This window comes from Bacillus sp. SJZ110, from assembly GCF_006715455.1.
In the GTDB taxonomy this organism is placed as follows: domain Bacteria; phylum Bacillota; class Bacilli; order Bacillales; family Bacillaceae; genus Bacillus; species Bacillus subtilis.
Genome location: NZ_VFNF01000002.1, coordinates 399933 through 457603, shown reverse-complemented (window position 1 = coordinate 457603; position 57671 = coordinate 399933). Strand labels below are relative to the sequence as shown.

Annotated in this window: 57 protein-coding genes, 3 pseudogenes, 4 riboswitches and 1 other annotated feature (1 of these 65 only partly in view); of the genes and pseudogenes, 19 read left to right on the top strand and 41 right to left on the bottom strand. The window is 44.6% G+C overall.

Annotation, left to right across the window (positions count from 1 at the left end; translation table 11 throughout):
- Window positions 1–112: 112 nt before the first annotated feature.
- The 3 genes from FB592_RS07985 (at window position 113) to FB592_RS07975 (ending at window position 5326) form a co-directional block, all read left to right on the top strand.
- The gene (locus FB592_RS07985; RefSeq protein ID WP_041850903.1) at window positions 113–2515 is read left to right on the top strand and encodes an EAL domain-containing protein; all 2403 of its coding nucleotides are present in this window, start codon (window positions 113–115) and stop codon (window positions 2513–2515) included.
- Between the two features lie 87 nt (window positions 2516–2602).
- A complete protein-coding gene (ku, locus tag FB592_RS07980; protein WP_049139799.1) occupies window positions 2603–3487 on the top strand; it encodes a non-homologous end joining protein Ku in 885 nt (294 codons plus the stop codon).
- A gap of 3 nt (window positions 3488–3490) precedes the next feature.
- A complete protein-coding gene (locus FB592_RS07975) occupies window positions 3491–5326 on the top strand; it encodes a DNA ligase D (RefSeq protein WP_049139797.1) in 1836 nt (611 codons plus the stop codon).
- Window positions 5327–5349: 23 nt separating this feature from the next.
- Here FB592_RS07975 and FB592_RS07970 read toward each other — a convergent pair whose 3' ends face one another.
- Complete coding sequence (locus FB592_RS07970) at window positions 5350–6363, bottom strand: glycosyltransferase family 2 protein (RefSeq protein ID WP_021479427.1); 1014 nt, start codon at window positions 6361–6363, stop codon at window positions 5350–5352.
- Window positions 6364–6375: 12 nt separating this feature from the next.
- Window positions 6376–8070, bottom strand: a complete 1695-nt coding sequence (locus FB592_RS07965) for a DUF6044 family protein (protein ID WP_049139796.1) — start codon at window positions 8068–8070, stop codon at window positions 6376–6378.
- Between the two features lie 192 nt (window positions 8071–8262).
- Between FB592_RS07965 and FB592_RS07960 the strand changes: the two genes are divergently transcribed.
- Window positions 8263–9075, top strand: coding sequence for a metallophosphoesterase (locus FB592_RS07960; protein WP_049139791.1), 813 nt, complete (start codon window positions 8263–8265; stop codon window positions 9073–9075).
- Window positions 9076–9102: 27 nt separating this feature from the next.
- Here FB592_RS07960 and FB592_RS07955 read toward each other — a convergent pair whose 3' ends face one another.
- Entirely contained in the window at window positions 9103–9654 is a 552-nt protein-coding gene (locus tag FB592_RS07955) for a YkoP family protein (RefSeq protein ID WP_031314982.1), read from the bottom strand.
- A 91-nt stretch (window positions 9655–9745) separates the two neighbouring features.
- Between FB592_RS07955 and FB592_RS07950 the strand changes: the two genes are divergently transcribed.
- Window positions 9746–10867, top strand: a complete 1122-nt coding sequence (locus FB592_RS07950; RefSeq protein WP_049139790.1) for an MGDG synthase family glycosyltransferase — start codon at window positions 9746–9748, stop codon at window positions 10865–10867.
- A 14-nt stretch (window positions 10868–10881) separates the two neighbouring features.
- On the opposite strand, the gene FB592_RS07945 is transcribed toward FB592_RS07950, so the two are convergent.
- The 3 genes from FB592_RS07945 to FB592_RS07935 form a co-directional block, all read right to left on the bottom strand.
- Entirely contained in the window at window positions 10882–11346 is a 465-nt protein-coding gene (locus FB592_RS07945) for a MarR family winged helix-turn-helix transcriptional regulator (RefSeq protein ID WP_003232536.1), read from the bottom strand.
- Window positions 11347–11478: 132 nt separating this feature from the next.
- Window positions 11479–11661, bottom strand: a complete 183-nt coding sequence (ykoL, locus tag FB592_RS07940; protein ID WP_003245766.1) for a stress response protein YkoL — start codon at window positions 11659–11661, stop codon at window positions 11479–11481.
- An 87-nt stretch (window positions 11662–11748) separates the two neighbouring features.
- On the bottom strand, window positions 11749–11904 hold the full coding sequence (locus FB592_RS07935) for a hypothetical protein (protein ID WP_003232538.1): 156 nt from the start codon (window positions 11902–11904) through the stop codon (window positions 11749–11751).
- 194 nt (window positions 11905–12098) lie between these two features.
- On the opposite strand from FB592_RS07935, the gene FB592_RS07930 reads away from it, so the two are divergent.
- Complete coding sequence (locus tag FB592_RS07930; RefSeq protein ID WP_003232541.1) at window positions 12099–12431, top strand: MerR family transcriptional regulator; 333 nt, start codon at window positions 12099–12101, stop codon at window positions 12429–12431.
- A gap of 42 nt (window positions 12432–12473) precedes the next feature.
- On the opposite strand, the gene mgtE is transcribed toward FB592_RS07930, so the two are convergent.
- The 7 genes from mgtE to ykoG all read right to left on the bottom strand — a co-directional run bounded on the left by mgtE (window position 12474) and on the right by ykoG (window position 17888).
- Window positions 12474–13829: a magnesium transporter gene (gene mgtE / locus FB592_RS07925; RefSeq protein WP_003232543.1), complete on the bottom strand. Its 1356-nt coding sequence runs from the start codon at window positions 13827–13829 to the stop codon at window positions 12474–12476.
- A gap of 17 nt (window positions 13830–13846) precedes the next feature.
- Window positions 13847–13969: a hypothetical protein gene (locus FB592_RS21075; RefSeq protein WP_009967087.1), complete on the bottom strand. Its 123-nt coding sequence runs from the start codon at window positions 13967–13969 to the stop codon at window positions 13847–13849.
- Between the two features lie 91 nt (window positions 13970–14060).
- A riboswitch (M-box (ykoK) riboswitch) is annotated at window positions 14061–14226 on the bottom strand.
- A 107-nt stretch (window positions 14227–14333) separates the two neighbouring features.
- Complete coding sequence (locus FB592_RS07915) at window positions 14334–14471, bottom strand: transcriptional regulator SplA domain-containing protein (RefSeq protein WP_003218541.1); 138 nt, start codon at window positions 14469–14471, stop codon at window positions 14334–14336.
- A gap of 81 nt (window positions 14472–14552) precedes the next feature.
- On the bottom strand, window positions 14553–15065 hold the full coding sequence (locus FB592_RS07910) for a PepSY domain-containing protein (protein WP_014479606.1): 513 nt from the start codon (window positions 15063–15065) through the stop codon (window positions 14553–14555).
- 91 nt (window positions 15066–15156) lie between these two features.
- Complete coding sequence (locus FB592_RS07905) at window positions 15157–15837, bottom strand: PepSY domain-containing protein (RefSeq protein ID WP_103803696.1); 681 nt, start codon at window positions 15835–15837, stop codon at window positions 15157–15159.
- The gene (ykoH, locus tag FB592_RS07900; RefSeq protein ID WP_064671308.1) at window positions 15834–17198 is read right to left on the bottom strand and encodes a two-component system sensor histidine kinase YkoH; all 1365 of its coding nucleotides are present in this window, start codon (window positions 17196–17198) and stop codon (window positions 15834–15836) included. Before ykoH ends, FB592_RS07905 begins: the two co-directional genes overlap by 4 nt.
- A gap of 3 nt (window positions 17199–17201) precedes the next feature.
- Window positions 17202–17888, bottom strand: coding sequence for a two-component system response regulator YkoG (gene ykoG / locus FB592_RS07895; protein WP_103803695.1), 687 nt, complete (start codon window positions 17886–17888; stop codon window positions 17202–17204).
- A gap of 101 nt (window positions 17889–17989) precedes the next feature.
- Window positions 17990–18102, top strand: a riboswitch (TPP riboswitch).
- Window positions 18103–18198: 96 nt separating this feature from the next.
- On the opposite strand from ykoG, the gene thiU reads away from it, so the two are divergent.
- The 4 genes from thiU to thiX are packed head-to-tail and all read left to right on the top strand — an operon-like array spanning window position 18199 to window position 21771.
- Window positions 18199–18801 (top strand): HMP/thiamine ABC transporter substrate-binding protein ThiU, encoded by a 603-nt coding sequence (gene thiU / locus FB592_RS07890; RefSeq protein WP_021479434.1) that lies wholly within the window; start codon window positions 18199–18201, stop codon window positions 18799–18801.
- 1 nt (window position 18802) lies between these two features.
- Window positions 18803–19402: an ECF transporter S component gene (locus tag FB592_RS07885; protein WP_003232554.1), complete on the top strand. Its 600-nt coding sequence runs from the start codon at window positions 18803–18805 to the stop codon at window positions 19400–19402.
- A complete protein-coding gene (locus FB592_RS07880; protein WP_101502049.1) occupies window positions 19389–21032 on the top strand; it encodes an ABC transporter ATP-binding protein in 1644 nt (547 codons plus the stop codon). Before FB592_RS07885 ends, FB592_RS07880 begins: the two co-directional genes overlap by 14 nt.
- The gene (gene thiX, locus FB592_RS07875) at window positions 21007–21771 is read left to right on the top strand and encodes an HMP/thiamine ABC transporter permease ThiX (RefSeq protein ID WP_141949432.1); all 765 of its coding nucleotides are present in this window, start codon (window positions 21007–21009) and stop codon (window positions 21769–21771) included. Before FB592_RS07880 ends, thiX begins: the two co-directional genes overlap by 26 nt.
- A 30-nt stretch (window positions 21772–21801) precedes the next feature.
- On the opposite strand, the gene rsbRB is transcribed toward thiX, so the two are convergent.
- The gene (gene rsbRB, locus FB592_RS07870; RefSeq protein ID WP_003232560.1) at window positions 21802–22635 is read right to left on the bottom strand and encodes an RsbT co-antagonist RsbRB; all 834 of its coding nucleotides are present in this window, start codon (window positions 22633–22635) and stop codon (window positions 21802–21804) included.
- Window positions 22636–22857: 222 nt separating this feature from the next.
- On the opposite strand from rsbRB, the gene isp reads away from it, so the two are divergent.
- The 3 genes from isp (at window position 22858) to guaD (ending at window position 27164) form a co-directional block, all read left to right on the top strand.
- On the top strand, window positions 22858–23817 hold the full coding sequence (gene isp / locus FB592_RS07865; RefSeq protein ID WP_003232562.1) for a serine protease Isp: 960 nt from the start codon (window positions 22858–22860) through the stop codon (window positions 23815–23817).
- A 132-nt stretch (window positions 23818–23949) separates the two neighbouring features.
- Window positions 23950–24105: riboswitch (SAM riboswitch) on the top strand.
- A 127-nt stretch (window positions 24106–24232) separates the two neighbouring features.
- Window positions 24233–26521 carry a 5-methyltetrahydropteroyltriglutamate--homocysteine S-methyltransferase gene (gene metE / locus FB592_RS07860; RefSeq protein WP_032725563.1) on the top strand — a complete coding sequence of 763 codons (2289 nt, stop codon included), beginning with the start codon at window positions 24233–24235 and terminating at the stop codon, window positions 26519–26521.
- A 172-nt stretch (window positions 26522–26693) separates the two neighbouring features.
- Entirely contained in the window at window positions 26694–27164 is a 471-nt protein-coding gene (guaD, locus tag FB592_RS07855; RefSeq protein ID WP_038829040.1) for a guanine deaminase, read from the top strand.
- Window positions 27165–27212: 48 nt separating this feature from the next.
- On the opposite strand, the pseudogene FB592_RS07850 reads toward guaD, so the two are convergent.
- Together FB592_RS07850 and ohrB are read right to left on the bottom strand one after the other, a co-directional pair.
- Window positions 27213–27389, bottom strand: a pseudogene (locus FB592_RS07850) (hypothetical protein).
- Window positions 27390–27415: 26 nt separating this feature from the next.
- Entirely contained in the window at window positions 27416–27826 is a 411-nt protein-coding gene (ohrB, locus tag FB592_RS07845; protein ID WP_141949431.1) for an organic hydroperoxide resistance protein OhrB, read from the bottom strand.
- Window positions 27827–27968: 142 nt separating this feature from the next.
- Between ohrB and ohrR the strand changes: the two genes are divergently transcribed.
- On the top strand, window positions 27969–28412 hold the full coding sequence (gene ohrR / locus FB592_RS07840) for an organic hydroperoxide resistance transcriptional regulator OhrR (RefSeq protein ID WP_141949430.1): 444 nt from the start codon (window positions 27969–27971) through the stop codon (window positions 28410–28412).
- A gap of 30 nt (window positions 28413–28442) precedes the next feature.
- Here ohrR and FB592_RS07835 read toward each other — a convergent pair whose 3' ends face one another.
- The 9 genes and pseudogenes from FB592_RS07835 to FB592_RS07795 form a co-directional block, all read right to left on the bottom strand.
- Window positions 28443–28868 carry an organic hydroperoxide resistance protein gene (locus FB592_RS07835; RefSeq protein ID WP_003232574.1) on the bottom strand — a complete coding sequence of 142 codons (426 nt, stop codon included), beginning with the start codon at window positions 28866–28868 and terminating at the stop codon, window positions 28443–28445.
- Window positions 28869–28993: 125 nt separating this feature from the next.
- On the bottom strand, window positions 28994–30241 hold the full coding sequence (proA, locus tag FB592_RS07830; protein ID WP_014476586.1) for a glutamate-5-semialdehyde dehydrogenase: 1248 nt from the start codon (window positions 30239–30241) through the stop codon (window positions 28994–28996).
- An 11-nt stretch (window positions 30242–30252) separates the two neighbouring features.
- Entirely contained in the window at window positions 30253–31350 is a 1098-nt protein-coding gene (gene proB / locus FB592_RS07825; RefSeq protein WP_017695098.1) for a glutamate 5-kinase, read from the bottom strand.
- 52 nt (window positions 31351–31402) lie between these two features.
- Window positions 31403–31613 (bottom strand) — a binding site (T-box leader).
- 87 nt (window positions 31614–31700) lie between these two features.
- The gene (gene purU / locus FB592_RS07820; protein WP_021479442.1) at window positions 31701–32603 is read right to left on the bottom strand and encodes a formyltetrahydrofolate deformylase; all 903 of its coding nucleotides are present in this window, start codon (window positions 32601–32603) and stop codon (window positions 31701–31703) included.
- A gap of 70 nt (window positions 32604–32673) precedes the next feature.
- Window positions 32674–32991, bottom strand: coding sequence for a multidrug efflux SMR transporter subunit YkkD (ykkD, locus tag FB592_RS07815; protein ID WP_141949429.1), 318 nt, complete (start codon window positions 32989–32991; stop codon window positions 32674–32676).
- Window positions 32991–33329 carry a multidrug efflux SMR transporter subunit YkkC gene (ykkC, locus tag FB592_RS07810; protein ID WP_003232583.1) on the bottom strand — a complete coding sequence of 113 codons (339 nt, stop codon included), beginning with the start codon at window positions 33327–33329 and terminating at the stop codon, window positions 32991–32993. The genes ykkD and ykkC overlap by 1 nt, the downstream gene beginning before the upstream one ends.
- 77 nt (window positions 33330–33406) lie before the next feature.
- Window positions 33407–33518: riboswitch (guanidine-I (ykkC/yxkD leader) on the bottom strand.
- Window positions 33519–33550: 32 nt separating this feature from the next.
- Window positions 33551–34069: a GNAT family N-acetyltransferase gene (locus FB592_RS07805; RefSeq protein ID WP_021479443.1), complete on the bottom strand. Its 519-nt coding sequence runs from the start codon at window positions 34067–34069 to the stop codon at window positions 33551–33553.
- A complete protein-coding gene (locus tag FB592_RS07800; RefSeq protein WP_141949428.1) occupies window positions 34059–34586 on the bottom strand; it encodes a DinB family protein in 528 nt (175 codons plus the stop codon). The genes FB592_RS07805 and FB592_RS07800 overlap by 11 nt, the downstream gene beginning before the upstream one ends.
- Before the next feature lie 91 nt (window positions 34587–34677).
- Window positions 34678–35410: pseudogene (locus tag FB592_RS07795) on the bottom strand (DUF421 domain-containing protein).
- 148 nt (window positions 35411–35558) lie between these two features.
- On the opposite strand from FB592_RS07795, the gene FB592_RS07790 reads away from it, so the two are divergent.
- Complete coding sequence (locus FB592_RS07790; RefSeq protein WP_032725555.1) at window positions 35559–35783, top strand: hypothetical protein; 225 nt, start codon at window positions 35559–35561, stop codon at window positions 35781–35783.
- Between the two features lie 76 nt (window positions 35784–35859).
- Here the strand turns inward: FB592_RS07790 and hmpA are convergent, their stop codons facing one another.
- Both hmpA and FB592_RS07780 read right to left on the bottom strand, forming a co-directional pair.
- The gene (hmpA, locus tag FB592_RS07785) at window positions 35860–37059 is read right to left on the bottom strand and encodes an NO-inducible flavohemoprotein (RefSeq protein ID WP_003232593.1); all 1200 of its coding nucleotides are present in this window, start codon (window positions 37057–37059) and stop codon (window positions 35860–35862) included.
- A 240-nt stretch (window positions 37060–37299) separates the two neighbouring features.
- A complete protein-coding gene (locus tag FB592_RS07780; RefSeq protein ID WP_003232595.1) occupies window positions 37300–37818 on the bottom strand; it encodes an acyl-CoA thioesterase in 519 nt (172 codons plus the stop codon).
- Window positions 37819–37977: 159 nt separating this feature from the next.
- Between FB592_RS07780 and FB592_RS07775 the strand changes: the two genes are divergently transcribed.
- Window positions 37978–38838, top strand: coding sequence for a dimethylarginine dimethylaminohydrolase family protein (locus tag FB592_RS07775; protein WP_032725552.1), 861 nt, complete (start codon window positions 37978–37980; stop codon window positions 38836–38838).
- 89 nt (window positions 38839–38927) lie between these two features.
- A complete protein-coding gene (gene pgl, locus FB592_RS07770; RefSeq protein ID WP_032725549.1) occupies window positions 38928–39977 on the top strand; it encodes a 6-phosphogluconolactonase in 1050 nt (349 codons plus the stop codon).
- A 43-nt stretch (window positions 39978–40020) separates the two neighbouring features.
- On the opposite strand, the gene FB592_RS07765 is transcribed toward pgl, so the two are convergent.
- The 10 genes from FB592_RS07765 to proG form a co-directional block, all read right to left on the bottom strand.
- Window positions 40021–41010 (bottom strand): ABC transporter ATP-binding protein, encoded by a 990-nt coding sequence (locus tag FB592_RS07765; RefSeq protein ID WP_003232600.1) that lies wholly within the window; start codon window positions 41008–41010, stop codon window positions 40021–40023.
- A 12-nt stretch (window positions 41011–41022) separates the two neighbouring features.
- Complete coding sequence (gene eepC / locus FB592_RS07760; protein ID WP_141949427.1) at window positions 41023–41913, bottom strand: gamma-D-glutamyl-L-lysine dipeptidyl-peptidase; 891 nt, start codon at window positions 41911–41913, stop codon at window positions 41023–41025.
- Window positions 41910–43010: an L-Ala-D/L-Glu epimerase gene (gene ykfB / locus FB592_RS07755; RefSeq protein WP_038829053.1), complete on the bottom strand. Its 1101-nt coding sequence runs from the start codon at window positions 43008–43010 to the stop codon at window positions 41910–41912. Before ykfB ends, eepC begins: the two co-directional genes overlap by 4 nt.
- Window positions 43007–43966 carry a S66 peptidase family protein gene (locus tag FB592_RS07750; RefSeq protein WP_141949426.1) on the bottom strand — a complete coding sequence of 320 codons (960 nt, stop codon included), beginning with the start codon at window positions 43964–43966 and terminating at the stop codon, window positions 43007–43009. The genes ykfB and FB592_RS07750 overlap by 4 nt, the downstream gene beginning before the upstream one ends.
- 87 nt (window positions 43967–44053) lie before the next feature.
- A complete protein-coding gene (dppE, locus tag FB592_RS07745; RefSeq protein ID WP_141949474.1) occupies window positions 44054–45703 on the bottom strand; it encodes a dipeptide ABC transporter substrate-binding protein DppE in 1650 nt (549 codons plus the stop codon).
- A 2-nt stretch (window positions 45704–45705) separates the two neighbouring features.
- Entirely contained in the window at window positions 45706–46713 is a 1008-nt protein-coding gene (gene dppD, locus FB592_RS07740) for a dipeptide ABC transporter ATP-binding subunit DppD (RefSeq protein WP_015715751.1), read from the bottom strand.
- 4 nt (window positions 46714–46717) lie between these two features.
- Window positions 46718–47680 (bottom strand): dipeptide ABC transporter permease DppC, encoded by a 963-nt coding sequence (dppC, locus tag FB592_RS07735; protein WP_014476568.1) that lies wholly within the window; start codon window positions 47678–47680, stop codon window positions 46718–46720.
- A gap of 5 nt (window positions 47681–47685) precedes the next feature.
- On the bottom strand, window positions 47686–48612 hold the full coding sequence (gene dppB / locus FB592_RS07730) for a dipeptide ABC transporter permease DppB (RefSeq protein WP_003245446.1): 927 nt from the start codon (window positions 48610–48612) through the stop codon (window positions 47686–47688).
- Between the two features lie 16 nt (window positions 48613–48628).
- Entirely contained in the window at window positions 48629–49453 is an 825-nt protein-coding gene (gene dppA, locus FB592_RS07725; protein WP_014479576.1) for a D-aminopeptidase DppA, read from the bottom strand.
- A gap of 128 nt (window positions 49454–49581) precedes the next feature.
- Window positions 49582–50400: a pyrroline-5-carboxylate reductase ProG gene (proG, locus tag FB592_RS07720; protein ID WP_141949425.1), complete on the bottom strand. Its 819-nt coding sequence runs from the start codon at window positions 50398–50400 to the stop codon at window positions 49582–49584.
- A 168-nt stretch (window positions 50401–50568) separates the two neighbouring features.
- Between proG and htrA the strand changes: the two genes are divergently transcribed.
- Entirely contained in the window at window positions 50569–51927 is a 1359-nt protein-coding gene (gene htrA, locus FB592_RS07715) for a serine protease HtrA (protein WP_141949424.1), read from the top strand.
- A 518-nt stretch (window positions 51928–52445) separates the two neighbouring features.
- On the opposite strand, the gene FB592_RS07710 is transcribed toward htrA, so the two are convergent.
- The 4 genes and pseudogenes from FB592_RS07710 to FB592_RS07700 all read right to left on the bottom strand — a co-directional run bounded on the left by FB592_RS07710 (window position 52446) and on the right by FB592_RS07700 (window position 56764).
- Complete coding sequence (locus FB592_RS07710; RefSeq protein WP_015715747.1) at window positions 52446–53417, bottom strand: glycosyltransferase family 2 protein; 972 nt, start codon at window positions 53415–53417, stop codon at window positions 52446–52448.
- An 11-nt stretch (window positions 53418–53428) separates the two neighbouring features.
- Window positions 53429–55597 (bottom strand): glycosyltransferase family 39 protein, encoded by a 2169-nt coding sequence (locus FB592_RS07705; protein WP_141949473.1) that lies wholly within the window; start codon window positions 55595–55597, stop codon window positions 53429–53431.
- Between the two features lie 12 nt (window positions 55598–55609).
- A pseudogene (locus tag FB592_RS21070) lies at window positions 55610–55705 on the bottom strand (hypothetical protein); the annotation flags it as partial.
- A 108-nt stretch (window positions 55706–55813) separates the two neighbouring features.
- Window positions 55814–56764, bottom strand: a complete 951-nt coding sequence (locus FB592_RS07700) for a ring-cleaving dioxygenase (protein WP_141949423.1) — start codon at window positions 56762–56764, stop codon at window positions 55814–55816.
- Window positions 56765–57152: 388 nt separating this feature from the next.
- Between FB592_RS07700 and steT the strand changes: the two genes are divergently transcribed.
- Window positions 57153–57671, top strand: the beginning of a protein-coding gene (gene steT / locus FB592_RS07695) for a serine/threonine exchanger (protein ID WP_021479457.1). It continues 798 nt past the right edge of the window; 519 of the gene's 1317 nt are visible here — the first part of the coding sequence; it begins with the start codon at window positions 57153–57155; its stop codon lies off the right edge, out of view.

Here is a 57671-nt window from a genome sequence, read left to right as displayed (position 1 = left end):
ATAGATCTCCCTCGTATTTCTATCGTTTTGAAGGCTGAAACTCTGCGGTTAAGCAGCCGATAATAAAGAGAGTCAACAAGACTGGAACACACGATACGGGGGGAATCTCCATTTGGAAATACACGTTACATATAATACGACGCTCATATGTTTATCTTTTCTTATCGCCTGTACCGCCTCGTATATTTCCCTTGAACTTTCAAGGAAAGTCACCATCAATACAGGCTTAAAAAGTAAAATTTGGCTGATCGGCGGCTCACTTATTATGGGATTCGGTATTTGGTCAATGCATTTTGTAGGGATGATGGCGGTCCATATGGAAATGCCGATGGAATATGAATTCATGCCTTTAATGGCAGCCATTGGCGCATCTGTTTCGGGATCATTTGTGTCATTATATTTTGTCAGCCGGCACATACTTACATATTACAGACTGCTTACCGGATCAGTTGTGCTTGGTGCATCTATTGCTTCTATGCACTATATCGGAATGTCTGCCATTTCCCGGGTAATGATTATTTACGAACCGATTTTATTTACAGCTTCAATTATCATTGCGATTGCAGCCTCTTTCGTCTCGTTAAAAATATTCTTTGACTTGGCCGTAAAAAAACATTCTGAGCATCTTATATTCTATAAAGTCGTCAGTTCAATTGTAATGGGTATTGGGATTTCGGGCATGCACTACACAGGGATGCTTGCGGCAACTTTCCATAAGGACACGGCTCCGCCCGGAAGCCATATGGAGGTGCAAACGTTTCATTGGTCAATTTTTGTTACTTTAATTATTTTTTGTATCCAAACGTTATTGTTATTCAGTTCCCATGCAGATCGAAAGTTTATTAAACAGAGCGAACGCATAAAGGATAACGAACAGCGATTTCAGTCTTTAATCGTCCACAATATTGATGCAATCTTTATTTTATCATTAGAAGGAGACATAATATCTTCCAATCACGCTGGTGAGGAAATGATCAGCAAATTTGGCTTCAGCATGCATGACTGGAGGAATTACACATCACAGAAGATTAAGCGCCTTTTTGAGCAAGTTAAAAAAGATAAACAAGCGATGAACAGCGATAGCGAACTTATCACTGAAAAAGGCCAGTTTCACTTAAATATTACGCTCATACCTGTTGAGGTCAATCAAGAACTGGACAGCATTTATGTCATTTGCAAAGACATGACGAAGCAGTACAAAGCAGAAAAAGAAATCCATAGAATGGCTCATTATGATTCGCTTACAGACTTACCTAACAGAAGGCATGCCATCTCTCATCTAACAAAGGTGCTGAATCGCGAGCATACCTTGCATTATAACACCGTTGTTTTCTTTCTCGACTTAAACAGGTTTAAAGTGATTAACGATGCATTAGGGCATAATGTCGGCGATCAACTGCTTCAGTTTGCGGCTAAACGTTTGTCATCTGTAGTCCCTGATAACGGATTTATCGCCCGTCTTGGCGGTGATGAATTTATTATTATATTAACAGACGCCAATACAGGAACAGGCGAAGCAGATGTTTTAGCAAGAAAAATTATCCAAAAATTCAAAAAACCTTTCAAGATTCAAGATCACACCCTTGTCACATCTGTCAGTATCGGGATTGCGATATCTCCAAAAGACGGGACTGATGGCCTTGAATTGATGAAAAAGGCTGATATGGCGATGTATGCGGCTAAAGAACGAAACAAAAGCAAATACAGATACTATTCTTTTTCAATTGGCAACAAAGAAACCGTCAAGCTTAACCAAGAGATGGTACTCAGAGAAGCAATCGAAAACGATAGATTTGTCTTGCATTATCAGCCGCAATTCAGTGTAAAAAAACAAAAAATGACAGGAGCAGAAGCACTGATACGCCTTGTGACACCAGACGGGCAACTGCGTCCGCCCGGAGAATTCATCGGTGTCGCAGAAGAAACGGGACTTATTATTGATATCGGAAAGTGGATTATAGATGAAGCATGCAAGCAGGCAAGGATTTGGCACGACAAAGGCTATGATCTTTCTGTCGCCATTAATATTTCCGCCAGACAGTTCCAATCCGAAGATCTGATTCCCCTCATCAAGGATACGCTTAATAAATACCAGCTTCCTCCGCAGCTTCTTGAAGTGGAGGTGACGGAAAGCATGACAATGGACAATCTCGATCACTCCAAAAAGGTTTTGTCATCCCTTACAGAATTAGGAATCAGAATCAGTATTGACGATTTCGGTACTGGTCACAGCTCCCTTAGCTATTTGAAGGACTTCCCGATTCACAGGCTGAAGATTGACAAATCATTTATTGACGATATTCAGACCCATCCTAAATCAGAGCAAATTACCGGAGCTATTATTGCCATGGGGCATCAGCTGTCTTTACAGGTGATTGCCGAAGGTGTGGAAAATGCAGCTCAAAAGCAGCTTCTATATGAAAAAGGCTGTGACCATTTGCAGGGCTTCTTTTTCAGCAGGCCAATACCTCCGGAACAATTCGAACAATTCATTATTGAACAGCCGTCGCAATAACAGCGCCGGCTTTTTTTCACCCATAAGTTACTACACATGAATCGTACTCCTTCTCTTCACACTAAAGAAAAAAAGGGGTTTATCGATATGCATACAATGTGGAAAGGATCGATCAGCTTCGGATTAGTAAACATCCCCATCAAGCTATATGCGGCCACAGAAGATAAAGATATTAAACTGCGCAGCCTCCATAAAGAGGATCACGCACCAATCAAATACGAGAAAGTTTGCACAAATTGCGAAAAAACTCTTAGTCCTGATGAAATTGTGAAGGGATATGAATATGTAAAAGGGAAATATGTAGTGCTGACGGACGAAGATTTAAAAAGCTTAAAACAGGAGCATGAGGAGAAAGCGGTTGAAATTGTTGACTTTGTTCAGCTTCAGGAAATTGATCCGATTTACTTTAACCGCTCCTACTTTGTCGGCCCCGGGGATAATGGGACGAAGGCCTATACCCTGCTGCGTGAGGCGCTGCGCTCAACCGGAAAGATCGGTATCGCCAATATGACAATCAGGTCAAAGCAGCAGCTGGCGATTCTCCGCGTTTATGAAAATTGTATCGTCATGGAGTCTATCCATTATCCCGATGAGGTCAGAAGCGCCGCTCATGTCCCAGGTGTACCTGATCAATCGAATGTAAACGATAAGGAACTGCAAACTGCTATCACATTAATAGATGAACTGACTGCTGAGTTTGAACCTGAGAAATATGAAGACACGTACCGACAGGCGCTGCTGCAAAGAGTCAACGACAAGCTAGAAAATAAAGAAACGGCCGTCACTCCTGATAAAGCGCCACCTCGTGAAGATGTCATTGATCTGGTAAGCGCTCTGCAAGCCAGCATTGACAGAACCAGAAGGCCGAACAGGGAGACACCGGCTACCGCACCTGCACAAGCCGCTGAACCGAAAGGAGCCGGAGATAAAAAACAAAAAACAACTAGAAAAAAAGCCTCCGGCACGTCATAGCCCATGGCGTTTACCATGCAGCCGGTCTTAACTTCGTCACCGCCAATCGGAGCAGAATGGCGTTACGAAGTAAAATATGATGGGTACCGCTGTATTCTCCGCATCCATTCTTCAGGTGTGACCTTAACCAGCAGAAATGGTGTGGAGCTCAGCAGCACCTTCCCTGAAATCACACAATTCGCCAAAACTGCCTTTCAGCACATGGAAAAAGAGCTTCCGCTGACACTTGATGGTGAAATCGTATGTTTGGTGAATCCTTGTCGTGCAGATTTTGAACACCTTCAAGTGCGGGGGCGTTTGAAAAGGCCAGACAAGATTCAGGAATCGGCAAACGCGCGGCCGTGCTGCTTTCTCGCCTTTGATTTGTTAGAGCGAAGCGGAGAAGATGTAACGCTTCTTTCGTATTTGGACCGCAAAAAATCGCTGCGTGAACTCATATCCGCAGCAAAGCTTCCTGCATCTCCAGATCCTTACGCAAAAGAAACCATTCAATCCATTCCCTGTTATGATCATTTTGATCAACTCTGGGAGATGGTAATAAAATATGACGGAGAAGGAATTGTAGCGAAGAAAACAAACAGCAAATGGCTTGAAAAGAAGCGGTCGTCCGATTGGCTCAAATATAAAAACTTTAAACAAGCTTATGTTTGCATAACAGGGTTCAACCCTAACAACGGGTTTGTGACGGTATCTGTGTTAAAAAACGGAATAATGACACCGATTGCCTCTGTCTCGCACGGAATGCGCGATGAGGAAAAAAGCGCTATACGCGAGATTATGGAACAGCACGGACAGCAAACACCCTCAGGCGAATTTACGCTTGAACCTTCGATTTGTGCAGCTGTTCAATACTTAACAATTCTCCAAGGCACATTAAGAGAGGTATCGTTTATCGGTTTCGAATTCCAAATGGACTGGACCGAATGCACATATGCGCAAGTCATACGACACTCCAAACCGGTTCACCCAAAGCTCCAGTTCACAAGCCTGGATAAAATCATATTTGAAAAGAATAAAAAAACAAAAGAAGATTTTATTCAGTATATGATTGAAGTCAGTGACTATCTGCTCCCATTTCTGAAAAACCGGGCTGTCACCGTCATCCGCTATCCGCATGGATCTAGGAGCGAATCATTTTTCCAAAAAAACAAGCCGGACTATGCGCCGGATTTTGTTCAATCTTTCTATGATGGGAGCCATGAACATATTGTCTGTGAGGATATGTCTACATTGCTATGGCTTTGCAACCAGCTTGCTTTGGAGTTTCACGTTCCTTTTCAAACCATTAAAAGCAGGCGTCCGGCTGAGATTGTCATTGATTTAGACCCGCCTTCGCGAGATGACTTTCTTATGGCCGTGCAGGCCGCAAATGAACTGAAGCGGCTGTTGGATTCCTTTGGCATCACATCGTACCCGAAGCTGTCCGGCAACAAAGGCATCCAGCTTTATATTCCCTTGTCTCCCGAGGCATTTACGTATGAAGAAACACGCCACTTTACGCAGCTGATCGCAGAGTACTGCACCAATGCATTTCCCGAGCTATTTACCACTGAACGCTTGATTAAAAACAGACACGGCAAATTGTATCTTGATTATTTGCAGCATGCAGAAGGAAAAACGATTATCTGTCCTTATTCGACGAGAGGAAATGAGCTTGGGACTGTCGCAGCCCCTCTCTACTGGCATGAGGTGCAATCATCTTTAACACCCACTCTGTTTACAATTGATACGGTCATCGATCGAATTAAGAAGCAGGGCTGCCCATTTTTTGATTTTTACCGCAACCCGCAAGACGAACCGCTTAGCGCCATATTGCATCAGTTAAAGAAAAAGAGCTGACTAATGAAGTCAGCTCTTTCCGTTTAACTGTACTTTTTTTCTAACCGCTCTTTTTCCTGGCGCTGGAGCGGGCTCAGCTGCTCATTATACAAATCAATATCAATCGCGTATTTCGGCCGTCTTTTCACTTCAGAAAAAATCGTTCCAATATACTCTCCGATGATGCCAATTCCCATCAATTGCAACCCGCCCAAAAACCAAATGGATATGATGAGAGACGCCCAGCCTGCATTCGTATGGCCGAGCAGCTTTTGAATAAACGCGCCAATCCCTGCCACAGCGCTGAGGAAAAACAAAACAAACCCTAAAAGCGTAAAGAATCGAATTGGTGCGACACTGAATGAAGTAATCCCGTTAAAAGCGAAGGATAGCATCTTTTTCAGCGGATATTTCGTTTTGCCGGCAAAGCGTTCCTTGCGGTCATACAACACTTCGGCCGATTTAAAGCCGATCATAGGGACAATACCTCTTAAAAACAGATTCGCTTCCGGATAACGCTCAAGCTCTTCAAGGGACCTTTTATTCATTAAACGAAAATCAGCATGATTATAAATTAATTTAATCCCAAGCTTATTCATGAGACGATAAAACCCTAACGCGGTCGTGCGCTTGAAAAAGGTATCGGTTTTTCTGCTCCGGCGTACACCGTAAACGATCTCGCAGCCCTCATGATACTTCAGCATAAAATCCCGGATCACAGAGATGTCGTCCTGAAGATCAGCATCGATCGAAATGACGCAGTCTGACCTATTCTTCGCTTTATGCAGTCCGGCTAAAAGCGCTTTTTGGTGGCCGACATTGCAGGCTAATTTTAAGCCGGTAACCTTCTTGTTTCTTATGCTCTCCATAGCAATTAAAGCCCAAGTGCGGTCTTTGCTGCCATCATCGACAAACAGAATTTTACTGTCTTCAGCAATTAATTTTTCTTCAATTAAATCATCTACAACCTCTGTCAGCTGACAGCTTGTTTCTTGAAACACTTCCTCTTCATTGAAACACGGGACGACGATGGTTAATACTGGCTGTGACTGTTTCAATCGATATCCTCCTTATCTTGTTTCATATAAATAAATGCGCCAGGCGGAATCTTTATGGTCAAACGTCTTTACGAGCGCGAGATGGTTTTGTTCAGCATTCATGATCGGAACTGAAGAAAAAATGTACCGTCCGCCCATTTTTTTAAATACATCTGTATTTAATTGAAGGTTGTTGATCGTTTTCTTCGAGTTCTTTTTGAAATCATATCGTTTACCGAGTTCATCGACAAAAAGGTAGCAGCGGCTGCCCCATTCATCAAAGTATTGTTTCAGCCGAGAATTTTTTTCCAGCTCTTTTTCGATGATTTTCCTAAATTCATATTTATATGAAAGCGGATACAGATTGTTATACGTATCTAACGTATAAAACCCGTTATATTGGGCGATAGACGGATGCAGTCCGATGCTCGCCACCCTGTACGAATCCTGCGGACGTCCGATATATTCCTTAATCTCTTTGAATTGCTCCGATGCATAAAACTCCTTGAATGTCGGCGCGTTGTAATGAACGCCATACGTATATTCTTCATTAAAAGGCGCCAACACCATCAGCTGTGCAGCGACTGCGGCGTACACAAGCCATTTCCATCCTTTCCCCATCCGCCAAATGAGATATAAAGCAAGCGCAAAGCTCACGTATATAACAAGCGGCCGAAGAAAATGAAAACGGGCAAAATTAAATTCAGCTAAAAAGGCAAATTTCTGCTTTGGAACAGCCCAAATTTTGTTGAACCAAAACGCATACCATAATGACAATCCATAATTAAGCACACATAAAAACAGATAAACATTTTCTGGCTTTGTCCGATTTCGTTTGAACAGCAGAGCAGCAAATACGACCAGCAGGATCGGAAGGATGACAACGGTATGAACGGTCATCACATGATTATGGCCATAGACAAAGTTTTTTACGGATAGCCGAAGAGAATGCCAAACGTCATGCCTGGATGAGATAAATTCGATACGATGCATCGGTGCGTGTTCAAACAGCATCGAATAGACAAGCCGATATTCAACGAAAAGATAGATACTCGTCATAAATGCAATACTGCCTAAGAACATCAAATTCCATCTTCTTTTTGTAATGGCATCATACAGCCAAAAAAACGCCATCCCTGCCAGGAAAAAGAAGAAGCCTAGAACAAAGCTTGAGTATAGAGGGAGCAAGCCCAGCGTCAGCCACTCTCTCCATGAGATATCCCCTTTTCGGATATTTAAAAAAGCCCACAGTGCCAAAGGGTACCCAAGCGTACTCAGCATTCCCGAAGGCCAGAACGGTGTTAAGGCAAATGCAAGCGATACGCCAATTCGGATGAAAGCCGCTTTTGGTTCCGGGATTATATGTTTCTTCAGCAGCACATACATTCCAAAAAAAGCGACAACTCTTGTAACCGTCTGGCTTATTGCATAGGCGGTCATGGAAGAAAAGAAAGCATGGAGCCAAACAATTCCGCTCCACTCGGTGCCAAAGGCATCCCGGGGCAGCCCGTTAATGATTTGCGGAATGGCAGCGTCAACCTTGCCGACGATTTCTCCGCTATCGGCCAGAACCTTGTACCAAGCGATGTTGGAATCTAAATTATCGTGGACCCGGATATGGGCATCTTCCTTTAAAATAAAAAGCGGGGATACATACAATAAAAGAAGAAATAATGCGATCCAGAGATAATATGTTTCTTTTTTTTGTTGTCTCATCAATCGTAACATTGCTTACACATCCATTTGTTATTCTGACTCCGTCGGCATGTTCTGCCTCATGTGTCAAAATTTATTATCCCTTTTCCCTTCCAAATCATTCATCATATGACAATCCGTTTTTCAACCTGTCTCTACCCATTAATTCCCGCTATCCATAGGGCTTGATCACTTACTATACTGATAGAAGGGAGGGGATATATTTTGTTTACAATCTTACTTTCATTGGCCATACTCGTATTTGTGCCATTTCTATATAAAGCGAACCGCAATACAAAAGATGTGAAAGTCAACACCATTTCAATCGACCAAAAAGACGGCCTTCCAACCAGAAAAAAATTAAATATCCTTCATTTATCAGATCTTCACTTGGAAAACATTTCAGTCTCACCTGAGGAGCTGTATCATTTAACAAAAGATCAGCCTGTGGACATCATTGCTCTTACCGGGGATTTTCTTGATCGGAAACGTAATATTCCGAAGCTGGCAGGTTACTTGAACGCCTTGCAAAAGCTAAAGCCTGCATATGGAATGTACGCGGTGTTCGGTAACCACGATTATGTATTGAAAGAAGAGGACTTTCAGAGACTGAAGCGAGTTTTAGAGGAAAACGGCTGTATCACGCTGCAAAATGAACATGTTCGAATCGAGACGGCTGCAGGGCCAGTCAATATTATTGGCATTGATGATTACAGTACGAATCGGAGTAATATCAACGGCTCTTATCGAAGTCTGGAAAATGGCTATCATCTTGTCTTAACACATGACCCAAATATTATTCTGGATATGAAAGATGTTCATTATGATTACCTGCTGTCAGGACATTTTCACGGCGGGCAAATTCACTGGCCAAAACCGTATCATTTGGTGAAAATGGGAAAGCTCGTGCGAATGAACATGATTAAAGGCCTTCATTATCATCACGATAAACCATTTTATATCAGCGAGGGCTTGGGACAAACCGGCGTAAATATCCGTGTCGGAAGCCGTCCTGAAGTAACATTTCATCAGATTTAATCAAAAAAGACTGTGCTGACCGAGGCATCAGTCTTTTTTTTGATAGGTTTTCTGCAGCTTTTCTTTTGAGATAAACAAATAGGATGAATTCGGTAAATGCCGCAAGCTCACAGGCTTTGAAGTCAAATATAAAATCGGCACATGGGACACTTTTTTAAAGCATCTGTAAAAAGGATTCACCGGGGTGATCACATCAAAGCCGAGCCTTTCCACACCTTTGTCAAGCATTGTAATCCCAATGATTCCTTTGATTTTCTCGCTTTTTTTATGATTGTTAATATAGTCAAGAAGAAGCGGCATCGATTGATATACTTTCTGATAAATAATGATTCCCTTTCTGACTGCGCTCTCAATGCTTTGAAGCTCCCTGATCAGCTTTATGTTATGCAGGTGGATTTTAACGAGCACATCATTTTTTCTTATATGCGTTCCGTCGCTAAGCACGACATGATGTCCTTTGTACTTCGTCAGCCTGACTCGAAAGACGCTTTTACGATCTTTGTCAACCAAGGTCAGCCTTGAAAAAAAGAAATAAATCGGGTCAACCACTCTCCATATGGAAAGGAAACAAGTTTTCATCTTTTCACCTTCCTTATGATCAAAAACACCCTTATATTTTGTGAACGTTCTCCTCAAAATATAGTTGCCATATTTTTTTAGGAGGACTGTCATGAAAAGCATTCTCATTTTTCCTTTTTTAAGCATTTCCACCGGCCATCATCATGTGGCTGATGCATTGCAGGCTGAATTAGAGTCTCAAGGGCTGGCAGCTGAAAAGATTGATATCTTTTCACATGCGTATAGCCGTTTAGAAAAATTGTCCTCCGTGGCTTATTTAAAATGGATTCAATATTTCCCGAAAACGTACAGCGGCATTTACAGGCTCCTCGCCTGCGGAGAATTTCAGCATGACAAACGCTATTTCATGTACGAATGGCTGTTCACACAGCAAATGAGGCACATCCTCCAAGAAAAACAGCCTGATATCGCCTTCTGCACACATGCGCTGCCTTCTTATCTGCTGAACCGACTAAAGCCTGAATATCCGAATCTGACGGTTGTGAATGTATACACTGATTTTTTCGTGAATCAATTATGGGGACGGAAGAACATTGATTACCATTTTGTTCCGAGCACGGAAGTAAAGAAGCAGCTAATATCAGAGGGGATCGATCAGAACAACATATACTTGACCGGCATTCCAGTTCACCGAAATTTTGAAATGGAATCAGCAGATACCTTGCAGCACCATCCGCCATATACCATCATCATCACAGGGGGCAGTATGGGGGTCGGTGGGATTTTAAAATGGGTGCAGGAACTGTCGCCAGGCGGAAAGATCTTATACAAAATATTATGCGGCAGAAACGAAAAGCTCTACTCCTATGTCAAAAGTTTACACCACCCCTTGATTGAGGCGATTCCTTACCTTCACAGCAAAGCAGAGATGAACCGTTTGTACGAACAGGCGACAGGCATCATGACTAAACCCGGAGGCGTGACCATCAGTGAATGCTTACAGAAACGGCTTCCGGTATTTATTTATCATGCACTGCCGGGACAGGAGGAAATGAATTTAAACCTTCTACATGAAAGGAAGCTCGTCACAGATATGAGAAACTGGGACATGCAGAAAGCAGAAGAGTATATCGCGGTATTTTTTCAATCGAACGAACAGATGAAGGAGTATAAAAAACACGTCAATGGATACCTTGGCGAAATGTCTGATAGGAAGATTGAAGATGTTTTAAAAAGAATCATATGGAAACAAAAAAACACTCTCCTGAAATAGAGAGTGTAGAATAGTTAACGAAACAGCAAATGCTGGCTGTGTATGCCTGCTTTCTTGAGCAGGACGATCAGCTGGTCCTGTTCATCAGGCGAAAGACCTGAAAACGCTCTCGCAATACGCAGTGCATGAATCGGATAAATTTTATCCAAATACTCATTTCCCTTGTCAGTTAAATGTGCGTAAACAGAGCGTTTATCTTTTGGGTCCTGCTCCCTTACTAAAAACCCGTTTCTTTCTAGTTTGTCAATAACATATGTGACGTTTCCGCTTACAAGCAGAAGTCTCGACCCAATTTGCTGTAATTTTTGCGGGCCTCTTGTGTACAGGAGCTCCAGTACAGCAAATTCAGTGGGATTAAAACCGTGCTCTTTGCTATCACGGATACTATGTTCGGACACACTTTTGAAAGCCCTTGCAAAAACTCTGTACAAATTCATCGCACGCTCAACTTCTTCTTCGTTAAACGATAATCTCATCATATCTACCTCGTATATAGGATTTTTATAAAAAAATAATGAAAACCCTTACATATAATAAGAGTTCAGTCCCTTACTATACGTATTCGCTATAATTCGAGAAATTCCTTCTAAAAGCAAAAAAATCCTTATACATTATCTTGTATAAGGATAATTTTTATGATTTGTAATGCTTCGAAAGAAATAAGCGTATTCTTTCCGAAGCTCAGAAATCGTCATTTTGTTCATGACCTCTTTATTATAAACCCCAATCTGATAGAGTTTTTCAGAATAATGGCGTCGTTCTTTTTCTAAAGCGGATTTCAATAAATTACTCATAGCGTCCTCCTTCATTTTGAGGTATCCTATACAAAAGATACTCTTTTTAAATGAACGTGGTATGAATCTAATGTAAAGAATTTATGTTTACGAAGATTTTCGGTATTGTCCGTTTTGAACCGATCTTAATAATTGAAAAGCCTGTTCTCCGGCAAGCTGCATAAACGTCTCCAGCATTTCATCACGCTTGATATCCAACTCTATAATTTCTTTTGCCAGTGAGACCGCTTTTTCTTCCTCCATGATTATCCTTCCTCCTCGTTTGATTCGTTACATAAAGGATAAAACGCGCTTGGGTGTTACGCATTATTCTTGTTAATTTTTCTTCCGTATTTTTTCAAAAATCTTCTATTTGATGTTAGAAAATATGACAAGCGTCAGGTTTTTTCTCTTTGTTTTTTATATACTATTATCAAAAGACATCCAGGGGTGGAAAAATGACCACAGAAGATCATTCTTATAAAGACAAAAAAGTGATTTCAATCGGAATTGTGAGTGAATTGACAGGATTGTCCGTAAGACAGATCAGGTATTATGAGGAACGAAAGCTCATTTACCCGCAGCGTTCTTCAAGGGGGACAAGAAAATACTCCTTTGCCGATGTGGAGCGGCTGATGGATATCGCCAATAAGCGTGAAGACGGCGTACAGACGGCAGAGATTTTAAAGGATATGCGCAAAAAAGAACAGATGTTAAAAAACGATCCGCAAGTGCGGAAAAAAATGCTGGAGGGGCAGCTTAATGCTCACTTTCGGTACAAAAACCGTTAAATAATAAAAGTCCGGCTCGCAGTTGAGACGGACTTTTTACGTTTATAATGAGTGAATGAATGCAGTGGCAATGCCAAAGTAGATTAATAAAGATAAAATATCGTTTAACGTTGTAATCAGCGGTCCAGAAGCAATCGCCGGGTCTACTTTCAGTTTGTGCAAAATAATAGGAATAATCGTTCCTGACATCGTGCCGATGATTAAGGTTAAGAACAGTGAAGAGGCGACAACAAATCCCAAAAGCGCATTCCCCTGCCATATGATGGAGACAATCGCAATCAGCACAGAACAAACCGCTCCGATAAAAATGCTTGTTCTGAACTCCCGGAAGATCAGGCGCACAATCGTTTTTTTGTTCATTTCTTCTTTAGACAAACCTCTGATGACAACCGCGAGAGATTGTGTTCCCGTATTTCCTGTCATCCCTGACACCATCGGCATGAAAAACGCAAGCGCGACAACCTGCTTCAGCGCATCTTCAAAATAGCTGATAATGCTTCCTGAAATCAGTCCGATAAACAAGAGTAAAATCAGCCATGGCAGGCGCCGGTATGCCGCCACGTAAGCTTTTGTGTCAAAGGTGATGTCTTTACCGGAAGCGGCAAATTTTTCGTAATCCTCATCAGCTTCCCGAATAACGACGTCGATAATATCATCGACCGTCACAATACCGACAAGCACGTTGTTTTCTTCTACAACCGGTATTGCCAAAAAATCGTAACGTTCAATCAGGCGGGCAACTTCTTCCTGGTCCTGAAGAGCATCTGCTGATATGACGCGGGTAAACATTAAATCCTGCACCTTTTCTTCAGGTTCACCCAGAATCAAATCGCGGTAGGAAAGAACCCCAACCAGCTGTTTGCTTTCATTAATAACATATAAGTAGTTGATCGATTCAGCTATTTCAGCGAAGCTTTTCAGCTTGACGACCGCGTCTTTTACCGTGTAATGCTGAGGAATCCACACATACCGGTTTGTCATCATGCGTCCCGCTGAATCAGCCGGGTAATTCATCAAGAGCTGTACAGCTTTTGACTCTGACGCTTCCATGCTGGACAAAAGCTGTTCCTTCAGTTCTTCGTCCATTTCTTCAAGCAATTGAGCGAGGTCATCGTTGTCCATTTTATTCATCGCCAGTGTTGCTTTTGTTTTTCCGACTTTATTTAAGACGACAAGCTGAAATTCGCGTTCCAGCTCCCCGATCATATCAGTGATATCGTCTACAGTTAAATAAGATAAATAGCGGGCACGGTGTTTTTCCGGCATTTCTTTAAAAATAAATGCCATGTCATAGGGCTGAAGCTCATCAATAACACTTCTGAAATCCCTGATTTTCCCGTCTCGCAGTAAAATAATGATGCGTAAAATGAGTTCGTCATAGGTCATGTTTTGAACCATCGGGACTCGTACCTCCTCTACGGAGACGTGCCGGCCTCGCCAGAAGGTGCGGCAGTTCGTCTCCTCATCGTGTAATCAATTGTCTTGCTGTCATAGTATATGGGTACTTCTTCAGATTGACTCGAATGGGGAGAATCCATACTCCGCACCTCCTTTGATTGGTTTCGTTTTAAAGGCATAAAAAAAGCCTTCGGGATTGAAGGTGAAAGAAGCACGGCAAAAAAAGCGTGCGGGCGCCTTCAATCGTAGAGCTTTAGCACTGTATGGCATAGGACAAGCATCCAGCTGCATTAAAAATCACCTTATGTCGATGATTTCTGTTGACCCATTGGCGTCTTTGGACATTTTTGGGCAGCAGCGTATCTCCATACAGGAGCCTCACCTAACGAAGTTCCTAATTGAATTGACACACTGAGATTACAGAAAAAAACAAGCTGTGTCAACTCAAAAAAGTAATAAATGCGCTTACATCACAATTACGGAACAAAACAAGGGCCTAAGCCCTTATTCTGTTGTTTGTGTCTCGTCATCTTCAGAAAGCAAATGATACGTTTCATGAAGAAATAAGGCATACTCTCCTTCCTTCGTCGGATGAGGGACATATTCAGCCTGATTGATGTATTGCTCCTCTTTCTTTTCCATGCGTTTCGCCTCCTTTTCTACTTAGATTGTCCAAAAGAAGGTTTCTTATCATGAAAAACCCCCGCGCAGCGGGGGTTTTGATTAGTCATCTATCTCCTGTTTGATAATGCGTCCATCTTTTGCGGAAATTTCAAATTCTGTCTCAGTTCCTTGTTTCGTTTGGATTTCCATTTCATAGATGTAAGCACCGTCATCTTCGTCAAGCTTACTTTCTGTTACGGTTCCGCCTGTTTGCTTTAAAGCAATTTCTTCAGCTTCTTCTTTGGTTATGGCGACTTGTTCTGCTTTCTCCTTTAACGGGTCATTAAGCGCTTGTTTTGTATGAATATCTACATAAACGTCGTAGTCTTCACCTTCTTTTTCAATCTCCACTTCATAGACTTCTTTGCCGTTGTAAAGGTCTCTGTCAATGTCTTCTACTGTGCCGTCAACAACTGTTTTAGCAATTGCTTCTGCTTCTTGTTCAGTGAGTGCATCCGTCTTAGAAGAAGCCTGTCTGTTTTCATTGTTTTCTTTGGCAAACGCGTTGTAGCTGAATCCTCCGGCCGCTAGGCATCCTGCTAAAAGACCGACCATCCATTTTTTCTTGAGCATTTGTGAGTCCTCCTTTGTTTTGTATGAGTACAGTTTACACACTCAACATGAAAGGAAAACGAGAGCAAGATGAGAATTTGATGAGAAACCGTCAGTCTTCATACACAATGTTAGCTACCTTTCCTGTGTAGGCATTGATTTTCACTGTCGCTTCCTTATCATCAGGAAGATCAACGTCCACTTCAAAGATGAGAGTGCCCTCACTTTCTTCGAGATCTGCGTCATCCGCTTTACCGCCCGTTTTTCGCTCTGCAATTGTTTTGGCTTCTTTTTTCGTAATCGGCGTTTTTTGTTGATCTTTGCTGCTGATTTGATCGGCAGACAAGACTGTTTTTGCCTGCATGTCTACCTTCACTTCGTATGTTTTCCCGTCTTCTTTTTGTATGGTATAAGTGGCAACTCGACTTTGCCGTGTTTGTTTTTTGACCGTTCCCGGCACCCGCTCAAGCGCGAGATGCTCGGCTTCTTTTTCTGTCATGGCAGATGGATTTACTGCTTTTACTCTATTCATTGAAAGAATGTCAGCCGATATTGCGTCTGCTTTTACAAAGTAAGTTCCCTTTGGATTTTCAAGGGTTATATCATATGTTTTTTTATCCTTTGATTGTGTTGCTTTCGTGACCTTGCCTTCATAAGAGGCTTCAACTTTTTTTACGACAGTCTCCTTTGACAATACGTTCTCATGGGTTTGCCGAATGATGAGAAACGTACAGATGATGACAACTAAAATGGCTGCTGCAGCAAAAGATACTGTTTTTATTGTTTTAGTCATCGGCCTCCCCCATTCTGTTCGCTGAATTGCATGGTGACAGCTGTTCCTTGTCCCGGCTTGCTTTTGACAGACAGCTCAATGCCATGCTCATCAGCGATTTGCTTGGCAATGGAAAGGCCTAAACCCGTTCCGCCTGTTTTTCTGTTTCGTGCCTCATCTGCCCGGTAGAACCGTTCGAACAAATGCGGGATATGCTCCTCAGGTATTCCGATGCCTTCATCCCTCACTGATAGAAATGGCCGTCCATTCCTCGTTCCGGCTGACATCTCAATAGGCTTTTCACTATACTTTATTGCATTATCAAGCAAAATGGTCAACAGCTGCTTGATGCGTTCTTCATCAGCCTTTACAAGCAGGCTCTCTTTATCTGTTTCAAGCAATATGTCACGCTGATAAACGGACTGGAGCGTTTGCATAACCGCGCGCGCCGCTTCAATCAGATCGATTGTTTTCAGATCAACCTCGAGTCCTTGATGGCTTTTGGCCAGCGCCAAAAGCTGATTGGTCAGTTTTTTCATATGCACCGCTTCTGAGTGAATGGCTTCTATCGACTCCTCAAGCACCTCCGGCTTTTTTGCCCCCCACCGCTTCATCAGACTGCTGTAGCTTTCTATAATAGTGAGCGGGGTTTTCAATTCGTGTGAAGCATCTTGAACAAATTGCTGCTGTTTATCATAGTGCTCCTTCAGCATCATTGCCATTTCATTAAATGTCAGCCCCATTTGATACAATTCATCGTTGGACTGTCCTTCTAAAGAAATCGTTTTAAATTCTTTGTCTCGCTGTATGTCTTTCATTGTGATCATTAATCGTCTGATCGGATTGATGATACGGCGGGCAAGCAAGCTGCCTGCAAAAAAAGAAGCAATGCAGACAGCAGCACTTGCAGCGATTAAGATGATTTTCAGCAGAAACAGACTCTCTTCTGTGTTCTCCAGCCTTTCAACCAGCTGAAGAGACACCACTTGTCCATCGGTCCAAATCACCGGAACAGCAGCCTCGGCAAACAGCTTGCCGTCATGTTTCCTCACATCTGCCGTTTCGCCGCTATGAAAAGAGAGAGGAAAATCTTTATAGGCTTTTTCTTTTGTGATCGTCATAACGGCTTTTTGATCACCATTCACTACACGCACCATGCCATTTGCCGGAAGATAGGCCTGCAGCATATCCTGCAAAGCCACTCCTTCTGTTTCAGCGGCACGCAGCGCTTCGGCAATGTTATCCGTCTCATCAGCAAGCCGGGCCGCATCCTTTGATGTCAGCGCAGACGAAAAAATGAGATATACTGCGGTATGAACCAAAATTAATAAAATCAACAGTGATATCGAAGTGTATAGATGAATCTTGGTCTTCAGCTTCATCGTTTACCCCTTAATGGCATAGCCGACCCCTCGAATCGTATGGATCAGCTGTTTTTCGTAAGGATAGTCCAGTTTTTTTCTGATGTATCTTATGTAGACGTCCACGACATTTGTATCACCGATATAATCAAATCCCCATACCGAGCTTAGAATTTGCTCCCGTGTCAGCACTTGCTGCGGATGCTTTAGCATATAGACGAGCAGATCAAATTCCCGTGGCGTTAATTCCACCTCTTTGTCTCCGCGTCTCACTTCACGGGTTTTTTCGTTCACCCGCAAATCGTCATATGTAAGAAAGGTGCCGATATCTTCAGTTTTTGTTCCATTTTGTCGCAGCGCCGCCCTGATTCTCGCAAGCAATTCCTCGATTTCAAACGGCTTGGTGACATAGTCATTCGCACCGATGTCCAGACCTGTTACCTTATCAGGAATACTGTCTCGCGCCGTTAATAATATGACCGGTGTCTGCGAATCCGTTTTTCTCAAGCGGCGCAGCACTTCCAGTCCGCTAAGCCCCGGAAGCATAACATCAAGAAGCACCAAGGAATACCCGCCTTCCGCTGCCGCATCAAGACCTTCTGTGCCATTCTGTTTGATCGTGACGCTGTATCCTTCATATTCCAATTCAAGCTGCAGAACCCTGGCGATTTTTTCTTCATCTTCCACAATTAATATGTGTCCTTTGTCCAAATGTGATCATCCTCTCCTGTCCCTATATGAAAAAAATGATTTCGTTGTTTACAAAATGATTCTTATCATCTATTATGATGTCAAAATAAAAAATTGTATACGGAAAGCACTAGGGGTGCTGTTTTGGCTGAGATAAAGCGCGGAAGAAACGCGCTTTGATCCCTTATGACCCGATCTGGATAATACCAGCGTGGGGAAGTGCAGGTTGACCGAATGGTGTATTTTTTTGTGCGCTTAATCGATCTATGACTGCATATTCCCTTAGGATATGCAGTTTTTTATTTTACCAAAAAAACAGGAGGTCGGAGAAATGGAGCATATTTGCGGTACAAGCAAAATCGCCGGTTTTCGCTTCTCTTTATATCCGATGACGGATGATTTTATCAGTGTGATCAAGTCTGCGCTGAAAAAAACAGATACATCCAAGGTATGGACGAAAACCGACCATATCAGCACGGTGTTACGCGGATCGATTGATCATGTATTCGATGCTGCAAAAGCCATTTACCTTCATGCAGCAAACAGCGAACAACACATCGTCATGAACGGCACGTTTTCCATTGGATGCCCGGGTGACACACAGGGGGATACATATCTTTCCAAAGGTGATAAGCGTGTCAATGATGATGCTGTCCGAGGCTTGAAGGCGGAAGCGCCGTGCCAATTTGCCCTTTATCCAATGAACGAGCCGGATTATATGGGATTGATTATGAAGGCTGTCGACATTGCAAAAGCCCAAGGCACTTTCGTACAGGGTGTCCATTACGCGAGCGAGCTTGACGGGGATGCGCATGACGTATTCAGCACATTGGAAGCCGTTTTCCGCATGGCCGAGCAGCAAACAAACCATATCACCATGACTGTGAATCTTTCGGCTAACAGTCCATCAAGAAAAAACAGAAAGCAGGGATAAAATGAAAAGCTGGAAAGTAAAAGAAATTGTCATCATGTCGGTTATCAGTATCGTATTTGCCGTTGTTTATTTATTATTTACACATTTCGGAAACGTGCTTGCAGGTATGTTTGGGCCAATCGCCTATGAACCGATTTACGGCATTTGGTTTATCGTTTCTGTGATCGCCGCGTACATGATTCGAAAACCGGGTGCAGCGCTCGTTTCTGAAATCATTGCCGCTCTCGTTGAGTGCCTGCTGGGAAATCCGTCTGGCCCGATGGTCATCGTCATTGGCATTGTTCAAGGACTCGGGGCTGAGGCTGTGTTTCTTGCAACACGCTGGAAAGCATACTCTCTCCCTGTCCTTATGCTGGCCGGTATGGGATCTTCAGTAGCCAGCTTTATCTATGATCTCTTTGTTTCTGGCTATGCAGCCTATTCACCAGGTTATCTGCTCATTATGCTTGTGATCCGCCTCATTTCCGGCGCGCTTTTGGCGGGGCTTCTTGGAAAAGCTGTCAGCGACTCTCTCGCTTATACAGGTGTGTTAAACGGAATGGCACTCGGAAAGGAACTGAAAAAGAAACGGAAGCGGGCGTCAGAACATGCAAGCCTTTGATGAGCTTCTGACGGTTGAGCAGCTCAGCTTCTCTTATGAAGAAGACGAGAAACCGGTTTTTCAAGACATTTCGTTTGAGCTTCAAAAAGGAGAATGTGTTTTATTATTAGGACCGAGCGGATGCGGTAAAAGCTCGCTCGCCCTTTGTTTAAACGGTCTATATCCGGAGGCTTGCGACGGCATTCAGTCCGGACATGTATTTCTATTTCAAAAGCCGGTCACAGATGCTGAAACCTCCGAAACGATTGCTCAGCATGCCGGGGTCGTTTTTCAGGATCCTGATCAGCAGTTCTGCATGCTGACGGTGGAGGACGAAATAGCGTTCGGGCTGGAAAATCTGCAAATTCCAAAAGAAGAAATGACAGAGAAAATCAACGCCGTATTAGAAAAATTACGCATTACCCATTTAAAAGAAAAAATGATCTCAACCCTTTCAGGAGGACAAAAGCAGAAAGTGGCTCTCGCCTGTATTTTGGCGATGGAGCCTGAGCTTATTATTTTAGATGAGCCGACCTCTCTTTTAGACCCTTTCTCAGCTCGGGAGTTCGTTCATCTGATGAAGGATCTTCAGCGGGAAAAAGGTTTCAGCCTCCTCGTCATTGAGCACCAGCTTGATGAATGGGCGCCTTGGATTGAGAGAACGATCGTACTCGACAAATCAGGCAAAAAGGCACTGGATGGCCTGACGAAAAATCTATTTCAGCATGAAGCGGAGACACTAAAGAAATTGGGCATCGCCATTCCAAAGGTCTGTCATCTGCAGGAAAAGCTGAGTATGCCGTTTACTTTATCAAAAGAGATGCTGTTCAAAGAGCCTATTCCTGCCGGGCATGTCAAAAAGAAGAAAGCCCCTTCTGGGGAGAGTGTGCTTGAAGTCAGCAGCCTTTCGTTCGCGAGAGGACAGCAGACGATTTTCAAAGACATCAGCTTTTCGTTGCGCGGAGGCTCTTTAACGGCGCTTGTCGGTCCGAACGGCACTGGAAAATCGACGCTCTTATCAGTTCTGGCCCGTCTCATGAAACCGCAAAGCGGCAAAATCCTTCTTTATGACCAGCCGCTGCAGAAATATAAAGAAAAAGAATTGCGTAAACGGATGGGATTTGTTTTTCAAAACCCTGAGCATCAATTCGTCACCGATACGGTGTATGACGAGCTTCTGTTCGGCCAGAAAGCAAATGCTGAAACTGAGAAAAAAGCGCAACACCTGCTGCAGCGTTTTGGTCTTGCGCATTTGGCTGATCATCATCCGTTTGCGATCAGCCAAGGGCAAAAACGGCGACTGAGCGTAGCTACTATGCTCATGCATGACGTAAAGGTTTTATTATTAGACGAACCAACCTTTGGCCAGGATGCCCGCACGGCGGCTGAATGCATGGAAATGATTCAACGTATCAAGGCAGAGGGAACTGCTGTCCTTATGATTACACACGATATGGAGCTAGTCTCTTCGTATGCTGACAGCGTGCTTGTGCTTCACGATACAGGCCTGGCCTTTGACGGATCTCCAGCGCAGTTGTTTTCTCAAGAAACAGGGCTTGTCCAAAAAGCAAAGCTCACCCTTCCCCTTCTATATGAATGGATGGCATTTCAAGAGGAGGTGCGTGATGAAGCAGCCGTTACATCTCATTAATCCGACTGTGAAAGCGGCGGCGGTTTTTTGTTGTGTCGTCATGCTGTCGTTTATTTACAACCCTTTCACTCCGGCATGTTTTTATATCATCATCGTTGCGGGCGTTTTACTGGCGGCCGGAATCCCATTGAAAAAATGGTTGTTGTTTACGATTCCGTTTTTGATTTTAGCATTCGGGTGCGTGTGGACAGCCGCAGTTTTTGGAAAAGTGCCGACAACACCGGATAATTTTTTGTTTCAAGCAGGCCCTATCTCCATTAACAGCGATAATTTGTCTGTCGGCATCTCTCTCGGGTTTCGTATTTTATGCTTTTCCGCCTTATCGATGATGTTTGTTTTTACAACCGATCCGATTTTATTTATGCTGAGCCTTGTCCAGCAGTGCAGGCTCTCACCAAAGCTCGCGTACGGTGTCATTGCAGGCTTTCGCTTTCTTCCGCTGTTAAAGGATGAGGTCCAGCTGATTCAGCAGGCTCATAAAATCAGAGGAGGAGCGGCGGAGAGCGGCATCATTAATAAAATCGGTGCGTTAAAACGATATACCATACCGCTATTGGCAAGCGCCATCAGAAAAGCGGAACGGACAGCGCTTGCGATGGAATCGAAAGGATTTACAGGAAGCAGAAACCGGACATACTACAGGACATTGAGCGTGAACCGGCGCGACTGGGTGTTCTTTTGCCTCGTCCTCTTATTATTCGCGGGATCCTTTCTCGTATCTTTATGTTTCGCATCATAAAAAATCCGCTATCACAGATAGCGGATTTTTTTATTGATGATAGTTTAATGCTTGGGCAAGGTTGGTTTTAATAGTAATATTCGAAAAGTCAATCCCCAGCTGTACAGCAGTTTGCGCAATTTCAGGCCTGATTCCTGACAGGGTTGACCGGACACCGATCAGATTAAGCGCCTCAATCAATTTAAAGATCTGGTGCGCCACCATCGTATCCACCACAACAACACCTGACAGATCGATTAACAGATGCTCCACACGTCTTTTCGCACAAGCTTGAAGCGTGTTTTCCAGAATAAACTTCGCCCGTTCGGTATCAATGTCACCGACAAGCGGCAGCAGAGCTGTTGATTTGCTCAGGGTAATGACAGGTGAGCTTAATTCCAATATCATTTCTCTTTGGGCGTTTAATTGCTGCTTGGCATTCATTTCAGCGTGATCAACGAATGTATATATGGTGAAATCAAATACTTTTACAATCAAATCAGCCCATTTTTGCTTCTCTCCCGGTTCAAACGCTGATTCATTTTCTTCTGCGAACTTCTCAAAATACTTCGTATATAATCTCCTGTTTCTCATAAACTCCCGAATGACATACTGAACCGGTGTGTCGAGATGTTTTTGATCGTTGGTCAGCTCTATGACCCACTCTTGAAACTCTTCGAGAAATTGTTTTTCCGGTAAAACATACATGTAATTCAGATGCCGGTAAAATTCTCTGTCCTGCTCTTTCAATTCTTCCGTTACTGTTGCATTATGTAGGGCGTAAAGCGAATTCGGATCACTTTCCTCCATCGTTTCAATCCATTCCTCGGCCATTTGTTCCACATGCTCTGAAAAAAATGCATATAATTTTTCATTCAGTTTCATGACACTGCTCCTTTCCCCAACACTATTATAACTTGACTTACAGTTGAATCCCAGTCATACATGTTGAAGCCATCCAATATTTTGAAGATTACTAATTCTTTGGTGTGTATCCTATTTTTTCAAAATGCTTCAAATGGCTCTGTCCGAGCGCTTGCTTTTTTCATATAATATGAGGCAACACCCTTGAATCCACTTGCAAGCATAAAAAAGGAGGGCTTTTTTATGAATGGTGAAATCCGCTTGATCCCGTATGTGACGAATGAGCAGATCATGGATGTAAACGAGCTTCCTGAGGGCATTAAAGTGATTAAGGCGCCAGAAATGTGGGCAAAAGGGGTAAAAGGCAAAAATATTAAAGTTGCTGTATTAGACACGGGCTGCGACACAAGCCACCCTGATTTAAAAAATCAAATCATCGGCGGAAAGAACTTCACGGATGACGACGGCGGCAAGGAAGATGCGATTTCCGACTACAACGGACACGGCACACACGTCGCCGGAACAATTGCAGCTAATGATTCAAACGGAGGCATTGCCGGAGTCGCGCCTGAGGCAAGCCTATTGATTGTGAAGGTTCTTGGCGGCGAGAACGGCAGCGGACAATACGAATGGATAATTAACGGCATCAACTACGCGGTGGAACAGAAAGTCGACATCATCTCAATGTCCCTTGGAGGGCCAAGCGATGTGCCAGAGCTAAAAGAAGCAGTGAAAAACGCAGTGAAAAACGGAGTGCTTGTCGTTTGTGCAGCGGGAAATGAAGGTGACGGCGACGAACGCACAGAAGAGCTTTCCTACCCCGCAGCTTATAATGAAGTGATTGCAGTTGGATCTGTTTCTGTAGCGCGAGAATTATCAGAATTTTCTAACGCGAATAAAGAGATTGACCTTGTGGCACCAGGAGAAAACATCTTATCCACCCTTCCCAACAAGAAGTACGGTAAGCTGACCGGCACTTCAATGGCTGCCCCTCATGTCAGCGGTGCGCTTGCTTTAATCAAAAGCTATGAAGAAGAATCATTTCAAAGAAAGCTTTCTGAATCTGAGGTTTTCGCACAGCTAATCCGCAGGACACTTCCTCTTGATATTGCAAAAACGCTGGCAGGAAATGGATTCCTGTATTTAACAGCTCCTGATGAGCTCGCAGAAAAAGCAGAGCAATCACATTTGTTGACCCTATAAGATTATTTTTCTTATATAATATACACCACATCATGTAAATAAAAATTTCAAATTCTATGTTGACAATGAATTTGAATTACTGTTAAGATTACCAACAAATGATTCAACTTTTCAAAAAATTAATAACATTTTCTCTTATCGAGAGTTGGGCGAGGGATTGGCCTTTTGACCCCAACAGCAACCGACCGTAATACCATTGTGAAATGGGGCGCACTGCTTTTCGCGCCGAGACTGATGTCTCATAAGGCACGGTGCTAATTCCATCAGATTGTGTCTGAGAGATGAGAGAGGCAGTGTTTTACGTAGAAAAGCCTCTTTCTCTCATGGGAAAGAGGCTTTTTGTTGTGAGAAAACCTCTTAGCAGCCTGTATCCGCGGGTTAAAGAGAGTGTTTTACATATAAAGGAGGAGAAACAATGACAACCATCAAAACATCGAATTTAGGATTTCCGAGAATCGGACTGAACCGGGAATGGAAAAAAGCACTTGAAGCGTATTGGAAAGGCAGTACTGATAAAGATACGTTTTTGAAGCAAATCGACGAACTATTTTTATCAGCAGTAAAAACACAAATTGACCAGCAGATTGATGTTGTGCCTGTTTCTGATTTCACACAGTATGACCATGTACTCGACACAGCAGTCAGCTTCAACTGGATCCCAAAACGTTTCAGACATTTGACTGACGCTACCGATACATACTTCGCTATCGCCCGCGGAATCAAAGACGCCGTATCTAGTGAAATGACAAAATGGTTTAATACAAATTACCATTACATCGTTCCGGAATATGACGAGAGCATTGAGTTCCGTCTGATAAGAAACAAACAACTCGAAGATTATCGCCGGATCAAACAGGAATACGGTGTGGAAACAAAGCCTGTGATTGTCGGCCCTTATACGTTCGTTACGCTTGCTAAAGGCTATGAACCGTCTGAAGCAAAAGCGATCCAAAAACGCCTTGTGCCATTATATGTACAGCTATTGAAAGAGCTTGAAGAAGAAGGCGTAAAATGGGTTCAAATCGATGAGCCGGCGCTCGTTACCGCCTCTAGTGAAGATGTCCGCGGTGCAAAAGAATTATTTGAAAGCATTACAAGTGAGCTTTCATCCTTGAATGTGCTTTTGCAGACGTATTTTGATTCTGTTGATGCTTATGAAGAGCTGATCTCTTACCCGGTTCAGGGTATTGGCCTTGATTTCGTTCACGACAAAGGCAGAAACCTGGAACAGCTTAAAACACATGGCTTTCCGACAGACAAAGTGCTGGCAGCCGGTGTTATCGACGGACGCAACATTTGGAAAGCGGACCTTGAAGAGCGTCTCGATGCCGTTCTTGATATTCTCAGCATTGCAAAAGTTGATGAACTGTGGATTCAGCCTTCCAGCAGCCTGCTGCATGTTCCGGTAGCGAAACACCCTGATGAGCATTTGGAAAAAGACCTATTGAACGGATTATCCTACGCAAAAGAAAAGCTGGCCGAGCTGACAGCTTTGAAAGAAGGCTTAGTATCAGGAAAAGCGGCGATCAGCGAAGAGATTCAGCAGGCTAAGGCTGATATCCAGGCGCTTAAACAGTTTGCAACAGGCGCCAATTCTGAACAAAAGAAAGAGCTTGAGCAATTAACTGATAAAGACTTCAAGCGCCCGATTCCGTTTGAAGAACGTTTAGCCCTGCAAAATGAATCTCTCGGCCTTCCGCTTTTGCCGACGACAACGATCGGCAGCTTCCCGCAGTCTGCTGAAGTGCGGAGCGCACGCCAAAAATGGCGGAAAGCTGAGTGGTCCGATGAACAGTATCAAAACTTTATCAATGCGGAAACAAAAAGATGGATTGATATTCAGGAAGAATTGGAGCTTGATGTCCTTGTTCACGGCGAATTTGAACGGACAGACATGGTCGAATACTTCGGTGAAAAGCTGGCCGGTTTCGCCTTCACTAAATATGCCTGGGTTCAATCATACGGCTCACGCTGTGTCCGCCCGCCAGTCATTTACGGAGATGTTGAATTTATTGAACCGATGACAGTGAAAGACACAGTCTACGCACAGTCATTGACTTCCAAGCATGTAAAAGGAATGCTGACGGGCCCGGTTACAATCTTAAACTGGTCTTTCCCTCGAAACGACATCTCGAGGAAAGAAATCGCCTTCCAAATCGGGCTTGCCCTTCGCAAAGAAGTTAAAGCGCTTGAAGACGCAGGCATTCAAATCATTCAAGTCGATGAACCAGCGCTGCGTGAAGGCCTTCCATTGAAAACCCGCGATTGGGATGAGTATTTGACTTGGGCGGCAGAAGCTTTCAGATTAACCACTTCTTCCGTGAAAAACGAGACACAAATTCATACACATATGTGCTACAGCAACTTCGAAGATATCGTTGATACAATCAATGATCTTGATGCCGATGTGATTACAATCGAACATAGCAGAAGCCACGGAGGATTTTTAGATTACTTAAAAAACCACCCGTATTTGAAAGGGCTTGGCCTTGGTGTATATGACATTCACAGCCCTCGTGTGCCGTCAACTGAAGAAATGTACAATATTATCGTTGATGCGCTTGCCGTCTGTCCGACTGACCGCTTCTGGGTAAATCCAGACTGCGGATTGAAAACAAGACAGCAGGAAGAAACGGTTGCAGCATTGAAAAACATGGTTGAAGCTGCAAAACAGGCAAGAGCACAGCAGACACAGCTAGTATAATTTGAAAAAACCATCTGCATTTGGCAGATGGTTTTTTTCTATAATACAGCCACAATAGTTTCTTATTTTAGCAAATCCCCCAATTACTTTGTTTATTTTGCACTTTTTTAAGAATGTTCTTTGCATTCTTTTCGGCTATACTAATAACATTCTATTGACAGGAGGGATTGGGATGAATCATGAAACGTTCTTAAAACGGGCTGTCACTCTCGCATGTGAAGGAGTGAATGCAGGAATCGGCGGGCCTTTTGGAGCCGTTATCGTGAAAGACGGAGCCATTATTGCAGAGGGACAGAACAACGTCACAACAAGCAATGATCCGACTGCCCACGCGGAAGTCACAGCTATTCGAAAAGCCTGTAAGGTGCTAGGAGCATACCAGCTTGATGACTGCATTTTGTATACGAGCTGTGAACCATGCCCAATGTGCTTGGGCGCCATCTACTGGGCCCGGCCTAAAGCCGTTTTCTATGCAGCTGAGCACACAGACGCTGCCGAAGCCGGGTTTGATGATTCATTCATTTATAAAGAAATTGATAAACCTGCTGAAGAAAGATCGATCCCCTTTTATCAAGTGACACTAACAGAGCATTTATCCCCGTTTCAAGCATGGCGGAACTTCGCCAATAAGAAAGAATATTAAAAGGATCAGGCATGCGCGGCCTGGTCCTTGTTATTTCTCCAAGTAGCGCTATGCCCTGTGCAAATACAAAACAGCAATCATGCGCGCCGGAACTCAGCTTGGCAGACACCGAGCCAGCCGCCCGCTTCACCTGTAACTTTTGGTTTAAAGGCATGCTTCAAACGCTTCTCTGAAGTTTTATCATAAATCTGTGCCCGCCCCGCATACTCCGACACCAAAAAACATCCTGAGAACACTCAGGTTGCCGGTCATTATTTTAATTCTAGTTTTACATCAACATTTCCTCTGGTTGCCTTGGAGTAAGGACAGAATTCATGAGCGGCGTTGACAAGCTCTTGTGCCTTTTCCCGATCTAAATCTTTCGTGTTCACAACAAGTGTGACACCGATTTTAAACCCGCCGTCGCTCTCATCCTTCATGAGGCTGACCTGCCCTTCAATCTCCGAATCAATTTCGATATTCTGCTCTTTGGCTACGTGTTCGAGCGCGCCGCCGAAGCATGCAGCATACCCTGCCGCAAAGAGCTGTTCCGGATTTGTGCCGGTTAGTCCTTCTTTTTTGGCATTTGGCATGACAATATCAAAATCAAGAACACCGTCATCTGATGTAATATGTCCTGCCCGTCCGCCTCGCGCGGTTACTTTTGCTGTAAATAGTGCCATATTTCCCAACCTCCTTATTTGTATCTAGTTGTTATATTTCCCTTTCTGATCTTTTTAAACATGCTATGTTTGCCGAGAATAGGAAAAGTGAGGTTTTTCAGATACAATAGAATCGAATGATAAAAAAGAGTTGGTGAACAAAATGGAAAATAAATTTGATCATATGAAATTGGAGAATCAGCTATGTTTTTTGCTATATGCAAGTTCGCGGGAAATGACAAAGCAATACAAGCCGCTGCTTGATAAGCTGAATATAACATACCCTCAATATTTGGCTTTGCTTTTGTTATGGGAACATGAAACGCTTACTGTCAAAAAAATAGGCGAACAGCTGTATTTAGATTCAGGAACGCTCACTCCGATGCTTAAACGAATGGAACAACAGGGTTTGATTACGAGAAAAAGATCTGAAGAGGATGAGCGGTCCGTGTTGATCAGCCTGACAGAGGACGGAGCGTTATTAAAAGAAAAAGCGGCTGACATTCCAGAGACAATTCTGGGGCTCTCAAAGCAGTCTGGGGAGGATCTCAAACAGTTAAAATCCGCTCTATATACATTGCTGGAAACACTTCATCAAAAAAATTGAGGATGCCTTGTACAGGCATCCTCTTTTTATTTATTCAGCAACTTCAAGTGTCACATCAATATTTCCGGAGGTTGCTTTTGAGTACGGGCAGACGCCGTGCGCTTTTTTCACAAGCGCCTCCAATTCTGATGCACTGACTCCTTCTCCTTTTACTTGCAGCGTCACACCCAGCTTATAGCCCTGGTCCGCTTCATCCTTTAACAGGCTAACATTTGCTGTAACCTCTGTCTCTACTTTTACCCGTTCTGTTCTTGCGACAAGCTGCAGGGCGCTGTCAAAGCAAGCTGCATAACCTGCTGCAAACAGCTGCTCTGGATTTGTCGCTTTTTCTAATTTCTTGGCTCTCGGTGTCCCCGGCATTGCGACATCAAGCTCAAGAACGCGGTCTGATGAAATGACCTTTCCTTCTCTTCCTCCTACCGCTGAAACAGTTGCGGTAAATAATGGCTGACTCATTTTTCATTCCCCCAATATATTTTATACAATTAAATTGTACACAATTAAATTTGAAATGTCAATTTTTCGCGTATAAAAAAGCTTATCTCGTAATGAGATAAGCTTTTTCATTGAACATTACCCCGCTATTCACGGATTTGCCCAGTTCCTTTAATGATGTATTTTGTAGAAGTCAGTGCAGGAAGCCCCATCGGTCCTCTTGCATGAAGCTTTTGCGTGCTGATGCCGATTTCGGCTCCGTAGCCGAATTCAAAGCCGTCGGTAAAGCGGGTTGACGCGTTATGATAGACCGCGGCAGCATCGACAGCCGTTTGAAAATATGCCGCGTTTTTGTCATTTTCAGTTAAAATCGCTTCTGAATGATTGGTGCCGTATTGTTGGATATGCTTCACAGCTTCTTGGACGTTTTCAACCGTCTTTACACTGAGGACAGGCGCTAAAAATTCGGTTTCCCAATCTTCTTTTGATGCTTGTTTGCTTGAAGGATGAAGTTCACACACCAATTCATCACCGCGAATTTCAACTCCCGCGTTTTCCAGCTGGTCCAGCAATTCTTTCCCGTGCTGTCTTGCCCAAGCCTTGTGAATCAGCAATGATTCAATCGCGTTGCATACGGAAGGGCGTTGCGTTTTGGCATTTACGACAACCTTTTCTGCCATTTGCGGTTTGGCTGTTTCGTCAATGAATATGTGGCAGTTTCCTGCTCCCGTTTCTAATACAGGAACTGTTGATTCTCTCACAACGAGATCAATCAGTTTCTTGCCTCCGCGCGGAATCAATACGTCTAAGCCATCATTTAACGTAAAGAGCTCTTTTGCTGTCTCTCTGCTTGTATCCTCAATCAGCTGCACAGCGTGAATCGGAAGCGCTGATTGCTCAAGTGCTCTGTGAATGACACTGACGAGCGCTTTGTTGCTGTGGATGGCTGAGGAGCTTCCCCGCAGCACAACCGCGTTCCCTGTCTTCAGGCAAAGGGTAGCCGCATCAACTGTGACGTTTGGCCTCGCCTCATAAATCATTCCTACGACACCGAGCGGCACACGGATTTTTTCAATAAACAGGCCGTTTTCTTTTTCAATCGTTTCAAGAGAGTCGCCGATTGGGTCCGCTAAGTCGATTAAGAGCTCCACCGCGTCCGCGATATCGCGTATCCGTTTCTCATCCAGTGTGAGACGGTCAATGATGTCCGGAGTTAAACCATTCTCTTTTCCGTTCTCAATGTCTTTTGCATTCTCCGCCAAGAGAAAATCAAGTTCTTTGCGGAGTCCGTTTGCAATGAGGCTGAGCGCCTCATCCTTCTCGGCTGTTGTTTTCATGATCATTTCGGCTGCTGCTTCTTTCGCCAGCTTCGCTTTTACAGAAACTTCACTCATTTTTCCGCCTCCTAGTCGTTTACATTGACCCAGTCATTCCTATGAATAACCTCAAACGTTTTCTCAAAATCAAGTTCGTCACTGCGTTTTCCTTTGGCTTCCATAATCTCCTCAGAGGAGTAATGGGTTTGGCCTTTGCCGATCACGCCGCCCGGTCCCCTGACTTCCACGACCGCCCCTTTCGGAAAGCTTCCGTTCACACCCACAACGCCAGCGGGCAAAAGGCTGCTTCCATTATGGATCATCGCCTCCTCGGCACCCGCATCAATGATAATTTCTCCCGATATCGGCGAGTGGAACTGAATCCACTGCCTTGTGTTGTTAACCGAAGATAGTTCTTTGTCTCCGATATAAGTGCCGTCTCCCCTGCCGTCCAAAATGTCCGCAAGTTTTTGCTCTCCGCTGCCAGTTCCAATGAATACTTTCACTCCCAGAGACAGCGCGGTTTGTGCGGCTAACAGCTTTGATTTCATTCCGCCGGTGCCGACCTTTGATCCAGCTGAACCTGCATATCCAAGCAATTCAGGCGTGATCTCCGGCAAATAATCAAATCGTTTCGCCTCAGGATTTTCATTTGGATTGGCATCATACAGTCCGTTAATGTCGGTGAGAATCATGAGCTGGTCCGCGTGAATCAATCCGCTGACTAACGCAGAAAGCATATCATTATCTCCGAATGTCAATTCTTCAACAGACGTAGAATCGTTCTCGTTGATAATCGGAATGACGCCGCGTTCCAATAATTCCATTATCGTAGCATACGCGTTTCGGTACCGTTCTCTTTTCGAAAAATCATTTCTCGTTAAAAGGATTTGTCCCGGAGTCAGTGAGTATTGTTTAAATTGATTCATATATTGCTGCATTAACAGTGTTTGTCCAACCGCGGCCGCCGCCTGTTTTCCTTTGATGGTAACGGGACGGGATGGATAACCGAGGCTGGAAAACCCCGCCGCTACGGCACCTGAGGTAATCAGAATCATTTCATGCCCCGCTTTTTTTAACACGGAAATCGCCTGAACATGCTCTCTGATTTTTGCCTCATCAATGCTTCCTTTGCTATTCGTGAGCGAACTGCTTCCTATTTTCACTACTATTCTTTGTTTTTTCATTTATTCTCCTCCGCGGCTCTTCTACAATAAAAAAAACCATTTCATCCTGATTCATAAGGACGAAATGGGTTTCCGTGGTACCACCTTGATTGAACGCGCTTGTGCACGCTCCGCTCTCCTGTAACGCCAGGTTATGCGCCTAGGTTTTCCCCCTAGGACTCCAAGGCAGGTTCGGCAGGTTTCATGCGGCAAAATGTTTCAGCGATTCATTTTGCTCTCTGTCACAGAAAGGTCTGCTTACTAATCCTCTTCAACGCTCAATGATTTTTTTATATTATGCAAAGAAAAAAGACACTTGTCAAGGTTTTTTGTCATCAAAAATAGCCCGCTTTGCGCGGGCCTCTTGCAGTCTAGTTAAAGACGATTGTTTTATTTTCATGAACGATGACACGGTCTTCCAAATGCCATTTCACAGCACGGGCAAGCACGCTGCGTTCAATTGTTCTTCCGATGTTTTTCAGCGCTTCCGCATTATCGCGGTGGTCCACACGCTCAATATCCTGTTCAATGATCGGCCCTTCATCAAGATCGTTTGTCACATAATGAGATGTCGCACCGATCAGTTTCACGCCGCGCTCGTAGGCCCGTTTGTACGGATTCGCACCGATAAAAGCTGGCAGGAATGAATGGTGGATATTGATGATGCGATTCGGATGAGCCGAAACAAAATCAGGAGTTAGAATCTGCATATAGCGTGCGAGAACGATGACATCAACATCGTACTGCTCCAGCAGTTCAAGCTGCTTCTTTTCGACTTCCGCTCTGATGTCTTTGTTCGCTTTCATATAGTGGAATGGAATGTTCAGGCGCTCAACCAGCTCTCTCGCTTCCTCATGGTTACTGATGACAACAGCGATCTCCGCCATCAGGTTGCCGGTTTGCCATTCCCAAATCAGCTCATGCAGGCAGTGGAGCTCCTTTGAAACGAAAATGGCGACACGCTTCAGTTCGCTCGCCAAAGTTAAGCTCCATGTCATGTCGAATTTTTCCGCAACAGAGGCAAACGCCGCCTGAAGTGATGTTTTTTTCTCACGAATGCCTGCGCAGTCGAATTCGATTCTCAGGAAGAACCGGCCGCCTTCAGGGTCTGTCGTATATTGATTTGATTCTATAATATTGGCACCGTGTTCAAATAAAAACGCGGAAACTGCAGAGACGATACCCGGCTGATCGGGGCAGCTGACCAAGAGCCGCCCTTTATCCTCATTTCCGTCACGGTATTCGTCCAACCGCTGAGTCATATATGATTTCATGAATAATCCCTCTTATCTTTGTAAGTCTAAACTATTTATCCATTATACTGAAGATTTGATAAAAATCAATTTATGACAGAATTTTTAAACCAACTGCTGAGCATAAAATCAACATGATAAAGAAGATCCGTTTGGCGTCTTTCTGCTCCTTGTAAAAGAGGATGCCGATAAGCGCCCCGCCGGCGGTGCCAATTCCTGTCCAGACCGCGTAAGCCGTTCCCATCGGAATGGTTTCCATTGCGTACGACAGCAAGGAAAATGAAGCGGCAAAACCAACAATGATCAACAGCACCCATTTCACGCTTTTTTCTTTCGCATATTGATTCATAAGGGCCACGCCGGCCATTTCTAAACAGCCCGCGCACAGTAAACTGATCCAGTGCAGCATTATGCCTCGCCTCCTTTTTCCTCTGTCTCATCCTGTGTCACAAGCTTCAACCCGATTACACCGATTAAGAGCACGCCAATTAACAATAGCTTCGGCCATCCAACCGGTTCATGAAAAAGAACGATTTCACTAAGTACTGTTCCCGCTGTGCCGAGCCCGGTAAAGACGGCATACACGGTACCAACTGGCAGACTGTGAGTCGCCTTCATTAGAAGGTAAAAGCTGAATATGATGCCGATGGCAGTGCCGCTCCATGTTAAGGCTGAGTCAGCGTGCTTTAAGCCTATCACCCAAACAACCTCGAAAACAGCGGCAAGCACGACCAATCCCCATTTCATTTTGAGTCATTCCTTTCTATCTATTAAGATTCTCCGAAAACAAAAAAACCCCGGACAGTCGTCTCACATGAGATTGACTCTCCCGGGCTTTTTTCCCTCCGTGTGCATACGCGCTTCTATTTACGCGTATGTGTTTTCTCTCGGACCTGTCCATGTCAATTGACATGCGGAACCCTAGAAAACTTTACATGATATCATGATACTAAACTCAGCTCTATCTTTCAATTGTAAGATTTTCTTTCATATACCGCGATCGGTTTATTCCATTTTCTGATCGTTTTGCTGTAATGCATGCCGATTTTCTCCGCTACCCGTATGGACGCTTTGTTACCTGGATCAATCAAAGCCGTCATTTTGCCGAACTGCCGCTCGTTAAAGCCATAGTCCAGACAGGCCCGAGCCGCTTCTTGCGCATAGCCGTTCCCCCAGTGGCGGCGGGCAAACATATAGCCAATTTCCATTACGGTTTGATTTTCGATCTGCTGGGGAACGATGCCGCATTGCCCCAAAAACTCCCCTGTCCGCTTATCTTCGGCGATCCACAGACTAACGCCGTACCCTTTTTCATTTCGTTGGTTCCAATTGACCCACTCGCGGGTTTGCCTCTTATCTTTTAAACCGGAATAATATTTCATGACGTCAGGATCATTAAAAAGCAGCCCAAACAAAGTGGCTTGATCCCGATCTTCCATACAGCGCAAACGAATTCGATCAGTCACAAGCTTCGTTTTAGCGTTCATATTTCGCCACATCCTGCTTCCATTCTTTTTTGAGAGCTTCAATATGTGCCTGATGATAGCGGTTATGATCTGCCATATGCCAAATTCCCCATCGTATCGTCGCGGTGTCACCTTCAAAAGAAAGCGGCTGGTTCAAAGCATTTTCAGTTAAAGTGAAGCATACCGATTTCAACTCCTCAACTACATGCTGATGTCTTTTCAGGAGTTCATCTAAGCCTGGCTGATTCACCGGTTCAGGCAGCCGTCCGCTTTCATCTGTCATCGGGCCGTATGCCTGTTCAATATGATTCGGTATCCGATTTTCCCTAATGCGCCAGACCCATCTGATATCAACATTTGTGATATGGTGCAAAAGCTGAGCCGTGCTGTTTTTTGTTTGGCAGCGCCCCTTATAGTAAAGTTCACTGTGTGTCATATGGCTTACGATGGAAGCCAGACGGAGACTGTTTTCTTCCACTGCGGAATACAGCAAACTGACCGTTGGCGCCATGTCGTTTCTTATGGATAAGTCCTTCATGTTCAGTTCCCCTCCTAACTAGGTACATTTGACACCAAACAAAAATTCCCTTTAAAAAAGAAAAAAGCTCTCATTACAAGAGAGAGCCATCTTAATTGTTATTTCCCGGTTTATATAAGTAAGGATCATGCTGCGGTTCATTAGCGGTATTTAAATCAAGGGATATATCACCGCGTGCATTCATCGTGCCAAGGGTAATCGAAGACAGCAGTTTGGGGCTGTACCCTTTTTCCTCAAGCTTCTCAAACAGCCAGGATCGGTTTTTTTTGGAGATATTTCAAATTATGATCAAGGATTTCGCCATCCAGTATGAGCGGAATCGGGATAAAATTCCGTTCAGCTTCCATATTCAAATCCCGCACCTGCACCGCTCTCGCTTCCTCTTTCGGGATGACGCTTACTTCTCCCGTTTCTTCAATGATAGCAAGATCAATGTCAGCCGGGTCGGCATAGCCCTTTTCCCTCAGCTTTCCGAGCAGCTCATTAACAGTCAGCCTTTCTTTACGAAGGCCGCGTTCATCAATATCCCCGTTTCGGATTAGGACAGTCGGGCTCACGACTAGGAGCCATCGCCATTTATTAGATAAAGAGAGCTTGCTCATGATAAGATAAAGCACCAAAAAAGCACCCGCATAATAAATTGACATCGGCAGCTTGGATGTAAGGATCGGCTCACTGATAATGGTTCCGATTGCGAAGGTCAAAAGCAGATCAAAATTGTTCATTTGTGACACAGCTTTTTTACCGGCAAGCCGAAACAAAATATATGCAATCGAAAATACGATAACTGGCTTCAGTAAAAATACCCATACCATCCATAACACCGATCTTTACCTCCATCCGCTGGTCATATTGAGCCTATTGTGCCCCGTGGCAGGCCCGCTATGCATCAGTGTCTAAATAGGCGAACGTGCACATCGCCTGAACATAACATAATAGAAAGTGACACCGATTGGAGGCGCAATACGCAATATGAAAAATCAGAAGTCGAATACCCATTGGCCCTTTGATCTGCCATTGGCTCCCCAACCCGCGGGCTACCAGCAGCAAACAATCGACAGGCTGGCCGGTTTGGAGCTAAGGATGGAGCAACTAATTAGAGCGATTGAGGTAAACAATGAATTGCTGAGAACAATGCAAGAACAGCAAAACCGTGTATGCACAAATGGCGGCGGGTCTGTGATTGTCCGGATGTAGAAACCGGCGCTTGTCTACCTTCTTATATCTCAATAAAAAACTCTTCTCTGAAAGGAGAAGAGTTTCATGTATGTGTTCAAACGGACTGCGCCAAACTTAATTGCGGGCCGAATAGCTCGTAATGGATAGATTCCGGCGCTGATCCGAGCTCTGATACAAGCTTATGCATTGCCGTAATAAACGACGGTGAACCGCAAATATAGTAATCCGCATCTGTATTGGCAATCAGTTCTTTGAGGAATTGCTGATCAATCTGTCCTTCATGAAAATGCAGATCACCTGCACGGTCTTCCTCTGTCGGCTCGCGATACACAAATGCTGTTTTAACAGCAGAATGTTTTGCTGCTTCTTCTACTTCATGGCGCAATGCATGATATTCACTGTTTTTCGCCGCATGAATGAACAGAATTTGCCGTTCAGGCTGTTTGGAAACAGATGTTTTAAGCATGCTGATCATTGGTGTAATGCCAACTCCGGCACTGATCAAAACGAGATCTTTTTGTGATGCATGATCTAAAACAAAGTCCCCTGCCGGTGCGCTGATCTCTATTGAATCTCCCTCCTGCAGCCCATCGTGTAAGTAGGAAGACACGACACCATCTTTCTTCACTGAAATTCGATAATAGTCTTTTCCCGGCATATCAGACAGGCTGTACTGGCGGATATGCGTATATTCAGAATCAGGAATCCGCACTTTGATGCTGATATATTGCCCTGCTTGGAATTCAGGTAACGGCTTGCCGTCTTCCGGTTTCAAATAGAAGGATGTAATTTCTTTGCTTTCCCGCTCTTTTTTTGCGATAACGAATGGCTTATACTCCTTCCAGCCGCCGGCTTGCTCTTCAGCCTGTTCATACATGTCTTTTTCAATTCCGATGAACGCGTCAGCAATGACTCCGTACGCTTTTTCCCATGCCTGCATAATGTCAGGAGTTGCAGCGTCTCCCAATACATCTTTAATCGCAATCAGCAAATATTTACCGACGATTGGGTAGTGCTCAGGCTTAATTCCGATACTGCGGTGCTTGTGGCCGATTTGTTTGACAACCGGAATGATGTTTCCTAATTGGTCAATGTTTGCCGCAGCTGCAATAACGGCATTTGCCAGAGCAGTTCGCTGTGTTTTTTTCTTTTGGTTTGTTTGATTAAAAATGTTCAAAAGCTCTGGATGGTCTTGAAACATCCGATCGTAAAAACGGCCAGTGATTGTTTCTCCATGCTGTTGCAATACGGGTACAGTGCTTTTAATAATTTCGATTGTTTTGTTATCTAACATTTTATAAACAATCCTTTCGAAAAGATGTATTCATAATATATCTTTAAAATACATGATCTTACGAATAAAAGATATATCTAAAATGAATCTTTAATAAAGTTGTCACAAAATTATCAATTTAACATGACATTTGTTGCTTTTTTATAGAATCCCCTAGCAAAAACGAACTAACCATTGCAATAATCACCATTGAAAAGTACAAAAAAAAACCCAAAACAACTTATGTTTTGGGTTTAACGTTCACCAAGGCTTATCAGTTCCAAGCGCATTCGCAAGCGCCTGGCTGTGTTTCTTGCGGTTCTTACGTTCATTAGCACGCTGTACAGCTGTATTATGCAGCATGATTTCTTCTTCTGTTTCCGGTACAACCCTCGGTACAGGCACCGGCTTGCCATTTGAATCTAATGCGACAAATGTCAAAAAGGATGTGGCAGCGAGTTCCCGTTCGCCAGTCATCAAATGCTCCTTAATAACTTTCACAAATACTTCCATGGAAGATGTGCCGACCCATGTCACATATGACTCTAGGCAGACAGAATCCTTTTGCCCGATCGGCTTTAAAAAATCTACAGAATCCATTGAAGCTGTTACCGTTTCACGTCTGCAATGGCGCGCCGCTGAAATAGAGGCAATGTCGTCTATGTAGCTCATTAATTTTCCGCCAAACAGCGTATTATGGTTGTTCGTGTCAAGCGGGAACACCCTGCTGGTTTTCACAACCTTTGACTCTTTACAAAATCTTGTTTCCGGTGTTTCCATACCTTTCTCCCCTTTGATGTCTGATCTTTTAGCTAAATGCACTTATATTCTCCTATTAAACAATATTCTCTTCCATTTGTCTAAAATTTAAAATGGTTTAATGATTTTCATGATGAGGGAATAATAAATGTATTCTTCACACTTTAGGAGGAAAAACAAATGGACGTATCCATCCCGAAATCTCAGCACAAAACGGTATGCCGAACGGAATACGGTACACTTCAGAAAGTGATCTTATGCAAACCTGAGCACATGACCATAAAAGATGTTATAAACGAAACACAAAAACATTTTGAAGATGACAATATTCATGTAAAAACCGCAAACGACCAGCACAGCCGCTTAGTGGAGGCACTTAGGTCACACAACGTTGAGGTCATCCTTTTACCCGTTCGCGACGGGCTCCCAGAACAGGTTTTCACTAGGGATATAGGGTTTGTCATCGGAGAAAAAGCCTTTCTGTCAAGCATGACTGAACCGATTCGCCAAGGAGAAGAAGCCGTTATAAAAGATTTTTTTCACAGCCAAGGTATCTCTTATACCCGCATGCTTGATACGAGTATTGAAGGCGGAGACGTCATTATCGATGATGACATTGTCTATGTCGGAATCAGCCAGCGCACCGACATTTCAGCTATCGGCCAGCTGGAAGAGGCACTTCCTGAATATACGATCGTTCCAGTGAAGCTTCATGAAAAATTTTTGCATTTGGACTGCGTATTTAACATTGTATCTGAAAGCGAAGCGTTAATTTATCCACAGGCCATCGAGCCAGATGCAGCCGATATGCTGGCAAAACGTTATGATCTTATTGAGGTGCCCGAGGACGAACAATTTACGCTTGGCACCAACGTCCTTTCAATCGGAAAAAAAACGATCATCAGTCTCCCTGGCAACCGCCATGTCAATCAACAGCTATCGAAAAGAGGCTATCACATTATCGAAATTGACCTGTCAGAAATTATTAAATCAGGCGGCTCCTTCAGGTGCTGCACAATGCCGCTGATTCGAGGCGAATGAAGAATCTTCCCCTTTTTCATGTTTTGAACAGCTTATTTTATCAAGATACGTTAATATAGAGGTGACATCATTTTTAAGGGGGAAATCGCATGACAAAATACATAGGATATGTCGGGACGTATACAAAAGGCGGAAGCGAAGGAATTTATTCATTTGAGCTTGATACTGAGAAAAAAGCACTCAGCGAGCCAAAGCTGGCCGCTAAGCTGGGCAACCCGACATATGTGGCGCCGAATAAAAACAACACCATCCTTTATTCCATCGAAAAAGCAGACGGCCAAGGCGGAGTTGCTGCCTATCAAATCGATAAAAACAGCGGCGAGTTGACATTTCTGAATCATCAGTTAATTGATGGCCCTTCGCCATGCCACGTAAGCATTGATGATCAAAATCAATTCATCCTGACTGCCAATTATCACAGCGGGAAGGTACACGTTTTTCCGGTTCAGGAAGACGGCAGCTTGCAATCACCTGTTTCAGAGGCCGCTCACACAGGAAAAGGGCCGCACGAAAGACAAGAAAAACCGCATACACACTACGCGGGGTTCACACCTGAACACAATTATGTGGTAGCGGTTGATTTAGGTATAGATAAGCTGTACACCTATAAGCTGAAAGACGGCGTGTTGACTGAATCCGGAAGCCATTCCTTCGCTCCCGGTGCAGGACCTCGCCATATCGCTTTTCATCCGAAAGAAAAATACGCTTATGTCATGACAGAATTAAGCAATGAAGTGATTGCGCTTGAATACAACCCGACAGCCGGCGAATTTAGAGAAATCCAAGTCGTTTCTGCCATCCCTGATGATTTTACAGATAACAGCCAGGGAAGCGCAATTCATGTCACGCAGGACGGACGTTTTGTTTATGTCGCAAACCGCGGCCATGACAGTATCGCCGTATTTGAAGTGAATCAATATTCAGGAGAGCTGGCTTTCGTAGAAAGAGTGTCGACAGAAGGAAACTGGCCTCGTGACTTTGTACTTGACCCAACGGAAGGGTTCCTCGTTGCTTCAAATGAAGAAACAGGCAACCTTGTCTTGTTTGAAAGAGACAAAGAAACCGGCCGATTGACACTCCTCCCATCAACGGTTTCTGTCCCTTACCCGGTTTGTGTAAAGTTTTTACATCAAGTATAAAACAAATGGAGTGGCTCTAGTAAAAAGGAGCCACTCTTTTTATTTATCTCACTTTTTCCTTCGTTTCAGCATTTCGATACAAATGGCAAGCGACAAAACGGCCGGGTTCGATTTCTTGAAGCTGGGGACGAGATTCTCCACATTCAGGCATCGCCTCCGGACAGCGGGTACGAAACACGCAGCCGCTTGGCGGATTGACCGGGCTCGGCAGCTCTCCTTTTAAGAGAATACGCTCACGCTTGTCCTCCAATTCAGGATCTGGAATCGGAATTGAGGACAAAAGCGCCTTTGTATAGGGATGGAGCGGTTCACGATACAAGGTGCCGCTCTCTGTAATTTCCATCATGTGTCCTAAGTACATAACACCGATCCTGTCACTGATATGCTTCACCATCGAAAGATCATGGGCAATGAATAAAAACGTTAGCCCTTTCTCTTTTTGAAGCCGCTTCAGCAGGTTGACCACCTGCGCTTGAACAGAGACATCAAGAGCAGAAATCGGTTCGTCCGCCACGATAAATTCCGGATTCAGCGACAGTGCTCTCGCAATCCCGATTCTTTGCCTTTGCCCGCCGCTGAATTCATGCGGATAACGGCTGCCAAAATCGGGATGAAGCCCAACTGCCTCAAGCAGCTCGTCCACGACGAGAAGCCGCGCTTTATGGGTATTGTAGAGATTGTGAATCTCCATCGGCTCCAAAATAATTTCTCGAACGGTCATGCGCGGGTTAAGTGAAGCATAAGGGTCCTGAAAAATCATCTGCAGTTTGCGGTTGAAGGCAAACTGCTCTTTTTCACTTAGTGCATGAAGATTTGTGCCGCGGTATGTCACGCTTCCTTCTGTCGGCTGATAAAGGCGCATCAGCACTCTCCCCAAGGTTGATTTCCCGCACCCTGATTCCCCGACTAGCCCGAACGTTTCTCCTTCACGAATCTGAAAGGTGACCCCGTCGACGGCTTTGACTGTCCGCTTTTTCCCTGCGTCAAAATGCATTTTCAGCTGGCTGACCTCTAACAAAGGCAGTGGCGTCATTTGTCTCCCTCCTTATTCTGAAAAACAGCGGCGCACCGCACAAAGTTCTTTTTCATAGGTTGTGTCTTTTAATGTAATGATTTCGATTGATTTTCCTGTCTTTGGAGAATGAAGCATTTTCCCGCCGCCAACGGAGAGACCGACGTGATGAATCGCTCCTTTTCCTTCCTCATAAGCAAAAAACAGCAGGTCACCTGCTTTCATATCATCAAGCGGGACACCCTTCCCCGCCTTAGCCTGATCTCCCGCATCACGGGGGATGCTATATCCATTCGCCTTAAATATACTGTACATAAATCCGGAGCAATCAAACCCAAACCCGCTGATCCCTCCCCATAGGTAGGGAAGGCCAAGGAAAAAAGCACCCGTTTGAATGATGTCTTCAGCAGTCCCTTTCTGTTTGCTGACAGGCACTGCATCACTTTGCTTCACAAACCTTTCTCCCAAAACAGTCGAAACCTTAAAATATCCGTTTTCTTTTGCAATGAAGGGGAGAACCGTTAAAAAGCTTAATTCGATCTCCTTTTCCCCATTGCTTCTGTACAAAAAGGCAGCAGGTTTGCTGATCATCATATCGTGTTGTGTATGGATGGGCTTTGTTTTTTCCAGCTGGTACTTTTTCATCCAACCCGGGTATCCGCGCGGATCCTTTCGGGATGGCTGGCTAGGCACGATCACAGAAACCCATTCCCCCTGTTCCGCCGTCACAAGTACCTTTTCGCCAAAGAGAACCTGAGTTTGGATTACATTGTCTGTACATAATCCAAGCCGTTCATCATACGTCATGCGCTCCAGCCAGTCTCTGATCCTTACAGTCGGTTGAAGTATGAATTGATCAGACGGACGCGGTGAATCAGGCGCTGTCCAGATGTTGGCCACTGCTGATATGACAGTGTGCATCATTGCTCTTTTCCCCCTTTCAAAAGCGCAGTCCCGGTGATTCCGAGGCCCGGTTTGCCAGGCATCGAAATCGTGCTGCCGCTATATGTTATGCCGCCTTTGAATACATCTGTTTTCAGCATCAGCGGCGCGTCAAAATCAAAGCGTGTGATGTTTCTCTTGCTTGCCGCAAAATGCGCCGCGGCCGTAATGCCCAGCTTCGTTTCGATCATGCTGCCGACCATACACTCCACCCCGCAGGCCTCCGCCATGGCATTAATTTTCTCTGCTCCGCTGATGCCGCCCGCTTTCATCAATTTAATATTGATCAAGTCTGCGCTCCGGGTTTGCAGAACTTCGAACGCCTGGCGCGGTGTAAAAACACTTTCATCAGCCATAATCGGCGTATCTGTTGCATCTGTCACCTTTTTAAGCCCAGCGAGATCATCTTTATGGACAGGCTGCTCGACAAGCTCAATGCCTAGACCCGCATCCTCCATTTTCCGAATGGCAGTTACCGCTTCCTTCGGCGTCCACCCCTGATTAGCGTCTAAACGCAGTTTCACAGCTGATCCGACACGTTTTCTGATTTCCTGGATACGGGCAATATCTGTTGCAATATCATCTTTTCCGACCTTTATTTTCAGCGTTTGAAAGCCTTGTTTGAGATAATTCTCGGCATCAGCTGCCATCTCTTCAGGTGAGTTGACACTGACGGTATAATCTGTTTCCAGCGTATCTCGATATCCGCCAAGCATTTGATAAAGCGGCAGCCCGCACATCTGCGCCCAGCCGTCGTATAGCGCCATTTCTACAGCAGCCTTCGCGCTCATATTTCCTGTAAGAAGATGCTGGATGTCGTGCAGAATGGCCTCACAGCCGGACAGGCTTTTTCCAAGCAATGCCGGCTTCAACACATGGTGGATGGCACTTTCAATGCTATCCATGCTGTCTCCTGTAATCACTAACGTCGGGGGTGCTTCTCCCCATCCGACTGCACCGCTGTCATAAGTAATCCTTACTATGACTGATTCAGCCGTATACACAGTGCGAAGCGCGGTTTTAAACGGCTTTGTCAGCGGGACAGCGATTCGGCTTGTTTCGATTCGAATGATTTTCATGTCTTCAGCGCCCCTTCTGAAACGCCTGCCTCTATTACGACTGTTTTTTCTGCTGTATTCATAGCAGCTTTCGCACCGATCGGAACGGCAATACTTGGCGAGCAGTGGCCGATTTTAAATCCTCTCAGAGCAGGCCTGCCCGCAGAAATAATATAGTCTTCCAGCACTTGCTCAAGCGAGAGAGACTTCTCTCGCTTCACCGGGACACAATTGTGAAAATCACAAACTAGAATTCCCGCAGCGTCCGTCAGCTTCCCCGCCATTTTCAGCTGATTCAGCATCCGGTCGATTTGATAAGGCTCCTCGTCAATATCTTCAATAAACAGAAGCTTTCCTCTCGTATCAATTTCAAATGGCGTGCCCAGTGTAGACGTCAGCAAAGACAGATTTCCCCCGACAAGCTCGCCTTCCGCTTTTCCAGGAACAAGCGTGGTCAGCGGAGAAAGCTCTTCTGTATAGGTGAATTCCGTCTCCTGGAAGAGCTGCTTATATGACGCTTTTGTCAGCGGGTGAACGTCGTCAAGGCCAATATCCGAGCTGAGCATTGGGCCATGGAAGGTGACAAGACCTGTGTTTTGATGAATGGCAGTATGTAAAAACGTAATATCGCTGTATCCCCAAAAGATTTTAGGGTGTTTGCGGATCAAGCTGAAATCAATGCCCGCGGCGATACGTCCTGTCCCAAAACCCCCGCATGCGCACAACACTGCTTTTACCTCCTCGTCTCTGAACATCTCATGGAGATCCGCCAGCCGCTCATCATCCTGTCCCGCTAAATAGCCGTGCTGGTTTTTCAGCGCCTTGGCCAGCTTTACCTGAAGACCGAGCTCTTCTAAAAATAAAAGCGCGGTGTCAAGCTTTTTTGGATCCGGCGGACTTGCGGGCGCGATCACTCCGACTGTATCACCCTTTTTCAGCGCTTTCGGCTTGTAATTCAACGAAAACACTCCTTTCATTTGCTCTGCACCCTACGTATACGTGCAAGAAAGAGAAAAAATACCGCTCCTTCGCATAAAGAAGCAGTATTTCCTCAATCACCGCCATCAGTTTTTATCTGCCCATTTTAAATCGATATAGCCGACAGGGTGACGGACAATTCCTTTTACTTGTTCATTTTGCAGGTGAACCTGATTATAAAAATAAACCGGAATGATCGGCGCTTCATTGATGAGCAGCTCTTCAGCTTGATGCATAAGAGAGAACCGTGTTTTTTCATCGGCTTCATTTTTCGCCTGTTTGATCAGCTGATCGTATTCTTTATTGGCCCAGCCTGTGCGGTTCATCGAATTTCCCGTTTGAAAGGCTTCCAGAAAACTGATAGGGTCCGCGTAATCAGGCAAAAATGAGCTTTGAGAGAATTGGAATTTCAGCGCTTTTTGATCCTCTAAAAATACGTTCCATTCCATATTGGCCAGCTTTACATCGACTCCAAGGCTATTTTTCAATTTTTGCTGAATAGCTTCGGCAATCTTTTTATGCTCCGGCTTTGTGCTGTAAGTAAGCGTGATCGCAGGAAGCTTATTATAGTTTTCTTCCTTCATGCCCTTTTCGAGCAGCTGCTTCGCTTTGCTTTCGTTAGGCTTGATCAGGTCTCTGCCTGCTTCACGGAAATCTTTGCCGTCAGGCTGCGTAAACCCAGGCGATACAAAGGCACGCGCCGGTTTTTCATTATTTTTCGTGACATACTTTACAATTTCCTCTTGATCCACAGCCATCGCAAAGGCTTTTCTGATGTTTTCATTTTGAAACGGCTCCATGTTGACATTAAATCGATAGAAATAGAGACCCGCCTGGTCAACAATATTGACGTTATCCTGATCAAGCAGCTGATCACTCAGCTCAGCAGGGACATAAGCGGTATCAAGTTCCCCTGATTGAAACATCTGGTAATCTGTATTTCTGTCACTGACCATCGCCCATTTCACCTTATCAAGCTTCACTGTATCTTTATCCCAATACGTGTCGCTTTTCTCCATTGTGATGCTGTCATCATGCTTCCATTCCGTCAGCTTAAACGGGCCGTTTCCGACAAATGTATCCGCCTCAGCAAACCACTTTGGATTGTCTTTATCGACCTTTTCATTTACCGGAAAATACGCAGGATTGGACACAACGCTCAGAAAATATTTTTGCGGTGCTTCCAGTGTAACTTCAAGGGTTCGATCATCCTTTGCCGTCACCTTCACATCATCTTTTTTCCCTTTCCCGCTGTTATATGCTTCGCCGCCTTCAATAAAATAACCTAGGAATGCCGATGCAGCGCCTTTTTTCGGATCAAGCATCCGCTTCCACGCGTATTCGAAGTCTCCGGCTGTTACAGGATCTCCGTTTGTCCATTTCGCATTTTCCCGAATCGTAAATGTGTAAGTTTTTTTATCTTTCGAAACAGACCATTTCTCCGCCATTGCCGGCTCGGGCTCATGATCTTTGCCAAGACGCGTCAGCCCCTCCATGATGTTATTTAACGGCTGCCATGACACATTATTAAAGCCGATCGGCGGATCGAATGAAGTCGGTTCATTTTCATTATTTACATACAGCACCTTTTCTCCGCTGGTTTTTGCCTTATCATGACTGCCTTCTTTTCCGGCCTGTTCATTTGCTGTGCACCCCATCAGCGCAAACGAAAGTCCTAATGCAATACCCATGCCCCATAGCTTTTTCACTCGTTTCATCCTCTTCCCCCTTTTCATGTTCAATCCTTCGCATCCCCTGACAGCACCGCATGCTCTGCTCGTTGATCCTGCAGCCAGCAGTTGACGGTGTGCGAGTCAGATCTGATCGTCTGGCCCGGGTACACCCTGTCACACACGACCATCCTGTTCGGACAGCGGGCGGCAAACGGGCAGCCCGGCGGAGGCGAAAATAAATCCGGCGGCGTTCCGTCGATTGGGATCAGCTCAGCGCCATCTAAATCCAGCCGCGGAACAGAAGCCAGCAGTCCTTTTGTATAAGGGTGCTGCGGCTGATAAAAAATATCTTTTCTCGTGCCGATTTCCGCGATTTTCCCGGCATACATGACTGCGACTCTGTCAGCTACCTGGGCAACGACACCTAAATCATGTGTAATCAGAATGACAGACACATTCGTTTTTCTCTGAATCTCTTTAAACAGCTCTAAAATCTGTGCCTGAATGGTTACATCCAGGGCGGTGGTCGGTTCATCCGCAATTAAGATGTCAGGCTCGCAAATCAGCGCCATCGCAATGACAATCCGCTGTCTCATGCCGCCGCTGAATTGGTGGGGATATTGCTTTAGGCGCTCTTCGGGATCTGGAATACCAACCAATGACAGCATGGAAAGCACCTCTTTCCGTGCCGCTTTTTTGCTCATTTTTTTGTGGCGCAATAGCGCTTCCCCCAGCTGGTCGCCGACAGTCAGCGTAGGGTTTAACGCCGTCATCGGGTCTTGAAAAATCATAGAAATGTCGGCTCCCCTGATACCTCTCATTTCTTTGTCAGAGAGACGGCAAAGGTCTTTGTTTTTAAATAGAATGCTGCCGTCTGTCACCTTCGCCGAATAAGGCGGAAGCAGGCCCATGATGCTTTGGGAGGTAACGCTTTTGCCGCAGCCGGATTCGCCGACGATCGCAAAGGTTTCTCCTTGATACAAATCAAAGCTCACCCCTCTGACCGCCTGAACCGTCCCGCCGTAAGTCGTAAAAGACACGTGCAGATTTTGGACTGACAGAACTTTTTCCATACAGCTACCTCCTCAGCTTAGGGTCAAGCGCATCCTGCAATCCGTCCCCCAGCACATTAAACGCGTACATCGTCAGAGATATGAAAAAGGCCGGAAAAAACAGGCGCCACCAATGCCCAGATAAAATCGTAGGCAGGCCGTCATTCGCCATCACGCCCCAACTTGCAAACGGAGCCTGTATGCCGAGGCCGAGAAAGCTTAAAAATGATTCTGCGAATATGGCGGCAGGTACGGTTAATGTCATTTGTACGATGATCGCTCCCATAGTATTCGGCAGCAAATTCTTTCGGATGATGCGAAAGGTTTTCGCGCCAAAGGTTTTCGAGGCGAGTACATATTCATAATTTTTAATCTGAAGCACCTGGCCTCTTACAATTCTCGCCATGCCGACCCACCCGGTCACAGTCAGCGCCACAATAATAGTGCCCAGTCCCGGTCCCATGAGCACCATCAGCAAAATGACAACAAGCAGGTACGGCAGTCCGTACAGCACTTCGATAATCCGCATCATAATGCTGTCAATCCTGCCGCCTTTATAGCCGGCAACGCCTCCGTAAATGACACCGATCAAAAAATCAATCAGTGCTGCCATCACGCCGACAAACAACGAGATTCTCGCGCCATACCATGTTCGGGTAAACACATCCCGGCCGAGTTCATCGGTGCCGAACCAATGATCGGCTGAGGGCGGAAGATTTTGTTCTGTCAGCGATTGGCGTACGACACTATGGGGCGATAAAAAGGGCCCGATAACTGCCATGACAAAAAGAAATAAAAGAATAAAGAGTCCGGCCATCGCTAATTTATTTTTTTTCAGCCTCCTCCAGGCATCCTGCGTGTATGATAAACTCGGCCGCTTGACCGAATCGGCTTCCCGATTTTTTTCCTGATTCGAGACAAACCACTCATCAGGCACCTGATTGTGCTGTTCTGGCTGGCGTTCATCCGTTTGTACAGGGAGATTCACACGCTTCACCCTTTCTTATGCAGTTTAATGCGCGGGTCTAAGAGACCGTAGGCCAAATCGACCAAAAACAGCATGATAATCAGAATGACGCTGTAAAAAACGGTCGTTCCCATAATCACGGGGTAGTCCCGCTGATTAATGCTTTCAACAAAATATTTTCCCATTCCCGGAATGGCAAAGATTTTTTCAATGACAAAGCTTCCTGTTAAGATGCTGGCGACGAGTGTGCCCAGGACGGTAATGACGGGCATGAGTGCATTTCTGAGTGCGTGTTTTACGATAATTTTGAACGGAGAAAGCCCTTTTGCTTTTGCTGTGCGGATATAATCCTGTGTCAGAACTTCAACCATGCTCGACCGTGTCAGCCTGGCAATGATCGCCATTGGCCCTACAGCAAGCGCTGCGGTCGGAAGCACCATATGAATCGGGCTCGTCCATGTCGCAGCGGGAAATAGTTTGAGATTGACAGCAAATTGCTGAATGAGCAATGTTGCCAGAATAAAATTCGGGATGGAGATGCCGAGTACTGCAAGACTCATCGCGGCGTAGTCCAAAAAGCCATTGCGGCGGAGTGCAGCGATTACGCCCAGCACCAGCCCAGAAATCACAGCAATGACAATCGCTGTCATCCCAAGCTCAAAGGAAACGGGAAATCCGCGTTCCAGCATATCATTTACGCTGTCCGACGGTTTTTTAATTGAAGGTCCGAAATCGAATGTAATGATGGATTTTAAGTAGAAAATGTATTGGAAAATGAGAGGATCGTCTAAGTGATAGTAGGCTTCGAGATTTTTTTGAACGGCTTCATTTGTGCCTCTCTCCTCGTTAAAAGGAGATCCGGGAATGACCTTCATGAGAACAAAAGTCAGGGTGGTAATCACCAAAATCGTAGCTGCCATTGCCCAAAAACGCTTTATCATGTATCGCGCCAAAGCCTAAAACACCCCTTTAGCAGAATGATGTCCGCATCGCAAGCTCAGTCATGACAAGCATCGCCTGATAGGCTTCAAGCATGTCCTTCGCCTGAAATTGAACGGTTGTAGTTCCCGTCTTGATTTCCGTTCCCGGCATCAGATTCGCCCATTCTGCTTGGCCATAATTGGCGAATTCAATGCTCAGAACTGGCCTGTCAGGCGGGGTGAGCGGCTTGACTTTGTCCTTGTTTTGCAGGGCAAACGCAGTTTTTTCTGTCAACAGCCGTCCGGCTTTCGCAGGGGACAAGCACTTCACTGCGGATCTTGAAATGGTTTGTTTGACTGCGGCTGTCGTCACGTTCGGGATAAGCTCTTCCGCTTCCTTCGCCGCCCGGTCATCCCCGGCTACCATTAATACCGGGACATCATAATAACCGGCAACGTATGCATTTAATCCAAGCTCACCGACAGGCCGATCGTTTATGTAAAAATGACGGACGCCGAAAATCATGCTGTGTGACATGACACCAGGAGTCGAGGCTCTCGCATGATAACCGAGAAACAAAGCGCCTGTAAACGTATCATCCAGTCCCTCCACCATTGAAAATGGTTTGACGTCACCAGAAATCAAGTCTGCTTCAGGGTGAAGCTTTTCAACCATCAGATTATTCATCTTCGAATGACTGTCATTGACCAGCACCTCGGTACACCCGCTGTTAAACGCTTCAGCAATACAGTAGTTTGCTTCTTCAGTCATGATAAGCCGTCCGCGTTCATAATTCCGCTTGCCGGAATCCACAAAGGTATCGTCCGGAAGACCCGAAATACCTTCCATATCTACTGACATGTACAATTTCATAACGCTCCTCCTTTTTTACTAAATTATGAATATTCTAACAAATTATATTAAAAAAAGAGGAAAAATGCAATATAACTGGGGAAAATCTCAACCATTCAGTGATAAAAAAAGAATCCTCTTTCAAGGATTCATGTCTGTTTACCAACCTGTTCTGTAAGCAGTTCATATTTTTTCAGGGTTCTTTCAAACACCTCATCAAAAACGTCAGGCACAGAGGCGCGTATCACCTCAGCCCCCTCTCCCGTTATTCCGCCTTTGGTTGCGACACGTTCCAGCGTCTCCTCGAAAGACATATTTTTTTCGATCAGCAGCTTGCCAGTTCCGTATAACGAATGAATCAGAAAATCAAAGGCTTCTTCTTTGGACAAGCTGCTGTTTCTGACCGCAGACAGTGCCAGCTCTTCGAAGATTGCCGCTATGAATCCCGGTGCCGAGCTCGTTAAATTGCTGGCCGCATCAACATTCGATTCTTTGATTTCTCGTACACGGCTGAAAACCGATAACAATTCATTCAGACGTTCTTTTTTCTCCGCAGCCAGTGCTTCACTGTGAACGACAAGTGAGATGCCCGCTTCTGCTTCGGACGTAATGGCAGGAATAACACGTGATACACCGGCTTCTGTTTCTGCCTCCAAAAGACGCAGCGGCACACCGGCAGCTATGGATACGATGTGAGTATTTCTGTTCACATACGGGTGCAGACGGCGCATTGTTTCGATGACATGGAGCGGCGGGACGCATATCAAAATCAATTGGCACGTATTTGCCCAATTCTCCAACGGGTCAGCCGATACGTTTGGATAATCTGACATGAGTGCCCGCAGCCGCTCCCCCTTCGTTCTCGTCTCAATAAATAACTCATTCTCTTTTATTTGTTCATGTTTCAACAGCTGTCTGGCGATCATATCCGCCATGCTGCCATATCCAATCAATCCAATCTGTTCCATCGACTCAGTCCTTTCATATACAATATGAAGTGTACCGTTTTCCGCACTTTTTCACAATTTCACATAATCTTTTCATTTTTATCCCACAGTTTTTGTTTATGATAAACTCAAGTCATAAACCTATCAATATAAATAGAAATGTGAAAATAGAGAAACGGAGTGAACATGATGGATAACTATCGTGATGAAAACAGAACGAAAGGTAATGAGAATGAGGTCTTTTTAACGAAAGAGAACGATCAGAGCACCTCCTACTCGGCCCGCAATGTCATTCATGATCAGGAGAAGAGAAAACGAGGATTCGGATGGTTCAGACCGTTGCTTGGCGGAGTGATCGGCGGCAGTCTTGCCCTTGGCATTTACACGTTTACACCGCTTGGCGACCATGATTCTCAGGACACTGCAAAACAATCATCCAGCCAGCAGCAAACGCAATCTGTTACAGCAACAAGCACCTCCTCTGAATCTAAAAAAAGCTCATCAAGCTCAAGCAGCTCATCTGCATTCAAGAGCGAGGACTCTTCTAAAATCTCAGATATGGTAGAAGACCTTTCACCAGCGATTGTCGGCATTACAAATCTTCAGGCACAATCAAACAGCTCTTTGTTCGGCTCTAGTTCTTCTAATTCCAGCGAAGATACAGAAAGCGGTTCAGGGTCAGGTGTCATTTTCAAAAAAGAGAATGGCAAGGCTTATATCATTACAAATAACCATGTCGTAGAAGGGGCATCATCACTGAAGGTATCTTTATATGACGGCACTGAGGTTACTGCAAAGCTGGTAGGCAGTGACTCGTTAACTGATTTAGCCGTCCTCCAAATCAGTGATGACCACGTCACAAAAGTGGCAAACTTCGGTGATTCATCTGATCTCAGAACAGGCGAGACCGTTATTGCGATTGGGGATCCGCTTGGAAAAGATCTGTCCCGCACAGTAACACAAGGAATTGTTAGCGGCGTGGACAGAACGGTTTCAATGTCTACATCAGCCGGCGAAACGAGCATTAACGTCATTCAGACAGACGCAGCAATTAATCCAGGTAACAGCGGCGGTCCTTTGTTAAATACAGACGGCAAAATTGTCGGCATTAACAGTATGAAAATCAGTGAGGATGATGTTGAGGGTATCGGATTTGCCATTCCAAGCAATGACGTAAAACCGATTGCTGAAGAACTGCTGTCTAAAGGACAAATTGAACGTCCATATATCGGTGTCAGCATGCTTGATTTAGAACAAGTGCCGCAAAATTACCAAGAAGGCACACTCGGCCTGTTCGGCAGCCAGCTGAATAAAGGTGTTTACATCCGTGAGGTCGCTTCAGGCTCTCCTGCTGAAAAGGCCGGATTAAAAGCGGAGGATATTATCATCGGCCTAAAAGGTAAAGAAATTGATACAGGCAGTGAATTGCGCAATATCTTATATAAAGACGCAAAGATCGGTGATACCGTTGAAGTGAAAATTCTCCGAAACGGCAAAGAAATGACGAAAAAAATTAAACTTGATCAAAAAGAAGAGAAAACTTCGTAAGACATAATGCCTCAGGCCGCAAAAGCGGTCTGAGGCTTTTTATTAGATAAAAGACCTAATTGTTCTATGAAACTTTCTGACGAGATATCCGTATATCATACAGATTGACATCATTCTCATCAGACGCTAGAAACATCGTTTGCTAGGAGGCATGAACATGAAAACCGTGGGACTGAGTATGATCTGCGCAGGATTGGCTTTTCTTTTGCTGAGCTTTCTTCTCTCTGAATCGACGTTGACGTGGGGAATTGTATTGGGTACCAGTATTCTATTAAACATAACTGGTACGGCTCTAATCATGCGTTTCTTAAAAGCCCCCCCAATCTAACAGCTGACATGCAGCAAAGCCGATGACGAAATCTTTAAGTTTTGCTGTTTTTATTTCAGCATGACTGAACCGCAGTACAAGCTCACAATCTCTTCTTTACCCAATTTCCATATATCTATCAGCATCTTTTGCTTTAGATCGTGCTCAGAGCATAAAAACCCCCTGTCCGTAACGGACAGGGGGTTTAAGGTTATGACATATGCTGGTCTCTATAGAGTCTTTTATTTTCAATTCCATACGATTTTTGGACGATGTAAAGCGGCCTGTCTTTGGCTTCATCGTAGATTCTGCCGATATATTCGCCGATCACGCCCAAAATCAGAAGGACAATGCCGCTGAACAGGAGCTGGATCACAATAAGTGATGACCAGCCGGTAATCGTGCTGTCTGTGAATAGCTTCAGATACAGCACGATAAACATATACAGAAATCCAGCACCTGACATTAAAATCCCCGCATAGCTTGCCAGCTTCAGCGGTTTATGTGAAAATGTCGTGATGCCGTCCATTGACAGCTTCAGCATTTTCTTGAGCGGGTACTTTGTTTCTCCGGCAAGCCTTTCATCACGTACATACTCGACCGCTGTCTGTTTAAAGCCCACCCAGCTGACTAGCCCTCTGACAAATGGATTTTTTTCTTTTAATCTCTTCATTTCATCACAGACTTTTCTGTCCATGAGACGAAAATCCCCCGTATCAATCGGGATATCAATATCTGTCATACCGCTGAGAAGCCGGTAAAACATAGCCGCGGTTTGTTTTTTGAAAAAGGTTTCCCCTTTTCGTTTAGTCCGCACGGCGTACACGACCTCATAGCCTTCCTTCCACTTTTCAATCATATCTAAAATCAGTTCAGGAGGGTCCTGCAAATCGGCGTCAATGACGACGATTGCATTCCCCTGTGCATAATCCATACCCGCCGTAATGGCGATCTGGTGTCCAAAATTCCTTGAAAAATCAATAATTTTCACTCTCGGATCGATCAGGCTGTGCTCTCTTAAAATCTCAATACTGCGGTCTTTGCTGCCATCGTTGACAAAAAGCAGCTCGTAGTTTTCCTTCGTTTGATCCATGACCTCTTTTAAGCGCTGATAGGTTTCATGAATGACAAGCTCTTCATTATACACAGGTACAACAATTGAATATTGAATATGTCTGCTCATGTTTTTGCCTCCTATTCATCAGCATGTAGTTCGTATAATGTTGCTGACTGATTCATTCCGCCAGGTCCGCCCATTTTGCCGTTTTTACCTGAAGCCTCGCTGCTTGATGTATCAGCTGAATCAGTATTTTCTGTTTTTTGATCAGAACTTGATTGCCATTTTTCTGATGCTACTTCTTTTCCATTTTTCTCAACCCATTCAACAATGTCATTGTTTCCGCCTCTTCCCATTCCAGAAGCCAAGAAGTATTTCACTTTTCCTTCTTTTACAAGCTTTTTGAATTGAGTCAGCGTGATAGCCGGGTCAGAACCGCTGAATCCGCCAATAGCCATGACAGCTTTTTTCGTTTTAATGATATATGGTGCCGCTGTGTTCGAATCGGTTGTGGCGAATAGGTATTCAGCTCCGGAGTTATTCTCCTCTAGATATTTGATCAGTTTTTCATTTACAGTCGCATCAGATATTCCCATGCCTTTTCCGCTCATTGATGCGAGCTGAGGGCCTGTTTCAGGCAGTGAGCTGTTGCCTCCGTACAGAAGCGGTGTACTTGCCCAATAAATCGGCATCACCAGCAATGCGAGGAGAGCTGCAAGTGAAACATAATAACTGAACGGTTTTTGGCGCTGTTTAAACAGCAGCAAAGCAATCGCTGACAACACGCCGATAACACCTACACCGATGCTCCAGCCTGCACCGATTTGATCGTTGTAGTTTCTGAGAATAAACAATTCAAATCCAGTTGTCGCAATAATTGCTCCCGGCAAAAGCCATGCTTTCCAGCCTGTCTGATTGCGGTACAGATGAACAAGAGCAACCCATCCCGCACCGACAAGAGCCGCAATCGGCGGTGCCAGCATGATGAGATAATAATGATGGAAAAATTCTGCGACACTGAAGAATCCGGCAATCGGTACAAGCCACGCAACCCAGAACACCGTTTCCTTCTGCTCTATAGATAATCTTCTTCTTTCTCTTGCGCCAGCGATCAGTAAGCCTGCGATTCCAAATATCGCAAATGGCAGAAGCCAGCTGATTTGATCAGATAACTCTTGTTGGAAAAGCCGCAGTGGACCAGGTGTTCCCGTTCCAAACATCCCTGAACCTGATTGCATTTTCGAACCCGTTCCTGTACCGCCTTTCCCTCCGTCTCCGCCGGGTCCGCCTTGGCCGCCATCTCCGCCGCTTGGAGGGCCTCCTTGACCGTCGCTTGGCATTTCTCCTCCGCTTGGCATTTGGCCATTGGATGGAGGTGCCGTCATATTGCCATTTGAGGATTTGTCATCATTTGATGAGCTGCTGCTTGATGACTGATTAGGCGGTGCTTGAGTGTTATCAGAAGAAGACATTTCTTTTGAAGCGTCTTTGTTTGGCGCACCCTGGACGCCGCCTGAATTTTGGCCTGTCAGCCGCTGGATTCCGTTATAGCCGAAAGCCAATTCCAAAACAGAGTTGGTTTGGCTGCTTCCGATATAAGGCCGCTTGCTTGCAGGGATATTGTCGACAATGAGCGGCCACGATAACGAAACGGCTGCTAATACGGCTAACGCACTTACCAGCGAAATGATTTTTTTCTTCACCGCGGCATTTGCCGCAATCAAATAGAACAATAGGAAGGCCGGTAAAATCATGTAAGCCTGCAGCATTTTTGTATTGAAACCTACCCCAACAACGAAAAATGCCGCTAACAGCCAGATCAGCTTTCCTGTTCTGATCGCTTTAAAGAGAAGCCATGTAGCAAGCAATAAGAAAAATACCAGTAATGCATCAACATTGTTTGTACGTGCTACAGCTACAGCTATCGGCGTACATGCCATAACAAATGAGGCAATACGCGCCGCCGTTTTTCCGAATGTCGGCTTTATCAGCAAGTACATAAGAAGGACTGAACCTACACCCGCCAATGCCTGAGGCAGAATGACGCTCCACCCGTGCATACCGAATATCAGTGCGCTGATCGTTTGGATTTGGTATGTAACAGGCGGTTTATCCACTGTTATAAAGCCGGCAGCATCGAACGAAGCATAAAAGAAATTATGAAAGCTTTGCATCATACTTGTGACTGCAGCGGTGTAATAAGGATTCACCGTATCATCATTCCAGATGTTATAGATATTTAAGAATGCAGATGCGAGCAAAATGAGGATGAGGAAAATATCCAGCTCGCGTTTTTTCTTTTCCACGTGTTTTTCACTCCTTTTGGCTAACTTGGAAATAGTGTAACAAGCAAATATGAATAAACTATTAATAAACAAAGACAATATTTTTGCCGAGGCCATTTCATGCCAATCATCCTATATACAGCTGGTTTCAAGCCCTTTCTCTAAATCGTAATCGGCGATGCGTTTTCCCAAAATAAAAAAGCCTTCCGGCACGCCGGAAGGCAAATGAATCACAATTTATTGGATCGGTTTCAATTTCGCTTCAATTTCTGCTCTTCGATGCTCTAGATATGGCGGAAGAGCAATCGTTTGGCCAAGCTCATCAAGATTTTCATCTACCATAAAGCCCGGTCCGTCTGTTGATAACTCGAACAAAATGCCGTTCGGTTCTCTGAAATACAGCGCCTTGAAATAGTAGCGCTCCACAATGCCTGAATTGCTAAAGCCTTCGCGGCTGATGATCCGGTGCCACCCGGCAAGTTCTTCTTCATCTCTTACCCGAAATGCGACGTGGTGGACACTTCCTTTGCCTTGACGCTCGCGCGGAAGATCGTTTCTTTCTATTAAATGGATTTCCGTTGCAGCACCGCCTTCTCCTGATTCCAGAATAACGGCGGTTCCTTGCCCTTCGACTGGTTCACGGCTGATTTCTATAAATCCAAGAATATTCGTCAATACGTGTAAGGTTGGTTCAGCATATGGCACAGTCAGTTCAACCGGCCCTAACCCGCGAAACGAAAATTCTTCCGGTATGCCGCTCTGTTTAACAGGCAGGCCATATCCTTTTCCTTCCTCATCAGCAGTCAGCACAAGTCGCTGCCCTTCATGATCTTGAAATGCCAATATGTCACGTCCGGCTCTTTTGGAGATGCCGCTGTGCGTTACTTGCTGCTCTTCAAAACGTTCTTTCCAGTAATGCAGGGCTTCTGTGCTTGGGACGCGCAAACCAATAGAAGAAATACTGTTTGTTCCCGCATGAAACGGTGCAATGCGGGGAATCTCGAAAAACGTCAGCTCAGTTCCCGGGTTTGCCACTTCATCTCCGTAGAACAGATGGTACATTGTCGGTTCATCCTGATTGACGGATTTTTTGACGAGCTTTAATCCTAATACTTTCTTATAGAAATCCAAGTTTTTTTGTGCGTCGGCCGTTAATGCCGATACGTGGTGAATGCCGTTAACTTTCATATGCTGTCCCTCCAGGTTATTTTATCTCGATTTCGAGATATCATATCATAATTGTATATTTATTGTTCTAATAACAAAGTATTTTATTCGCATGAGAAAGTCAACATATCAGCTTCACCGAAGGTTCGTTCATTTTCTGAATTCTCATCTCCCCTCTGTACTGGCTAAAATCCTAATACAGAAAACACGAACTTTACAAATAAACATCATGAATTTTATTCGTTTATAGATTGTTAAAACAGGTGTTTCCACAGTTTTATCTGCTGTACACAAAGCAAATTTCGGAAATCAGAAAATTTATTTTATTTCACTTTTCTAAAATAGGGTTTACAATATGAAAAAATAGATTCTTCAACATGAAGCTTCAACATCCTAGGAGGTTAAGGACATGCATACTGAAGACAACGGTTTGAAAAAAGAGATAGGCCTCTTGTTTGCCCTTACTCTTGTCATCGGAACCATTATCGGTTCTGGTGTTTTTATGAAGCCCGGCGCTGTGCTTTCTTATTCAGGTGATTCAAAAACGGCGCTTTTCGCCTGGCTGTTAGGCGGTATTTTAACACTGGCGGGCGGTTTGACAATCGCGGAAATCGGAACGCAGATTCCAAAAACCGGCGGGCTTTATGCGTACCTTGAAGAAGTGTACGGCGAGTTTTGGGGATTTTTGTGCGGCTGGGTGCAGATTATCATTTACGGTCCAGCGATTATCGGCGCGCTGGGTTTATATTTTGGATCTTTAATGGCGAATCTTTTCGGCTGGGGATCTGGACTATCAAAAGTCATTGGAATCATAGCAGTTCTCTTTTTATGCGTCATTAATATTATTGGTACAAAATATGGCGGTTTTGTCCAAACGCTGACAACGATCGGAAAACTGATTCCGATTGCCTGCATCATCATCTTTGGC

Bases quoted from the DNA above. Each gene is read 5' to 3' on its own strand.
- ku (WP_049139799.1), top strand. From the start codon at position 2,603: ATGCATACAATGTGGAAAGGATCGATCAGCTTCGGATTAGTAAACATC.
- FB592_RS07975 (WP_049139797.1), top strand. From the start codon at position 3,491: ATGGCGTTTACCATGCAGCCGGTCTTAACTTCGTCACCGCCAATCGGA.
- FB592_RS07965 (WP_049139796.1), bottom strand. From the start codon at position 8,070: ATGTTACGATTGATGAGACAACAAAAAAAAGAAACATATTATCTCTGG.
- FB592_RS07955 (WP_031314982.1), bottom strand. From the start codon at position 9,654: ATGAAAACTTGTTTCCTTTCCATATGGAGAGTGGTTGACCCGATTTAT.
- FB592_RS07950 (WP_049139790.1), top strand. From the start codon at position 9,746: ATGAAAAGCATTCTCATTTTTCCTTTTTTAAGCATTTCCACCGGCCAT.
- FB592_RS07945 (WP_003232536.1), bottom strand. From the start codon at position 11,346: ATGATGAGATTATCGTTTAACGAAGAAGAAGTTGAGCGTGCGATGAAT.
- ykoL (WP_003245766.1), bottom strand. From the start codon at position 11,661: ATGAGTAATTTATTGAAATCCGCTTTAGAAAAAGAACGACGCCATTAT.
- FB592_RS07935 (WP_003232538.1), bottom strand. From the start codon at position 11,904: ATGGAGGAAGAAAAAGCGGTCTCACTGGCAAAAGAAATTATAGAGTTG.
- FB592_RS07930 (WP_003232541.1), top strand. From the start codon at position 12,099: ATGACCACAGAAGATCATTCTTATAAAGACAAAAAAGTGATTTCAATC.
- mgtE (WP_003232543.1), bottom strand. From the start codon at position 13,829: ATGGTTCAAAACATGACCTATGACGAACTCATTTTACGCATCATTATT.
- FB592_RS21075 (WP_009967087.1), bottom strand. From the start codon at position 13,969: ATGGATTCTCCCCATTCGAGTCAATCTGAAGAAGTACCCATATACTAT.
- FB592_RS07915 (WP_003218541.1), bottom strand. From the start codon at position 14,471: ATGGAAAAGAAAGAGGAGCAATACATCAATCAGGCTGAATATGTCCCT.
- FB592_RS07910 (WP_014479606.1), bottom strand. From the start codon at position 15,065: ATGCTCAAGAAAAAATGGATGGTCGGTCTTTTAGCAGGATGCCTAGCG.
- FB592_RS07905 (WP_103803696.1), bottom strand. From the start codon at position 15,837: ATGACTAAAACAATAAAAACAGTATCTTTTGCTGCAGCAGCCATTTTA.
- ykoH (WP_064671308.1), bottom strand. From the start codon at position 17,198: ATGAAGCTGAAGACCAAGATTCATCTATACACTTCGATATCACTGTTG.
- thiU (WP_021479434.1), top strand. From the start codon at position 18,199: ATGGAGCATATTTGCGGTACAAGCAAAATCGCCGGTTTTCGCTTCTCT.
- FB592_RS07885 (WP_003232554.1), top strand. From the start codon at position 18,803: ATGAAAAGCTGGAAAGTAAAAGAAATTGTCATCATGTCGGTTATCAGT.
- FB592_RS07880 (WP_101502049.1), top strand. From the start codon at position 19,389: ATGCAAGCCTTTGATGAGCTTCTGACGGTTGAGCAGCTCAGCTTCTCT.
- thiX (WP_141949432.1), top strand. From the start codon at position 21,007: ATGAAGCAGCCGTTACATCTCATTAATCCGACTGTGAAAGCGGCGGCG.
- rsbRB (WP_003232560.1), bottom strand. From the start codon at position 22,635: ATGAAACTGAATGAAAAATTATATGCATTTTTTTCAGAGCATGTGGAA.
- isp (WP_003232562.1), top strand. From the start codon at position 22,858: ATGAATGGTGAAATCCGCTTGATCCCGTATGTGACGAATGAGCAGATC.
- metE (WP_032725563.1), top strand. From the start codon at position 24,233: ATGACAACCATCAAAACATCGAATTTAGGATTTCCGAGAATCGGACTG.
- guaD (WP_038829040.1), top strand. From the start codon at position 26,694: ATGAATCATGAAACGTTCTTAAAACGGGCTGTCACTCTCGCATGTGAA.
- ohrB (WP_141949431.1), bottom strand. From the start codon at position 27,826: ATGGCACTATTTACAGCAAAAGTAACCGCGCGAGGCGGACGGGCAGGA.
- ohrR (WP_141949430.1), top strand. From the start codon at position 27,969: ATGGAAAATAAATTTGATCATATGAAATTGGAGAATCAGCTATGTTTT.
- FB592_RS07835 (WP_003232574.1), bottom strand. From the start codon at position 28,868: ATGAGTCAGCCATTATTTACCGCAACTGTTTCAGCGGTAGGAGGAAGA.
- proA (WP_014476586.1), bottom strand. From the start codon at position 30,241: ATGAGTGAAGTTTCTGTAAAAGCGAAGCTGGCGAAAGAAGCAGCAGCC.
- proB (WP_017695098.1), bottom strand. From the start codon at position 31,350: ATGAAAAAACAAAGAATAGTAGTGAAAATAGGAAGCAGTTCGCTCACG.
- purU (WP_021479442.1), bottom strand. From the start codon at position 32,603: ATGAAATCATATATGACTCAGCGGTTGGACGAATACCGTGACGGAAAT.
- ykkD (WP_141949429.1), bottom strand. From the start codon at position 32,991: ATGCTGCACTGGATCAGTTTACTGTGCGCGGGCTGTTTAGAAATGGCC.
- ykkC (WP_003232583.1), bottom strand. From the start codon at position 33,329: ATGAAATGGGGATTGGTCGTGCTTGCCGCTGTTTTCGAGGTTGTTTGG.
- FB592_RS07805 (WP_021479443.1), bottom strand. From the start codon at position 34,069: ATGAACGCTAAAACGAAGCTTGTGACTGATCGAATTCGTTTGCGCTGT.
- FB592_RS07800 (WP_141949428.1), bottom strand. From the start codon at position 34,586: ATGAAGGACTTATCCATAAGAAACGACATGGCGCCAACGGTCAGTTTG.
- FB592_RS07790 (WP_032725555.1), top strand. From the start codon at position 35,559: ATGAAAAATCAGAAGTCGAATACCCATTGGCCCTTTGATCTGCCATTG.
- hmpA (WP_003232593.1), bottom strand. From the start codon at position 37,059: ATGTTAGATAACAAAACAATCGAAATTATTAAAAGCACTGTACCCGTA.
- FB592_RS07780 (WP_003232595.1), bottom strand. From the start codon at position 37,818: ATGGAAACACCGGAAACAAGATTTTGTAAAGAGTCAAAGGTTGTGAAA.
- FB592_RS07775 (WP_032725552.1), top strand. From the start codon at position 37,978: ATGGACGTATCCATCCCGAAATCTCAGCACAAAACGGTATGCCGAACG.
- pgl (WP_032725549.1), top strand. From the start codon at position 38,928: ATGACAAAATACATAGGATATGTCGGGACGTATACAAAAGGCGGAAGC.
- FB592_RS07765 (WP_003232600.1), bottom strand. From the start codon at position 41,010: ATGACGCCACTGCCTTTGTTAGAGGTCAGCCAGCTGAAAATGCATTTT.
- eepC (WP_141949427.1), bottom strand. From the start codon at position 41,913: ATGATGCACACTGTCATATCAGCAGTGGCCAACATCTGGACAGCGCCT.
- ykfB (WP_038829053.1), bottom strand. From the start codon at position 43,010: ATGAAAATCATTCGAATCGAAACAAGCCGAATCGCTGTCCCGCTGACA.
- FB592_RS07750 (WP_141949426.1), bottom strand. From the start codon at position 43,966: ATGAAAGGAGTGTTTTCGTTGAATTACAAGCCGAAAGCGCTGAAAAAG.
- dppE (WP_141949474.1), bottom strand. From the start codon at position 45,703: ATGAAAAGGGGGAAGAGGATGAAACGAGTGAAAAAGCTATGGGGCATG.
- dppD (WP_015715751.1), bottom strand. From the start codon at position 46,713: ATGGAAAAAGTTCTGTCAGTCCAAAATCTGCACGTGTCTTTTACGACT.
- dppA (WP_014479576.1), bottom strand. From the start codon at position 49,453: ATGAAATTGTACATGTCAGTAGATATGGAAGGTATTTCGGGTCTTCCG.
- proG (WP_141949425.1), bottom strand. From the start codon at position 50,400: ATGGAACAGATTGGATTGATTGGATATGGCAGCATGGCGGATATGATC.
- htrA (WP_141949424.1), top strand. From the start codon at position 50,569: ATGGATAACTATCGTGATGAAAACAGAACGAAAGGTAATGAGAATGAG.
- FB592_RS07710 (WP_015715747.1), bottom strand. From the start codon at position 53,417: ATGAGCAGACATATTCAATATTCAATTGTTGTACCTGTGTATAATGAA.
- FB592_RS07700 (WP_141949423.1), bottom strand. From the start codon at position 56,764: ATGAAAGTTAACGGCATTCACCACGTATCGGCATTAACGGCCGACGCA.